The 57,671-nt window shown below is 55.4% G+C and carries 36 protein-coding genes and 18 pseudogenes (1 of these 54 running past the window's edge); 27 read left to right on the top strand and 27 right to left on the bottom strand.

Annotated features, from left to right (window positions below):
* Positions 1-395: 395 nt before the first annotated feature.
* Positions 396-533: pseudogene (locus ACESQ2_RS23880) on the top strand (IS110 family transposase); the annotation flags it as partial.
* 73 nt (positions 534-606) lie between these two features.
* On the opposite strand, the pseudogene ACESQ2_RS23885 reads toward ACESQ2_RS23880, so the two are convergent.
* Positions 607-744, bottom strand: a pseudogene (locus ACESQ2_RS23885) (IS3 family transposase); the annotation flags it as partial.
* A gap of 86 nt (positions 745-830) precedes the next feature.
* Here ACESQ2_RS23885 and ACESQ2_RS23890 point away from each other — a divergent pair.
* Positions 831-917 (top strand): annotated as a pseudogene (locus tag ACESQ2_RS23890) (IS5/IS1182 family transposase); the annotation flags it as partial.
* A gap of 38 nt (positions 918-955) precedes the next feature.
* On the opposite strand, the pseudogene ACESQ2_RS23895 reads toward ACESQ2_RS23890, so the two are convergent.
* A pseudogene (locus ACESQ2_RS23895) lies at positions 956-1,330 on the bottom strand (ATP-binding protein); the annotation flags it as partial.
* Here ACESQ2_RS23895 and ACESQ2_RS23900 point away from each other — a divergent pair.
* Both ACESQ2_RS23900 and ACESQ2_RS23905 read left to right on the top strand, forming a co-directional pair.
* Positions 1,320-1,943, top strand: a pseudogene (locus ACESQ2_RS23900) (IS3 family transposase); the annotation flags it as partial. The pseudogenes ACESQ2_RS23895 and ACESQ2_RS23900 sit on opposite strands and share 11 nt — an antisense overlap.
* 225 nt (positions 1,944-2,168) lie before the next feature.
* Positions 2,169-3,251, top strand: coding sequence for an IS110 family transposase (locus ACESQ2_RS23905; protein ID WP_020803817.1), 1,083 nt, complete (start codon positions 2,169-2,171; stop codon positions 3,249-3,251).
* A gap of 37 nt (positions 3,252-3,288) precedes the next feature.
* Here ACESQ2_RS23905 and ACESQ2_RS23910 read toward each other — a convergent pair.
* From ACESQ2_RS23910 to ACESQ2_RS23920, 3 pseudogenes are all read right to left on the bottom strand, one after another.
* Positions 3,289-4,017 (bottom strand): annotated as a pseudogene (locus ACESQ2_RS23910) (transposase); the annotation flags it as partial.
* 272 nt (positions 4,018-4,289) lie between these two features.
* Positions 4,290-5,158, bottom strand: a pseudogene (locus ACESQ2_RS23915) (IS3 family transposase); the annotation flags it as partial.
* A 72-nt stretch (positions 5,159-5,230) separates the two neighbouring features.
* Positions 5,231-5,305, bottom strand: a pseudogene (locus tag ACESQ2_RS23920) (transposase domain-containing protein); the annotation flags it as partial.
* Between the two features lie 234 nt (positions 5,306-5,539).
* On the opposite strand from ACESQ2_RS23920, the gene ACESQ2_RS23925 reads away from it, so the two are divergent.
* From ACESQ2_RS23925 to ACESQ2_RS24000, 16 genes and pseudogenes are all read left to right on the top strand, one after another.
* Positions 5,540-5,803, top strand: a complete 264-nt coding sequence (locus ACESQ2_RS23925) for a hypothetical protein (RefSeq protein ID WP_001295708.1) — start codon at positions 5,540-5,542, stop codon at positions 5,801-5,803.
* Positions 5,804-6,044: 241 nt separating this feature from the next.
* The gene (locus tag ACESQ2_RS23930) at positions 6,045-6,326 is read left to right on the top strand and encodes a helix-turn-helix domain-containing protein (protein WP_013307885.1); all 282 of its coding nucleotides are present in this window, start codon (positions 6,045-6,047) and stop codon (positions 6,324-6,326) included.
* Between the two features lie 34 nt (positions 6,327-6,360).
* Positions 6,361-6,930, top strand: coding sequence for a small heat shock protein sHSP20 (gene hsp20, locus ACESQ2_RS23935; RefSeq protein WP_004118809.1), 570 nt, complete (start codon positions 6,361-6,363; stop codon positions 6,928-6,930).
* A gap of 105 nt (positions 6,931-7,035) precedes the next feature.
* Complete coding sequence (clpK, locus tag ACESQ2_RS23940) at positions 7,036-9,885, top strand: heat shock survival AAA family ATPase ClpK (protein ID WP_023329025.1); 2,850 nt, start codon at positions 7,036-7,038, stop codon at positions 9,883-9,885.
* 4 nt (positions 9,886-9,889) lie between these two features.
* Positions 9,890-9,976, top strand: a pseudogene (locus ACESQ2_RS23945) (AAA family ATPase); the annotation flags it as partial.
* Positions 9,964-10,167, top strand: a pseudogene (locus ACESQ2_RS23950) (hypothetical protein); the annotation flags it as partial. The pseudogenes ACESQ2_RS23945 and ACESQ2_RS23950, both read left to right, overlap by 13 nt.
* An 87-nt stretch (positions 10,168-10,254) precedes the next feature.
* Positions 10,255-10,713 (top strand): small heat shock protein sHSP20-GI, encoded by a 459-nt coding sequence (gene hsp20-GI / locus ACESQ2_RS23955; RefSeq protein ID WP_001275372.1) that lies wholly within the window; start codon positions 10,255-10,257, stop codon positions 10,711-10,713.
* A gap of 22 nt (positions 10,714-10,735) precedes the next feature.
* Entirely contained in the window at positions 10,736-11,650 is a 915-nt protein-coding gene (gene yfdX1, locus ACESQ2_RS23960) for a heat resistance protein YfdX1 (protein ID WP_004118775.1), read from the top strand.
* A 102-nt stretch (positions 11,651-11,752) separates the two neighbouring features.
* Positions 11,753-12,640, top strand: a complete 888-nt coding sequence (gene yfdX2 / locus ACESQ2_RS23965; RefSeq protein ID WP_013307890.1) for a heat resistance protein YfdX2 — start codon at positions 11,753-11,755, stop codon at positions 12,638-12,640.
* An 89-nt stretch (positions 12,641-12,729) separates the two neighbouring features.
* Complete coding sequence (hdeD-GI, locus tag ACESQ2_RS23970) at positions 12,730-13,371, top strand: heat resistance membrane protein HdeD-GI (RefSeq protein WP_049078385.1); 642 nt, start codon at positions 12,730-12,732, stop codon at positions 13,369-13,371.
* 48 nt (positions 13,372-13,419) lie between these two features.
* Positions 13,420-14,565, top strand: coding sequence for a hypothetical protein (locus ACESQ2_RS23975; RefSeq protein WP_023329027.1), 1,146 nt, complete (start codon positions 13,420-13,422; stop codon positions 14,563-14,565).
* Positions 14,555-14,995 carry a heat resistance system thioredoxin Trx-GI gene (trx-GI, locus tag ACESQ2_RS23980; RefSeq protein ID WP_000786814.1) on the top strand — a complete coding sequence of 147 codons (441 nt, stop codon included), beginning with the start codon at positions 14,555-14,557 and terminating at the stop codon, positions 14,993-14,995. The genes ACESQ2_RS23975 and trx-GI overlap by 11 nt, the downstream gene beginning before the upstream one ends.
* A 3-nt stretch (positions 14,996-14,998) precedes the next feature.
* The gene (kefB-GI, locus tag ACESQ2_RS23985; protein ID WP_023326110.1) at positions 14,999-16,708 is read left to right on the top strand and encodes a heat resistance system K+/H+ antiporter KefB-GI; all 1,710 of its coding nucleotides are present in this window, start codon (positions 14,999-15,001) and stop codon (positions 16,706-16,708) included.
* Between the two features lie 2 nt (positions 16,709-16,710).
* Positions 16,711-17,208: a heat resistance protein PsiE-GI gene (psiE-GI, locus tag ACESQ2_RS23990; RefSeq protein WP_040220900.1), complete on the top strand. Its 498-nt coding sequence runs from the start codon at positions 16,711-16,713 to the stop codon at positions 17,206-17,208.
* Entirely contained in the window at positions 17,186-18,151 is a 966-nt protein-coding gene (locus ACESQ2_RS23995; protein WP_004118756.1) for a zinc metalloprotease HtpX, read from the top strand. Before psiE-GI ends, ACESQ2_RS23995 begins: the two co-directional genes overlap by 23 nt.
* Positions 18,152-18,175: 24 nt before the next feature.
* On the top strand, positions 18,176-19,327 hold the full coding sequence (locus ACESQ2_RS24000; RefSeq protein ID WP_000323730.1) for a S1C family serine protease: 1,152 nt from the start codon (positions 18,176-18,178) through the stop codon (positions 19,325-19,327).
* Positions 19,328-19,551: 224 nt separating this feature from the next.
* On the opposite strand, the pseudogene ACESQ2_RS24005 reads toward ACESQ2_RS24000, so the two are convergent.
* Positions 19,552-19,947: pseudogene (locus tag ACESQ2_RS24005) on the bottom strand (IS5/IS1182 family transposase); the annotation flags it as partial.
* 224 nt (positions 19,948-20,171) lie between these two features.
* Between ACESQ2_RS24005 and ACESQ2_RS24010 the strand changes: the two are divergent.
* The 5 genes and pseudogenes from ACESQ2_RS24010 to ACESQ2_RS24030 all read left to right on the top strand — a co-directional run.
* Positions 20,172-21,032: pseudogene (locus ACESQ2_RS24010) on the top strand (IS110 family transposase); the annotation flags it as partial.
* Between the two features lie 236 nt (positions 21,033-21,268).
* Entirely contained in the window at positions 21,269-22,351 is a 1,083-nt protein-coding gene (lacI, locus tag ACESQ2_RS24015) for a DNA-binding transcriptional repressor LacI (RefSeq protein ID WP_004152286.1), read from the top strand.
* 121 nt (positions 22,352-22,472) lie between these two features.
* Positions 22,473-25,547, top strand: a complete 3,075-nt coding sequence (gene lacZ / locus ACESQ2_RS24020; RefSeq protein WP_004118823.1) for a beta-galactosidase — start codon at positions 22,473-22,475, stop codon at positions 25,545-25,547.
* A gap of 51 nt (positions 25,548-25,598) precedes the next feature.
* A complete protein-coding gene (lacY, locus tag ACESQ2_RS24025; RefSeq protein WP_004118826.1) occupies positions 25,599-26,852 on the top strand; it encodes a lactose permease in 1,254 nt (417 codons plus the stop codon).
* A 65-nt stretch (positions 26,853-26,917) separates the two neighbouring features.
* Positions 26,918-27,058 (top strand): annotated as a pseudogene (locus tag ACESQ2_RS24030) (maltose acetyltransferase domain-containing protein); the annotation flags it as partial.
* Positions 27,059-27,072: 14 nt separating this feature from the next.
* On the opposite strand, the pseudogene ACESQ2_RS24035 reads toward ACESQ2_RS24030, so the two are convergent.
* The 10 genes and pseudogenes from ACESQ2_RS24035 to ACESQ2_RS24080 form a co-directional block, all read right to left on the bottom strand.
* Positions 27,073-27,767: pseudogene (locus tag ACESQ2_RS24035) on the bottom strand (IS1 family transposase).
* A 375-nt stretch (positions 27,768-28,142) separates the two neighbouring features.
* Positions 28,143-29,876 carry an ABC transporter ATP-binding protein gene (locus ACESQ2_RS24040; protein ID WP_004118832.1) on the bottom strand — a complete coding sequence of 578 codons (1,734 nt, stop codon included), beginning with the start codon at positions 29,874-29,876 and terminating at the stop codon, positions 28,143-28,145.
* Between the two features lie 7 nt (positions 29,877-29,883).
* Positions 29,884-30,831: an acetamidase/formamidase family protein gene (locus ACESQ2_RS24045; RefSeq protein WP_004118225.1), complete on the bottom strand. Its 948-nt coding sequence runs from the start codon at positions 30,829-30,831 to the stop codon at positions 29,884-29,886.
* Between the two features lie 44 nt (positions 30,832-30,875).
* The gene (locus ACESQ2_RS24050; protein ID WP_049078392.1) at positions 30,876-32,480 is read right to left on the bottom strand and encodes an ABC transporter substrate-binding protein; all 1,605 of its coding nucleotides are present in this window, start codon (positions 32,478-32,480) and stop codon (positions 30,876-30,878) included.
* Between the two features lie 12 nt (positions 32,481-32,492).
* Positions 32,493-33,413 (bottom strand): ABC transporter permease, encoded by a 921-nt coding sequence (locus ACESQ2_RS24055; RefSeq protein WP_004118837.1) that lies wholly within the window; start codon positions 33,411-33,413, stop codon positions 32,493-32,495.
* Complete coding sequence (locus tag ACESQ2_RS24060; RefSeq protein ID WP_004118228.1) at positions 33,413-34,261, bottom strand: ABC transporter permease; 849 nt, start codon at positions 34,259-34,261, stop codon at positions 33,413-33,415. The genes ACESQ2_RS24055 and ACESQ2_RS24060 overlap by 1 nt, the downstream gene beginning before the upstream one ends.
* The gene (locus tag ACESQ2_RS24065) at positions 34,258-34,851 is read right to left on the bottom strand and encodes an ANTAR domain-containing response regulator (RefSeq protein WP_004118229.1); all 594 of its coding nucleotides are present in this window, start codon (positions 34,849-34,851) and stop codon (positions 34,258-34,260) included. The genes ACESQ2_RS24060 and ACESQ2_RS24065 overlap by 4 nt, the downstream gene beginning before the upstream one ends.
* A complete protein-coding gene (locus ACESQ2_RS24070) occupies positions 34,848-35,975 on the bottom strand; it encodes a transporter substrate-binding protein (protein WP_004118840.1) in 1,128 nt (375 codons plus the stop codon). Before ACESQ2_RS24070 ends, ACESQ2_RS24065 begins: the two co-directional genes overlap by 4 nt.
* A gap of 284 nt (positions 35,976-36,259) precedes the next feature.
* Positions 36,260-36,361 (bottom strand): annotated as a pseudogene (locus ACESQ2_RS24075) (integrase); the annotation flags it as partial.
* Positions 36,362-36,773: 412 nt separating this feature from the next.
* Positions 36,774-36,962: pseudogene (locus tag ACESQ2_RS24080) on the bottom strand (DUF2913 family protein); the annotation flags it as partial.
* Between the two features lie 465 nt (positions 36,963-37,427).
* Between ACESQ2_RS24080 and ACESQ2_RS24085 the strand changes: the two are divergent.
* A pseudogene (locus ACESQ2_RS24085) lies at positions 37,428-38,423 on the top strand (IS110 family transposase).
* 607 nt (positions 38,424-39,030) lie between these two features.
* Complete coding sequence (locus ACESQ2_RS24090; RefSeq protein ID WP_004118855.1) at positions 39,031-44,922, top strand: DUF3320 domain-containing protein; 5,892 nt, start codon at positions 39,031-39,033, stop codon at positions 44,920-44,922.
* A 1,187-nt stretch (positions 44,923-46,109) separates the two neighbouring features.
* Here ACESQ2_RS24090 and ACESQ2_RS24095 read toward each other — a convergent pair.
* From ACESQ2_RS24095 to traD, 11 genes and pseudogenes are all read right to left on the bottom strand, one after another.
* Positions 46,110-47,375 carry a type II toxin-antitoxin system HipA family toxin gene (locus ACESQ2_RS24095; protein WP_049077831.1) on the bottom strand — a complete coding sequence of 422 codons (1,266 nt, stop codon included), beginning with the start codon at positions 47,373-47,375 and terminating at the stop codon, positions 46,110-46,112.
* Complete coding sequence (locus tag ACESQ2_RS24100; RefSeq protein WP_049077829.1) at positions 47,365-47,685, bottom strand: helix-turn-helix domain-containing protein; 321 nt, start codon at positions 47,683-47,685, stop codon at positions 47,365-47,367. The genes ACESQ2_RS24095 and ACESQ2_RS24100 overlap by 11 nt, the downstream gene beginning before the upstream one ends.
* A 161-nt stretch (positions 47,686-47,846) precedes the next feature.
* A complete protein-coding gene (gene repA / locus ACESQ2_RS24105) occupies positions 47,847-48,707 on the bottom strand; it encodes a plasmid replication initiator RepA (RefSeq protein WP_075209041.1) in 861 nt (286 codons plus the stop codon).
* A 199-nt stretch (positions 48,708-48,906) separates the two neighbouring features.
* A complete protein-coding gene (locus ACESQ2_RS24110) occupies positions 48,907-49,443 on the bottom strand; it encodes a phospholipase D family protein (protein ID WP_049077828.1) in 537 nt (178 codons plus the stop codon).
* 3 nt (positions 49,444-49,446) lie between these two features.
* The gene (locus ACESQ2_RS24115; RefSeq protein ID WP_224250949.1) at positions 49,447-49,686 is read right to left on the bottom strand and encodes a hypothetical protein; all 240 of its coding nucleotides are present in this window, start codon (positions 49,684-49,686) and stop codon (positions 49,447-49,449) included.
* Positions 49,628-49,852, bottom strand: coding sequence for a hypothetical protein (locus ACESQ2_RS24120; protein WP_224250948.1), 225 nt, complete (start codon positions 49,850-49,852; stop codon positions 49,628-49,630). Before ACESQ2_RS24120 ends, ACESQ2_RS24115 begins: the two co-directional genes overlap by 59 nt.
* Positions 49,853-49,910: 58 nt before the next feature.
* Positions 49,911-50,210 carry a hypothetical protein gene (locus tag ACESQ2_RS24125; RefSeq protein ID WP_224250947.1) on the bottom strand — a complete coding sequence of 100 codons (300 nt, stop codon included), beginning with the start codon at positions 50,208-50,210 and terminating at the stop codon, positions 49,911-49,913.
* Positions 50,211-50,328: 118 nt separating this feature from the next.
* Positions 50,329-50,913 (bottom strand): fertility inhibition protein FinO, encoded by a 585-nt coding sequence (locus ACESQ2_RS24130; protein WP_049077826.1) that lies wholly within the window; start codon positions 50,911-50,913, stop codon positions 50,329-50,331.
* A gap of 98 nt (positions 50,914-51,011) precedes the next feature.
* Positions 51,012-51,739 (bottom strand): annotated as a pseudogene (traX, locus tag ACESQ2_RS24135) (type-F conjugative transfer system pilin acetylase TraX).
* Positions 51,740-51,821: 82 nt separating this feature from the next.
* Positions 51,822-57,074 carry a conjugative transfer relaxase/helicase TraI gene (gene traI, locus ACESQ2_RS24140; protein ID WP_110522042.1) on the bottom strand — a complete coding sequence of 1,751 codons (5,253 nt, stop codon included), beginning with the start codon at positions 57,072-57,074 and terminating at the stop codon, positions 51,822-51,824.
* A protein-coding gene (traD, locus tag ACESQ2_RS24145; RefSeq protein ID WP_110522043.1) for a type IV conjugative transfer system coupling protein TraD crosses the window boundary here: on the bottom strand, positions 57,074-57,671 show its 3' end. 1,697 nt of this gene lie beyond the right edge of the window; the window shows 598 of its 2,295 coding nt (coding positions 1,698-2,295); the start codon falls outside the window, past its right edge; the stop codon is at positions 57,074-57,076. The genes traI and traD overlap by 1 nt, the downstream gene beginning before the upstream one ends.

A 57,671-nucleotide genomic window follows, 5' to 3' on the forward strand; every position in this document is an offset into this window, starting at 1 on the left:
TTGTCAGAGTGAATTAAGTATCAATGAGCAAACAGTTAATACGCACAAAAGTCAGAAGCGATTTGCGATGCTCACTTGTGCAACTGTTAATAGAAACTTCGACTGACCGGAGGCCGCAATATTTAAGGCGTCAGGAACGAATTCAATGAAATAATTCGTAGAGGCTGTCGGCGTCAAAGAATGCTATTTCGAAATTAAACATACATTCTTTTACAACTTGATTGAGACTGTTTTATGGATTAGAGCCTATTAATAAACAAAAAACAATCAGCAATTCCAATCAAAGACATGTTGACTTTTGTCAAACATAACATAAAGCAAAGTAACACATTGATTTTTAGAGGTTATAATTACAATGCGCCAATGGCTATAATTTTAATGATGTTTAAAATCACAATGGCATGGGTAAGTCAGTTTATTCAAAGCGTACTGGTCGAAAAGAATTACTCCAGGCGGTGGCGAAGATTCCGGTCTGCCTGATTAGTGTCGAAGCGAGCACTGGGGCATTTTACTGGCAGCATGAGTCTGAAAAATAGGGACATAAAGTAAAAGTTATCAATCCTCAGTATGTAAAACACGTTACCCGCCCTGAAATCCGGGCGCGCTGTAGGTGATATCAGTCACCCAGACCTGATTGGGCTTTACCACGGTAAATTCACGCTGCACACGATTAGGGGCAACGACCGAAGGTCTGCCAGCCATCCGGCATGAAGCTTTATAGCCACGCACCGCTTTGATCCGGTTCAACAACGGTAGCGGCATAGAAAGCCACAGGAAGTAGCTGAGGACTCGCTGAAGAAGGTAATAGCAGCTTTCCCTCGCGCCATTGCTGGCGCGATTTGCCTGAGCGATATGGCCCAAGGAAGACCTTTTATAACCGTTTTAACCGATGTGTCAACGCCAAGATTACTGACCGTTTTTCGCCATTTTCATTGCCCGCACTCCCTGTTGGTCATTAACGTTGTCCGCTTTCCACCATTTCATCATCACTGATTGGCGTTGCGCTTTTTGCCAGCACTCCGGCTTTGCGTTTCTCTTTCAACCGATAGCTTTCTCCTTTTATGTTCAGCGTCGTTGAGTGATGCAGAAGACGATCCAGGATCGCCGTCGCCAGCACGTTATCACCGAACATTTCACCCCAGTCGGCGAACCCTTTGTTTGACGTCAGGATGATGCTCGCTTTTTCATACCGGCGGTTCAGCAGCCGGAAGAACAGACTCGCCTCCTCACGGTTCATTGGCAGATAACCTATTTCATCCAGGATAAGCACCCGCGCATAACTCAGTTGCTGCAGCTGACGTTCAAGACGATTTTCCTGCTTCGCCTTTATCCGTGACAACGCCCGTTGCTGGCCTGTTCGCCTGCTCTGTCGGGTGCTGGATGTTCATCCCAGTGGCTTTTACGCCTGGCTTCAGCAGCCGCATTCACAACGCCATCAGGCAGACCTGAGACTGACAGGACAGATTAAACAGTTCTGGCTGGAATCGGGATGCGTCTATGGTTATCGCAAGATCCATCTGGATCTGCGGGACAGCGGGCAACAGTGCGGAGTGAACAGAGTCTGGCGACTGATGAAACGTGTCGGGATAAAGGCTCAGGTCGGATACCGGAGCCCGCGGGCACGTAAAGGCGAGGCCAGTATCGTGTCGCCCAACAGGCTCCAGCGACAGTTCAATCCGGATGCTCCGGATGAGCGTTGGGTAACCGACATAACCTATATCAGGACCCACGAAGGCTGGCTGTATCTTGCCGTGGTTGTTGATCTGTTCTCACGCAAAATTATCGGCTGGTCCATGCAATCCCGGATGACAAAGGACATTGTCCTGAACGCACTGCTGATGGCTGTATGGCGGCGTAATCCCCAAAAACAGGTGCTGGTTCATTCGGATAGTAAGAATGTCTGTGTCAGTTCTCATCATCATGCTTGCTGTTTTGTTCGCGCGGTGAGATCACTGATGCAGTGAAGACTTTCCGGCTACCTGACTCACACTCTGATCGACCAGAAATGTGTCTTTCCCTGGACCCGTCGGTTGACGGAAAGTACTTCATGCGAGGCTTCTCCTCACCGATGCGCGTGACTCAAGAAGGGCCTGACGTCTTGTCTCCTTACTGTCCTGTCCGGGTTATCGTCAGGAGAAATGACGATAAGTTCCAGAAAGGATTAGGCTATGGCGAAGACTAAATCAGTTCGCCCACCGTTTGTCGTGGGCGGCGTTGATACGCATAAGGACCTGCACGTTGCTGCAGTAGTTGATGAAAACAACCGCGTTTTAGGCAGTGATTTTTTCGCGACAACCCGGCAGGGATATCGGCAGATGCTGACATGGATGGCATCTTTTGGAACGGTTGCCCGCATCGGAGTTGAATGTACCGGTTCTTACGGCGCTGGCTTGCTACGCCACCTGCAAAATGCCGGCATCACCGTGCTGGAAGTGACTGCTCCGGATAAAATGGAACGCCGCAGGCGTGGAAAAAGTGACACAATTGATGCTGAAAGTGCCGCCCACGCAGCTTTCTCATTGATACGCACTGTCACACCTAAAACACGAAGCGGGATGATTGAAGCACTCCGCGTTCTGAAAGTCTGCCGAAAAACAGCCGTTGCAGCACGTCGTATTGCGCTGCAAATGATCCAGATGAATATCGTTTCATCTCCGGATGAACTACGTGATCAATTACGTAATCTGACCCGGATGCAGCTGATTCGAACCCTGGCCGCATGGCGGCCGGATGTGACGGCGTATCGTAATGTTCAGGATGCTTATCGTATTGCCCTGAAATCGCTGGCTCGACGATATCTTGAACTTCACGATGAAATAGCAGACCTGGATATCATGATCGCGTCAATCGTTGATGAGCTGGCACCTGAGCTGATCAAGCGTAACGCTATCGGCTATGAATCCGCTTCTCAGCTGCTCATCACTGCGGGTGATAACCCTCAACGGCTGCAGTCTGAGCCTGGCTTCGCGGCCTTATGCGGAGTCAGTCCCGTTCCCGTCTCATCAGGAAAAACAAATCGCCACAGACTGAACCGTGGTGGAGATCGCGCAGCAAATAGCGCCCTGCATATCATCGCTATAGGCCGGTTACGTACAGATACGAAAACGCAGGAGTATGTCGCGAAAAGAGTCGCGGAAGGGCACTCAAAAATGGAAGCGCTGCGCTGCCTGAAACGTTATATCGCACGCGAGGTCTTCACACTGCTTCGCAATCAAAATCGGCAGATTAACAGCACTCAAATAACGACTTGACACTTAGAAGGGCGTCAGTAAGTTGGCAGCATCACCCGCTTTCGTATCCGATAGCATTACGTTTAATCAGCTCAGGTGCCAACTCGTCGACAATTGCCGCAATCATGACATCCAGATCAGCGATTTCGTCATGTAACTCGAGATAGCGTCGGGCAAGGGACTTTAATGAAATGCGATAAACGTTGGTTACATTGCGGTATTCACTGGCATCAGGTCTCCAGGAACCCAGGGTCCTGATGAGCTGCATGCGCGTCATATTTCTGAGCTGTTCACGTAATTCATCCGGGGCAGAGATAATATTTGAATGGATAATCTGGAGAGCGACTCTGCGGGCTGATATTGCTGTTTTTCGGCAAGTTTTTAATACCCGCAGGGACTCAATCATGCCATCACGCGTTTTGGGAGTAACTGTCCTGATGCCTGAGAATGCTGCATGAGCGGCACATTCAGCATCAATTGTGTCACTTTTACCCCGTTTGCGTCGCTCCATCCGGTCTGGAGCAGTCACCTCAAGAACTTCTAACCCGGCGTTCTGAAAATAACGAAGCAAACCGGAACCATAGGTACCTGTGCACTCAACACCAATTCGCTTTAATGTCCCAAACGAGGTCATCCATGCCAGTATCTGCCGGTAACCTTGTCGTGTTGTGGAGAAATACTGAGTCCCAAGGACTTTATTGTTCTGATCTACGACAGCGGCAACGTGCAAATCTTTATGTGTATCCACGCCACCCACAACGGCAGCTTCGGTAACTTTATCAACCATGACAGAGCTCCTGTGAGGAAACAGAGTTGAATCTCCAGACAGATAACCCGGACAGGACAGTAACGAGACAAGCCGTCAGGCCCTTCTTGAGTCACGCGCATCGGTGAGGAGATGCCTCGCATGAAGGCGCTTCCGGCAACCGACGGGTCCAGGGCAGGACACAAAAGGTCGATCGCTGTGTGAGTCAGGATGCGGGAAGGTCTTCACTGCATCAGTAATCACACCAATCTGGTTAAACGGCAAACTAAGTGGTGGTAAAGACTGACATCGGCATTATTACTATCGCTGTGGAACATCACCCCGACTGGCTTACCACGGGTTTCCCATGCCATTTCCAGTGCTTTCATGGTGAGCCTGCTGTCCGGCGAGAACGACATGGCCCAGCCCACTGGTTTTCTTGCGAACAGGTCGAGAACAACGGCGAGGTACGCCCAGCGCTTACCCGTCCAGATATAGGTCACATCACCGCACCACACCTGATTTGGTTCCGTTACGGCGAACTGTCGCTCAAGATGATTCGGGATAGCAACGTGCTCATGACCGCCACGCTTATACCGGTGAGTCGGCTGCTGGCAACTGACCAGCCCCAGCTCTTTCATGAGTCTGCCAGCAAGCCAGCGCCCCATCTGGTAGCCTCTCTGGGTTGCCATTGTGGCGATGCTTCTTGCTCCGGCAGAGCCGTGGCTGATGCCATGCAGTTCAAGTACCTGACTGCGTAATACAGCCCGTCTGCCGTCTGGCTTTTCAGGACGGTTTTTCCAGTATTTGTAGCTGCTGCGATGAACCCCGAACACATGGCAGAGAGTGGCCACAGGATAACGCGCCCTGAGTTTCCCGATTATCGAGAACTGTTCAGGGAGTCTGACATCAAGAGCGCGGTAGCCTTTTTTAATATTTCATTTTCCATTTCAATACGTTGTAGCTTTTTCCTGAGCTCACGGATTTCAATTTGTTCCGGGGTAATGGGGGAGGCTTTTGGTGTTTTGCCCTGCCGTTCATCACGTAATTGTTTCACCCATCGCGTCATTGTGGAAAGGCCGACATCCATAGCGCTGGCTGCATCTGCCACGGTGTAGTTCTGGTCAACGACCAGTTGAGCGGATTCGCGTTTAAACTCTGCGCTGAAATTTCTTTTTTTCATTATGACACCTGTGTTGTTCTGAGGTGAGCATATCACCTCTGTTCAGGTGGCCAAATTCAGTAAACCACTTCACTTGAGATAGGCATACGGATCGTGCCCATTATTACGGGCCGACTGGATCAAACTCATGATCGCAGCAGCGCGCTTGAGTATGCGAACCCACGCCGAGCATTTGAGAAGGCAACGGGATGAACGCTGGCTGGATAGCCGTGGTTTTCTGGGTAGGCAGCCGAATCCATTTGTGGTCGAGGTTGGCATTGAGGCTGTAGCCCAAGGCGATGTTTGCGATGGAGGCACCGGGTTCAGAACACTCCTGAATGACCTGAGCCTTGAAAGATTTGCTGTAGGTACGGCGCTGAGGGCGCATGGAAAATCCGCTTGATGGGCCATGGCCTTCGGCGGCGGTGTCGGGAAGGTGTGCTGGCCGGACGGATACTGTTGAACTACGTTGTCTGGGGCAACGGAAGTGTTTCGGCCCGACTCTGGAACGCGATCCGCAGCGACGACTGGGCAATTCCGCACGTTGGCCTGAGCAGCCTCGGGGAAATCGTCGTCTGGGCGCGCCCAGACGAGTTTCCGCCAAGGAACATGCAGACGAGCAAGGGGCTGCGGGCACTCGGCTACAACGTGAGGATCGGTGTTTGATCGAGGCGCCTGTGGCACACGCAGGCTGAGGAGCCAGGCGCTGTCCATTGCCTGATCAGGCCGCCCCCCTGTGCCTTGCCTGAGCAGTTGACCTGCATCAATGGGGCGGGAGAACGCTGCACATTGACTCTTGAAGTTATTCATAGTAGGTCTAATATTACAAAGTATTGCAAGGATTTCCTTGGCCGGAACCGCAAAGCGACGCGATTGGAGAGGGTGAGATGAAAGCGCACCTACAGGGATGAAAGCGCACCTACAGGTGATTTTCACGCTCGATGAATTGGCTGCGTACTTGAAAGTCGGCAAGCGGACGCTTTATCGGCTCGCCGCGCACGGGGAAATTCCGGCTTTCAAGGTGGGCGGGACGTGGCGGTTTCCTCAAAGTGAAATCGATCAGTGGATCAATGATCAGACCCGAGCCGGAGCAAAGAAGGAGGTGATGCGCAAGCGTGAACAGCAGAAGTCATCCGAGCAGCCCGTGTCGCCTGGGCGCACTGCCCGTCACAGCAGGCAAAGGGCTTGAGTAACTCGTTTTCCAATTTTTCTGGAGGTATGACATGGACATCGATTTCAAGAAGTTGGCTCCCTGGAACTGGTTCAAGAACGAGCAGCAAGAGCAGCAGACCGTCTCTTCCCTGCCGGTGCAGCGCAATGACCTGCCAGCGGCGAGCGGGCCAGTCAGCCCGATCCTGCAACTGCATCGGGAAATCGACCGGCTGTTCGATGACGCATTCCGGGGCTTCGGTTTTCCGGCGTTGAACATGCCGCAGTGGCCATCCGATTGGTCGGGCATGCTGAAGCCGGCCCTGGACATCCAGGAAACCGACAAGCAGTACAAGATTACCCTGGAAGTGCCCGGTGTCGAGGAGAAGGACATCCAGATAACTCTCGACAACGACGTGCTGATGGTGCGTGGCGAGAAGCGCCAGGAACAGGAGAAGAAGGAAGGTGGCTTCCACCGTGTGGAGCGCTCCTACGGCAGCTTTCAGCGTGCCTTGAACCTGCCTGACGACGCCAACCAGGATTCGATCAAGGCATCGTTCAAGAACGGGGTGCTCACGGTCACGATCGACAAGCGCGAGGTCAGCGCGCCGAAGCAGGGACGCTCGATCCCGATCAACGGCTGACGTCGCCGGCTCGTTCGTCACAAGAAAAACCCGGCACGAGACGAGGAGTCGCGGCTCGCGATGCCTCGTCGCCTCAACCTTGTCAACCTTCTCAGGAGCATCAGCATGGCCAGAAAACAATGCCAGGTCTGCGGCCAACCCGCCACCGTGCGGGTGGAAGCCAATCTCAACGGTCGTAACAGCACCATGCTGTTGTGCGACGACCATTACCGGCAATTAGTGCGCCAGCAAAAGCGCACCGTTTCGCCGCTGGAAGCCTTGTTCGGCTCGCGCAGCGGCCTGTTCGAGGACTTCCTCGGCAGTGACTTCTTCCGCATCGGCGAAGACGCGACGCCAGTTGCCGCCGATACCGATGACGTGGTCGATGCCTCGTTTGGCGAGCCCGCCACCGCAGGTTCGGGTGCGCCGCGCCGTCGCGGCAGTGGGTTGGCCAGCCGCATCAGCGAACAGTCGGAAGCCTTGCTGCAGGAGGCCGCCAAACACGCTGCCGAATTTGGCCGCTCCGAGGTGGATACCGAACATCTGCTGCTGGCGCTGGCCGACAGCGACGTGGTCAAGACCATCCTGGGTCAGTTCAAGATCAAGGTCGATGACCTCAAGCGGCAGATCGAGTCTGAGGCCAAGCGCGGGGACAAGCCCTTCGAGGGCGAGATCGGCGTGTCGCCGCGCGTGAAGGATGCGCTCAGCCGCGCCTTCGTGGCCTCCAATGAACTCGGCCATTCTTATGTCGGTCCAGAGCATTTCCTGATCGGTCTGGCTGAGGAAGGCGAAGGGCTGGCCGCCAACCTGCTGCGCCGCTACGGCCTGACGCCGCAGGCGCTGCGCCAACAGGTCAGCAAGGTGGTCGGCAAGGGCGCCGAGGATGGCCGCGCTGAGACGCCGACCAACACGCCAGAACTCGACAAGTACTCGCGCGACCTGACCAAGATGGCGCGCGACGGCAAGCTCGACCCGGTGATCGGCCGCGCGCAGGAGATCGAAACCACCATCGAGGTGCTGGCCCGGCGCAAGAAGAACAACCCGGTGCTGATCGGCGAGCCGGGTGTGGGCAAGACCGCCATCGTCGAAGGGCTGGCGCAGCGCATGGTGGCGGGTGAAGTGCCCGAGACCTTGCGCGACAAGCGCCTGGTGGAACTCAACATCAACGCCATGGTGGCCGGCGCCAAATATCGCGGCGAGTTCGAGGAGCGCGTGCAGAAGGTGCTGAAGGAGGTGACCGAGCACCAGGGCGAGCTGATTTTGTTCATCGACGAGGTGCACACCATCGTCGGTGCCGGCCAGGGCGGTGGCGAAGGCGGGCTGGACGTGGCCAACGTGTTCAAACCGATGATGGCGCGCGGTGAACTCAACCTGATCGGCGCCACGACGCTGAACGAGTACCAGAAATACATCGAGAAGGATGCCGCACTGGAGCGGCGCTTCCAGCCGGTGACGGTGCCCGAGCCGACGGTGGCCCAGGCCATCATGATTCTGCGCGGCCTGCGCGACACCTTCGAGGCGCACCACAAGGTCAGCATCTCCGAGGACGCGATCATCGCGGCGGCCGAGTTGTCCGACCGCTACATCACGGCGCGCTTCCTGCCGGACAAGGCGATCGACCTGCTCGACCAGGCGGCCGCGCGCGTGAAGCTGTCGGCCACGGCCCGGCCGGTGGCCGTGCAGGAGCTGGAGTCCGAACTGCACCAGCTACGGCGTGAACAGGATTACGTGGCCGCGCGCAAGCAGTACGACCAGGCCGCCGAGCTCGGCAAGCGCATCGAAGCCAAGGAGGCCGAGCTCAAGAAGCTCGTCGAGGACTGGGAGCGGGAGCGGGCCTCCGGCAGTGCCGAGGTCAAGGCGGAACACGTGGCGCAGATCGTCTCGCGCCTGACCGGCATCCCGGTCAACGAGTTGACGGTGGAAGAGCGCGAAAAGCTGCTGCACTTGGAACAACGGCTGCACGAGCGCCTGGTGGGACAAGACGAGGCGGTCCGTGCCGTGGCCGATGCCGTGCGGCTATCCCGCGCCGGCCTGCGCGAAGGCGGTAAACCGGTGGCTACCTTCCTGTTTCTGGGCCCGACCGGGGTGGGCAAGACCGAGCTCGCCAAGGCATTGGCCGAATCGATCTACGGCGATGAGCACGCCCTGTTGCGCATCGACATGTCGGAATATGGCGAACGCCATACCGTGGCGCGGCTGGTGGGCGCGCCTCCGGGCTATGTCGGTTACGACGAAGGCGGTCAGCTCACCGAGAAGGTGCGGCGCAAGCCCTACAGCGTGCTGCTGCTCGACGAGATCGAGAAGGCACACCCTGACGTCTACAACATCCTGCTGCAAGTGTTCGACGACGGTCGCCTCACCGACGGCAAGGGCCGGGTGGTGGATTTCACCAACACCATCATCATCGCCACGTCCAACCTGGGTTCGGACATCATCCAGCGACGGCTGAAGGCGCGTGAGGCGGCCGGCGAGGAGTACGAAAAGACCAAGGCCGAGGTCATGGACGTGCTGCGCGGCCACTTCCGGCCCGAGTTCCTCAACCGCATCGACGAGATCATCGTCTTCCATGCGCTGGGCAAGGAGGAGATCCGCCACATCGTCGGCCTGCAGCTCGATCGCGTGGCGCGCAGCGCCGCCAGCCAGGGCGTGACGCTCACTTTCGATCAGACGCTGATCGACCATTTCGCGGAAGAAGGCTACAAGCCCGAGTTCGGTGCGCGTGAACTCAAGCGCCTGATCCGCAGCGAGCTGGAAACTGCGCTGGCGCGCGAGATGCTCGGTGGCGGCATCGGCAAGGGCGATCACGCCAGCGCACGCTGGGACGACAAGGCCGAACGCGTGGTGTTCGAACGCAAAGAGCCACCGCAGACCCCGGCCGAGCCGGAGCAGCCGGATGTCGCGAAGGCGACCGAGACGCCGCACGGCGACGCTGGCAAAGACTCGAGCAAGAAGAAGTCGGCGAGCGACGCATCTTGATGGCCGTCTCGGGGCGCGCATTCCCAAGGGCGTGTTGCTGGTCGGCCCACCGGGCACCGGCAAGACATTGCTGGCCAAGGCTGTTGCCGGGTGGCCGAATCGACCCAGGCGCGCATCGATCAGGCTATCCGCGACATCGTGATGGGCGTGTTCGAGCGCGCCTACCGGATTCTCGACATCAACCGCGCGGTGCTGGAGCGCTGTGCGCGCGAGCTGCTGGCGCGGGAAACGCTCGACGAAAGCGATATCCGTCAATTGACTCAAGGACTTGTTCGGAACTGAAAACAGTAGTAGGTGCCATTCAGAGTAAACCGACGGCTCTGTTCAGTGCGTCATCCAATTCGTCGGCATTGTTCAAGGAGAACCGATATGTCTGCATTGACTCCGTGGGACCCCTTCCGGGAACTGGATGAATTGCAAAACCGCCTGGCGACGATGTTCGGACGAATACCCCAGCGACAGGGCGCCCGTACCGGCAACGAAGCCATGACCACGGCGGACTGGGCTCCAATGGCGGACATCAGCGAGGATGAGAACGCATTCCTCCTCAAGCTGGATCTGCCGGAGGTCCCCAAGGATGCCGTGCGCGTCAGCGCGGAAAACGGTGTGCTCACCATCAGCGGCGAGCGCAAACTGGAAAAAGAGGAGCAGGGCAAGAAGTTCCACCGCATCGAACGTGCCTATGGCCGCTTTGTGCGCAGCTTTGTCTTGCCTGACAACGTTGATCCGACCAAGGTGACGGCTTCCATGAAAGACGGCGTGCTGGAAGTGCGGCTTGTCAAGGCCGAGCAAGCCAAACCGAAACAGATTGAAATCTCAGTCAACTAACTTCAATCAAGAGCCCAAGATCATGAATATCAAACAGCCACAATACACCTTCTCCGCACTTGCCCTGGCGGTCGTCGTCGGACTGAGCGGACCGGCTCTGGCCCAATCGGCGGCAGGTTCTAGCCCAGGTGCTGCAGCACCCTCTGCCGCATCCAAGGCGGCACAGCCACAGGTAGATGACAAGGCCGCCCAGGAAGCCGATAAAAAGCGTGCCGAGCTCACTCAAGACGCCATCACGGCGCTCACCAAGACCCAGGAGGCTTTGACCCTCCTTGATGCAAACAAGACCAAGGAGGCGCTTGCTGCGCTGGAACTGGCCAGCGGAAAGCTGGAACTGGTATTGGCACGCGACGCCAAACTTGCTTTGGCGCCGGTCGATGTACGCGTCATCACCCACGATATCCACGCCAACGTGGAATCGGTAAAGAAAGCGGTCAAGTTGTCTCGGGAGTTGTTGGGTGATGGCGAGGTGCAAAAGGCCCGGCCCATCGTTGCCAATCTGGCCAGCGAAATCGTAATCCAAACCGACAACCTTCCGATGGCAACGTACCCGGCAGCGATCAAGTCGGCCGCACGGCTCATCGACAGCGGCAAGATCGACAACGCCAAAGCGGAACTCGCCCGAGCACTGAACACGCTGGTGGTGACCTCGGTCGCCTTTCCTCTGCCCGTGCTACGGGCCGAAGCCGCGATGGCAAAAGCTGAAAAGCTGGCCGAGACCGACAGGCGCGATGCCAAGCAGAACGAGGAGCTCAGCACCTTGCTGTCGTCCGTGCGCACGGAGATCGAGATGGCGCAGATCCTGGGTTATGGCAAGAAGGCGGACTTCAAACCCATCTTCGATCAGGTGAAGTCCATTGAGCAAAAGTCGGCTGGTGGCAAAAGCGGCAAGGGATGGTTCGACGAGTTGAAGACGCGCATCCAAAAGCTGTTTTGAGGTGATGAAGGGGCTGACTGCTCTGTCGGTCAGTCTCGCGATGTTCGCATTCAGCCCCAATAGATTCGCCTATTTTCACTATCTCATACGAGGCATATCACCATGAATGAGCAAACACCGAATCCCAATGCGACGAACGAAGGAAAAAACGAACAGGCCGCGGTAAGCAGCCTTCCTGTCAGTCCAGAGTCCAAGCCTGAAGTCGTCACGGAGGTACAGCCTGAGGTTCAGAAAGAAACGGACTCGCAGGCGGCAGACAAACGTAAACAAGTCCTCGATGAGGCAGTCTCGGCCTTGTCGCTGACCAAATCAGCGCTGGCCGCACTTGACGGCAAGGACACTGCACGCGCATTGGCAACGCTGGCCGAAGTGACGGGAAAGCTGGAGCTGATCGTCGCGCGCGAACCCACGCTCGCCCTGGCCGGCGTTGATGTGCGCACCATCGTGCACGACTTGTTCGCCAACACGGAAACCATTGAGGCGATGACCGACGAGGCGCTGGATGCCCTCAAACATGGCGAGGTGCAACAGGCTCGCCACGTGCTGGCTTTGCTGGCCAGTGAAATCGTGATCACGGTCACCAGCATCCCTTTGGCGTCCTATCCCGCAGCCGTGAAGGCAGTCGTGCCGCTGATCGATCAGGGCAAGATCGAAGAAGCCAAAGCCGCGCTGCAGTCAGCGCTCAGCACGCTGGTCGAGGAGCGCAGCGTGCTTCCGCTGCCCGTCCTGCGTGCGAAGCTGCTCCTGAAGCGCGCCGAGCCCCTGGTAGAAGATGGTCAGCGCAGCGAAGCATCCAATGAGCGCCTGGAGACATTGTTGAACGAAGCCCGGCAGCAGTTGGAAATGGCAGAACTGCTGGGCTATGGAAAAAGGAAGGACTTTGAGCCCCTGTACGCTGAACTCAAGAAAATCAAGGAAAAGACGGGAGGGGGAGGCTGCGGAAAAGGCTGGCTCGATGAAGTCAAGGCAAAACTGTCCAGGTTGTTCTGAAACCGCTGGAGAGGGGGCGCATAGCGCCCCCTCTCTTGTCCCATGAGTGTTTGATTTTTTATTTTGTATAGATCTTTAGGAGATATTGCATGAAAACAGACACCATCGCCAATTCCAATGCGGATGACCCCACCAAAGCACTGTGTTCGCTGAGCCAAAATTGGTGGCTTTTTGTGCTGCGCGGTGTCTTGGCATTGATTTTTGCAGCCCTCGCGTTCTGGATGCCACAATCGGCTCTGTTGGCCATGACCATCATGTTCGGCGCATTTTCCTTGGTCAATGGCGCGTTCAACTTGTTTGCAGCGGTGCGCCATATCCAGAAAAAAGAGCGCTGGGGCTGGCTGCTGTTCAGCGGCATTGTCAGCATACTTACGGGCGTCGTCGTCCTGGTTGCTCCTTGGGTCGCCACGATAGTCTTGGCTTCTTTTTTATGGGCTAGCGTGGGCTTCTGGGCGATTTTCACCGGTGTGCTGGAGATATCCGCCGCCGTTCGGCTGCGTCGGGAAATCAAGGGTGAAATCTGGCTTGCCCTCAGTGGACTGCTCTCGATTATCCTTGGTGCTATCGTCTTGTGGATATTTTTTACCCGTCCGGTCGAGTCATTCGTGGCCGCAGGCTGGCTGTTGGGTTTCCATGCGGCAGTCTATGGCGTCACGCTTTTGTTCTTGAGTTGGAGTCTTCGCAAACGCGCCTGGGGTAAGAGCGTGCCAAACCAAAATCTATGGATATGAGCATCCTCGATTCATGCCTCCATAGAAATGACATCGAAGGAGTCATACATGCAGATACAATATAGCTATCGAGCTATCGACAAAGAGTTTCATGAACCTTGGCAGAGAGCTTTGGGAAATGTGATCGAGCACGCCCTCAAGCCATTGCTCGACAAACACACTAAAGATTCAGCGCGACTTCAAATCGTCCTTGATCGCGACAAGATCAAGCGGCAATTTCTGGCCAGTGGCTATATGCACCTGCCCGGCAAAAAGATTGTCAGCGTTACTGCATCACATGACGAGCTGACGCCCCTCGCGCAGATGCTCGCACAGTCGTTGTTCCGTCAGGCCAAGAAGCATTTTGACCGACTGCATGCTCAGGATCAAATCAAGCGCAAAGCACGACGCGAGCGCTTGCGCGAGCTCAAGGTGCGGATTGCCGCAAAACCCGCATCAGCCGCCCATGAGGCCGAGGTGACCCGAATGCCTCTACTGTCGAAACTTGAGGCTGTCGCAAGGCGTGAGCTGGCTTATCTGCGGGCCGTCGGCGATTTACCGCGCGATTATCCGACGCTGCGCGACGTGGTGGATGAAGCGATTGTCCGAGCTAAGGTGGAATGGCAATCCGTGCCGGGGGAAAAAGAGGCTTACACCGGTCTTTTGAAGCATCTGTTCGCCGTCCTGGATAACGAAGTGGCAAGCAGCCGGCAATTTGGCGAATTCGTTTCTCTGGACGCGCCGGTCGAACCGGATGCCCAAGACGTGGCCGAGGCCATGGTGGAAGAGGAAATCTTCGAATTTTATCAGCACGATGACACACTCAAGCTGGCCGATATTTTCGCTGGCAGTCAGCATCCCGATGTCGCAACGATCGCGGAACAGGAGGAGCTGATTGATCGGTCGAGCGAGTTCGCTTTTGCATTTGACCTGCTGAAGGACATGCCGCGTTTGTGGCGGCGCATTTTTCTGCTTATCCGTGTGGACGGGCTGAATGCCAGCAGCGTCTCTGAAATCCTGCTGATTCCTAGTAAGGAAGATGCTGTCCGAAGGTGGCTCATGCAGGCCGAAGCATTCATCGCTGCTCATCTGGAAGAGGCCGGAGTAAGCAAAAACGGGAACGATTGGATCCAAGGCGTTGATTGGTCGGCATTGTCTGTGACCCGAAGCGAGGCAGCCTCACTGTGGTCCAAGGAGGCGAACCATGAAGAATGATCTTCACCTCGTCTGCCCGCATTGCCAGTCCATCAACCGCGTACCGACTGCGAAGCTATCGGAACATCCCAACTGTGGCCGCTGCCAGCAGCCCTTGTTCACGGGCGAGCCCATCGAGTTGACTACGGCGACGTTCTCGCGCCACGTGGAGCGCAGCGATCTGCCGCTGCTGGTCGATTTCTGGGCGCCATGGTGCGGGCCGTGCAAGATGATGGCGCCACAGTTCCAGCAAGCGGCGCACCAGCTCGAACCGAGGATCCGGCTGGCGAAGGTGAATACCGAGGCTGAGCCCCACCTGGCCGCGCAGTTCGGTATCCGCAGCATCCCGACGCTCGCCCTGTTCCAGGGTGGGCGGGAGATCGCCCGTCAGGCCGGCGCGATGGGCGCGCAGGACATCGTGCGCTGGACGTCGACGCAAGTGGGGCGCTGACCGATGCAGGGCTTGCTCGGCACTACGCTAATCCTGCTGGCGGCTTGCAGCCTGGCGGCGATGGCCACGGCGGCGTTCAGAGTGCCCGCCTTGCTGGGGTATCTCTCTGTCGGCGTTGTACTGGGCCCCTCAGTCATCGGCGTGATCGCGCCGGGGGAGACGCTGAGCTTTCTGTCCGAGCTGGGCGTGGCGCTGCTGTTGTTCATGGTCGGACTGGAATTCTCCCTCGGAGACTTCTGGCTCGCCCGCAGGACGGTGCTGATGGCGGGCGCTCTGCAGATGATCGCCGTGGCCCCGCCGCTGATCCTGCTATTGATGTGGCTGGGGCAGCCCGGCCAGAGCGCCGCGCTGCTCGGCACTGCGGCGGCCATGTCGTCCACGGCGCTGGTCAGCCGACAACTGGCCGACCAAGGCGAGCTCACCACCCGCCACGGACGCAGTGCCATCGCCGTGCTGGTCTTTCAGGACCTGGCCAGCGTGCCCCTGCTGGCCTTGCTGGCGATCTGGGCGCGCGGCGAGTCGCCGAAGATCGAGCATGTGCTGCTTGAAGTATTCGGTGTGCTGCTGCTGTTCGCGGCAGCGGCCCTCGTCTCGCGCCGTCTGTTGCATGGCCTGCTGGGCTGGGTGGCGCGGCGGGGCCACGAGGAATCGTTCGTGCTCGTCTCCTTGTGCGTGGTGGTGGCTGCCGCCGCTGCTGCGCACGCGGTCGGCGTATCCGCCGCCCTGGGGGCCTTCCTCGCCGGGATGGTGCTGGGCGAGAGCGACTTCCGGCACCACATGGAAAGCCACCTCAGGCCGTTTCGCGATGTGTTGTCGGGCGTGTTCTTCGTGACCATCGGCCTGCAACTGGACGCAGCACAGATTCTTTCGGCACCGCTGGCGGTGCTGGCGTGGCTGGTGGTGCTGGTACCGGTCAAGATCCTGCTCAATACGCTGGCCTTGCGGGCGACGCGCCTGTCCGCCCTCGATGCCTGGCGCACGGGCATAGCGTTGGGGCACGGCGGCGAGTTCGCCCTGCTGTTGTTGGGCACGGTCTTGCAGCAGCATCTGATCCCCGCGACCGTCGTCCAACCCATGCTGGTCGCGCTGGTGCTCAGCATGGCCCTGGCACCGCTACTGATCCGCCATCACGATGTACTTGCCCGGTTCTTGAGCCGCACCGGCGGCGTCATTCAGCCACCCCAGGCTGAAGAAGTCGAGATCGCCGCGCAGACGACGCGATATCGAGACCATGTCATCGTTTGCGGCGCGGGCGAGCTTGGCCTGACAGTCAGCGAGATTCTTCGCCACGCCGGCGTGGCGCATCTGCTGCTGGAGGCGGACGCGCAGAAGGTAGAGGCCGCGCGTGCCGCCGGCGCGCCGGTGTTCCATGGCGATGCCAGTCGGCCCGATACCTTGCTGGCTGCCGGCTTGACGCATGCGCACTTGGTGGTGCTAACGTTCGCCCATGCCCAGCAAGCGTTGCGCATCGCCCAGGCGATTGCCGAGCGCCGTCCGGCGCTAACCTTGTGGGTGTCATGCAGAAGTACAACCGCGGCCGATGCATTTCGCGCCATGCCTAACGTGCGCGTGTATCAGCAATCCTTTGCCGCAGCTATTGGGCTGGCGGAACAGGTGATGTCGACGCTTGGCATGTCGACCGAGTTGATTGAAGGACACATCAGCGCAATGCGCCGCCGTCTCGACAGCAGCCGTTTTCCAGGGAGTTCATAGTCATGAAATCAAAACGCCTTAACCCATTTCAGGTCTTGCGTGACCAATTGGCCATCATGAGTTTTTACGAGCGCTTCGAGCAGGTCGTCGCGCTCGTGCTGTCGGCGGTGATCGCCGTCATCATCATGGTGTCGCTGTTCCAGCTCATCTCCATCGTCTTCACGCTGCTGGTTCTCGATGCCTTCAATCCCCTGGACCACAAGGTATTCCAGAGCGTGTTCGGCATGATCATGACGCTCTTGATCGCGATGGAGTTCAAGCATTCCATCGTGCGCGTGGCGCTGCGTCGGGACAGCATCATCCAGGTTAAGACGGTGGTCCTGATCGCGGTGATCGCACTCTCCCGCAAGTTCGTGATCCTCGACTCCGACGCGAGCCCCGCAAAGATATCCGCGCTGGCAGGCGCCACGCTGGCTCTGGGTGCGACCTACTGGCTGCTGCGCAAGCGCGGCGACCGCGCCGCCGAGACCTCTGAGCATGACCCGTCATCATCCGAGTGATCCGCGCACTGTGCTCTTGCAACACCGCTGGCTCAACCGCCTGCAGACCGGGCTGTTGGTCCTGACCCTGGTCGGGATCGCAGCCGCAGCAGGGAGACTGCCATTTGGGGAAGGCTGCCTGTGGCTCGCGCTGTTTGCCGTTGCAGGTGCGTTGCTGCTGGACCCGGTAGCCGCGTCGGCGCTGAGCTTGCGCCTGTACCGCGTACGGACCTTGCACCCGCAACAAGCCCACGAGATGTGGGCCCTGTTGCGCGAGCTGCCCGCCCGTGCCGGTTTGCCCGCCACGCCGGTGCCGCACTATGTGCCCAGTGCCGTCGTCAACGCCTTCGCCACCGGATCGAAGCAGGAGGCATCGATCGCCCTCACCGATGGCCTGCTGCGCAGCCTGAGCCCACGCGAGCTGGCGGGTGTGTTCGCGCACGAGGTCGCGCACATCGCTAATGAGGATCTGCGTGTCATGGGGCTGGCGGATTCCGTCAGTCGCCTCACGTGCCTACTGGCCCTTATGGGACAGATCGCGATCCTGCTCAGCCTGCCCGCGCTGCTGGTTGGCGCGGCGGAGGTCTATTGGCCTGGTCTATTGTTATTGGCCGCATCGCCCCAACTGGCCCTGCTCGCACAGCTCGGCTTGTCTCGCGTGCGTGAGTTCGACGCTGACCGCCTTGCGGCGGAACTGACTGGCGACCCGCAGGGGCTGGCGTCCGCGCTGGCGAAAATCGAGCGGGTCAGCCGCTCCTGGCGTGCCTGGCTATGGCCGGGATGGGGCAATCCCGAGCCCTCCTGCTTGCGCACGCGTCCGGCAACGCAAGAGCGCATCGCACGCCTGCTGACGTTGGCGCCTGGGCCAGCATCAGCGTTGCCACTCCGCGCGCCCCATTTTTTGCCGGAATCCGCTTTGGCGACGCGCCCACCGCGCTGGCGCCCGAGCGGGCTGTGGCGCTGATTGCCCATCAACAGGAGACGTCTCATGGCCTATCTCGACCCCTACCAACGCCCCGCGCCGGACCGCTTCGTCCGGCGCTGGCTCTTCATCACCGCCTGTATTGCCGCGCTCATGCTGCTGTGGCAGTTTCTGCCCGCCATCGAGGCCTGGTTCAGTCCGCGCGAGGCAGCAGAACGCACCGTGATGGCGCGTGGCGATCTGGCGGCGGACGAGAAAACCACCATCGAACTGTTCGAAAAATCACGCGCCTCGGTGGTCTACATCACCACCGCGCAATTAGTACGCGATGTCTGGACGCGCAACGTGTTCTCCGTGCCGCGCGGCACTGGCTCGGGCTTCATCTGGGACGACGCCGGCCACGTCGTCACCAACTTCCACGTCATCCAGGGCGCGTCCGAAGCCACCGTCAAACTGGCCGACGGCCGCGACTACCAGGCCGCGCTGGTGGGGACGAGCCCCGCGCACGACATCGCCGTGCTCAAGATCGGCGTCGGTTTCAAGCGCCCGCCGGCCGTGCCGGTCGGCACCAGTGCCGACCTCAAGGTGGGTCAGAAGGTGTTTGCTATCGGCAACCCCTTCGGCCTGGACTGGACGCTCACCACTGGTATCGTCTCCGCGCTCGACCGCTCGTTGCCGGGAGAAGCGGGCGGCCCGGCCATCGATCACCTGATCCAGACCGACGCCGCCATCAACCCCGGCAATTCCGGTGGCCCGCTGCTCGATTCGGCTGGGCGGCTGATCGGCATCAATACCGCCATCTACAGTCCGTCTGGCGCCTCGGCCGGCATAGGCTTTGCGGTGCCGGTCGATACCGTCATGCGCGTGGTGCCGCAACTCATAAAGACCGGCAAGTACATCCGTCCGGCGCTGGGCATCGAGGTGGATGAGCAGCTCAACACGCGTCTGCAGGCGCTGACCGGCAGTAAGGGCGTATTCGTATTGCGCGTGACGCCGGGCTCGGCGGCGCACAGGGCCGGGCTCGTCGGCGTCGAGGTCACCGCAGGCGGCATCGTGCCCGGCGATCGCGTTATCAGCATCGACGGTATCGCCGTTGACGACGTCACCACATTACAGGCCCGGCTAGACGACAAGAACGTTGGAGATGTTGTGGTCTTGTTAGTGGAGCGGGCCGGCAAGACTCGCGAGATGCTTGTGGAACTACAACCGGGAGTTTGATGGAAAGTGGGTCATGGATCTGCACAGCGAAGCAGCCAAGCGACTTCAGCCTTGCGCCGAACTACGAGCCCTAGCTAGGGATGGTCTGAAGTAGCCCTGTATTTCCGGCTGGCTTCAGCCACTGCTGATTTTGAAAGCGGTGAACTGATCAAAAACGATCGGATCACTCGCTCATTTCGGTGCTTTCAGCCGTCGCGAGCACCTTGCGACGGCCATTTTCCGCATTACAGGCGCACCTCTCCTGCGCTTGCCAGCAAATGTCGGCGGGCCATCCATAGGTTCGACAGGGCAAACAGCGTCACCAGTTGTGCAGTGTTCTTCACCAGCCCTCGGAAACGTACCTTGGTGTAGCCGAACTGCCGCTTGATCACGCGAAACGGGGGCTCTACCTTCGCTCGCACTTGCGCCTTGGCCTTCTCGATCTTGCGCTTGGCTTTGTACAGGGCGCTGCGTTTATCGAGCATCTTGTAGGTGCTGCGGCGTGCTGCGACCTGCCAGATCACTTCTCGGTCGGCATGCTCGGAGCGCTTTTCGACGCCTGTGTAGCCGTCATCGGCGCAGACGACGTTCTCGTCGCCGTGCAGCAGTTTGTCGACCTGGGTGACATCCGCCACGGTGGCTTGTATCTAACAGTTTGTGGTAATTAGCTACCACCACTGAAGCAGAGTGAGCCGCCCCCTTCCCTTAAGGTCAGAAAAGTCGGCACCGCTGAACCTTGATTTGCAGCACATGGCCCTCCGCTTCACCTTTCACGCCAGCACATCAGGTTGAACGGTTATCGGGAGCTCGACTCCGTATGTACAAGGCGAACAGGCGTGACGGTTTATGTGAGAGGAGTTTGACCATGTTTCCAGTCGGCATTGACGTAAGTAAAAACACCCTGGATCTTTGCATGCTTTATGACGGTATCAAAGGACGCATAAAAACCCGTAACATCCAGAATAACAGACATTCAGTTGAAAATATTCTTCGCTGGCTCAGGCTTCAACATTGCAGTCCGGAAGATGTTCATGTGGTAATGGAAGCTACCGGTGTTTATCACGAACGGCTGGCCACTGAATTACATGATGCCGGTTTCCGGGTTTCTCTGGCCAACCCTCACCGTAGTCGGGAGTTTGCGCGTGGCATGGGAATCATGACAAAAACGGATAAGGTGGATGCGTATATGCTGGCCTGTTACGCATTCCTTAAGAAGCCACACCGCTGGGAGCCGCCGGCACCCGAAATCAGATATCTCGGTGCACTCCTGCGACGGCGGGATGTTCTGCTGGGTGATGCCCTGCGTGAGGAGAACAGGCTGGAAAAATACCTGTCGACAGACACACCTGCAGATATTATCAGTTCCTGCAGGCGTATGGCGCAGCTTCTGCGCGAGGAGGTAAGTAATATCGAGCGGCAGATAAAAGCACATATCAAAGCCAGCCCTGCACTGAGGCGTGATTATACACTGCTGACCTCAATTAAATCGGTTGGTCCCCAGCTGGGGATGCATATGCTGGTCGTGCTTCGCAGCCATAACTTTGTATCGGCTGAGCAGGCTGCCGCCTTTCTGGGCGTGGTGCCGATCGAGAAACGCTCAGGCACATCGGTCCGGCGCCGGCCGCGGATGTCGAAAATCGGCCCCCCTCAGTTGAGAGCGAAGCTTTACATGTCCGCCCTGTGCGGAAAAATCTACAATAAGCGAATGCGTAATATTTACGATGAGGGTAATGCTGTCAACCTGTTGATGACTATTTTAATCTGTAGTCATTCAATCCTTGTAACATCAGGATGATCCTGGTGTCAGTGAAAATACGAAATCAACACGTTGGTATCATTACCCACCTGTGAACTGACGTCGGCATTTTGAATCTCACTTCGGCGTGCCCCCTCCGAATGGCGCAAAACATTTCGTGGTATGGCATGATAGCACCCGAAGAGAGTCAATTCAGGGTGGTAAATGTGAAACCAGTAACGCTATACGATGTCGCAGAGTATGCCGGTGTCTCTTATCAGACCGTTTCCCGCGTGGTGAACCAGGCCAGCCACGTCTCTGCGAAAACGCGGGAAAAGGTGGAAGCGGCGATGGCGCAGCTGAACTACATTCCCAACCGCGTGGCACAACAACTGGCGGGCAAACAGTCGTTGCTGATTGGCGTTGCTACCTCCAGTCTGGCCCTGCACGCGCCGTCGCAAATTGTCGCGGCGATTAAATCTCGCGCCGATCAACTGGGTGCCAGCGTGGTGGTGTCGATGGTAGAACGAAGCAGCGTCGAAGCCTGTAAAGCGGCGGTACATAACCTTCTCGCGCAACGCGTCAGTGGTCTGATCATTAACTATCCGCTGGATGACGAGGATGCCATTGCTGTGGAAGCTGCCTGCGCTAATGTTCCGGCCCTATTTCTTGATGTCTCTGACCAGACTCCCATCAACAGTATTATTTTTTCCCATGAAGACGGTACGCGACTGGGCGTGGAGCATCTGATCGCATTGGGTCACCAGCAAATCGCGTTGTTAGCCGGTCCATTAAGTTCTGTCTCGGCGCGTCTGCGTCTGGCGGACTGGCATAAATATCTCACACGCAATCAAATTCATCCGATAGCGGAACGGGAAGGCGACTGGAGTGCCATGTCCGGTTTTCAACAAACTATGCAAATGCTGAATGAGGGCATCGTTCCCACTGCGATGCTGGTTGCCAACGATCAGATGGCGCTGGGCGCAATGCGCGCTATTACCGAGTCCGGGCTGCGCGTTGGTGCGGATATCTCGGTAGTGGGATACGACGATACCGAAGACAGCTCGTGTTATATCCCGCCGTTAACCACCATCAAACAGGATTTTCGCCTGCTGGGGAAAACTAGCGTGGACCGCTTGCTGAAACTCTCTCAGGGCCAGGCGGTGAAGAGCAATCAGCTGTTGCCCGTCTCACTGGTGAAAAGAAAAACCACCCTACCGCCCAATACGCAAACCACCTCTCCCCGCACGTTGGCAGATTCCTTAATGCAGCTGGCACGACAAGTTTCCCGACTTGAAAGCGGGCAGTGAGCGCAACGCAATTAATGTGAGTCAGCTCACTCATTAGGCACCCCAGGCTTTACACTCTATGTGTCCGGCTCGTATGTTATGCGAAAATGTGAGCGGATAACAATTCACGCAGGATACAACTATGACAATGATTACGGATTCACTGGCCGTCGTATTACAACGTCGTGACTGGGAAAACCCTGGCGTTACCCAACTTAATCGCCTTGCGGCACATCCCCCTTTCGCCAGCTGGCGTAATAGCGAAGAGGCTCGCACCGATCGCCCTTCCCAAGAGTCGCGCAGCCTGAATGGTGAATGGCGCTTTGCCTGGTTTCCGGCACCAGAAGCGGTACCAGAAAGCTGGCTGGAGCGCGATCTTCCTGACGCCGATACTGTCATCGTCCCCTCAAACTGGCAGATGCACGGTTACGATGCGCCTATCTACACCAACGTGACCTATCCCATTGCGGTCAATCCGCCGTATGTTCCCACGGAGAATCCGACAGGTTGTTACTCGCTCACATTTAATATTGATGAAAGCTGGCTACAGGAAGGCCAGACGCGAATTATTTTTGATGGTGTTAACTCGGCGTTTCATTTGTGGTGCAACGGGCGCTGGGTCGGTTACGGACAGGACAGTCGTTTGCCGTCTGAATTTGACCTGAGCGCATTTTTACACGCCGGAGAAAACCGCCTCGCGGTGATGGTGCTGCGCTGGAGTGACGGCAGTTATCTGGAAGATCAGGATATGTGGCGGATGAGCGGCATTTTCCGTGACGTCTCGTTGCTGTATAAACCGAGCACGCAAATCAGCGATTTCCATGTAGCCACTCACTTTAATGATGATTTCAGCCGCGCTGTACTGGAGGCAGACGTTCAGATGTACGGCGAGCTGCGCGATGAGCTGCGGGTGACGGTTTCTTTGTGGCAGGGTGAAACGCAGGTCGCCAGCGGCACCGCGCCTTTCGGCGGTGAAATTATCGATGAGCGTGGTGGTTATGCCGATCACGTCACCCTACGTCTGAACGTCGAAAACCCGAAACTGTGGAGCGCCGAAATCCCGAATCTCTATCGTGCGGTGGTTGAACTGCACACCGCCGACGGCACGCTGATTGAAGCAGAAGCCTGCGATGTCGGTTTCCGCGAGGTGCGGATTGAAAATGGTCTGCTGCTGCTGAACGGCAAGCCGTTGCTGATTCGCGGCGTTAACCGTCACGAGCATCATCCTCTGCATGGTCAGGTCATGGATGAGCAGACGATGGTGCAGGATATCCTGCTGATGAAGCAGAACAACTTTAACGCCGTGCGCTGTTCGCATTATCCGAACCATCCGCTGTGGTACACGCTGTGCGACCACTACGGCCTGTATGTGGTGGATGAAGCCAACATTGAAACCCACGGCATGGTGCCAATGAATCGTCTGACCGATGATCCGCGCTGGCTACCCGCGATGAGCGAACGCGTAACGCGAATGGTGCAGCGCGATCGTAATCACCCGAGTGTGATCATCTGGTCGCTGGGGAATGAATCAGGCCACGGCGCTAATCACGACGCACTCTATCGCTGGATCAAATCTGTCGATCCTTCCCGCCCGGTACAGTATGAAGGCGGCGGAGCCGACACCTTCGCAACCGATATTATTTGCCCGATGTACGCGCGCGTGGATGAAGACCAGCCCTTCCCGGCTGTGCCGAAATGGTCCATCAAAAAATGGCTTTCGTTGCCTGGAGAGACGCGCCCGCTGATCCTTTGCGAATACGCCCACGCGATGGGTAACAGTCTTGGCGGCTTCGCTAAATACTGGCAGGCGTTTCGTCAGTACCCCCGTTTACAGGGCGGCTTCGTCTGGGACTGGGTGGATCAGTCGCTGATTAAATATGATGAAAATGGCAATCCGTGGTCGGCTTACGGCGGTGATTTTGGCGATACGCCGAATGATCGCCAGTTCTGCATGAACGGTCTGGTCTTTGCCGACCGCACGCCGCATCCGGCGCTGACGGAAGCAAAACACCAGCAGCAGTTTTTCCAGTTCAGTTTATCCGGGCGAACCATCGAAGTGACCAGCGAATACCTGTTCCGTCATAGCGATAACGAGCTCCTGCACTGGATGGTGGCGCTGGATGGCAAGCCGCTGGCAAGCGGTGAAGTGCCTCTGGATGTCGCTCCACAAGGTAAACAGTTGATTGAACTGCCTGGACTACCGCAGCCGAAGAGCGCCGGACAACTCTGGCTAACGGTTCACGTAGTGCAACCGAACGCGACCACATGGTCAGCAGCCGGACACATCAGCGCCTGGCAGCAGTGGCGTCTGGCGGAAAACCTCAGCGTGACACTCCCCTCCGCGCCCCACGCCATCCCGCAACTGACCACCAGCGAAACGGATTTTTGCATCGAGCTGGATAATAAGCGTTGGCAATTTAACCGCCAGTCAGGCTTTCTTTCACAGATGTGGATTGGCGATAAAAAACAACTGCTGACGCCGCTGCGCGATCAGTTCACCCGCGCACCGCTGGATAACGACATTGGCGTAAGTGAAGCGACCCGCATTGACCCTAACGCCTGGGTCGAACGCTGGAAGGCGGCGGGCCATTACCAGGCCGAAGCAGCGTTGTTGCAGTGCACGGCAGATACGCTTGCCGACGCGGTGCTGATTACCACGGTCCACGCGTGGCAGCATCAGGGGAAAACCTTATTTATCAGCCGGAAAACCTACCGGATTGATGGAAGTGGTCAAATGGCGATTACCGTTGATGTTGAAGTGGCGAGCAATACGCCACATCCGGCGCGGATTGGCCTGACCTGCCAGCTGGCGCAGGTAGCAGAGCGGGTAAACTGGCTCGGATTAGGGCCGCAAGAAAACTATCCCGACCGCCTTACTGCGGCCTGTTTTGACCGCTGGGATCTGCCATTGTCAGACATGTATACCCCGTACGTCTTCCCGAGCGAAAACGGTCTGCGCTGCGGGACGCGCGAATTGAATTATGGCCCACACCAGTGGCGCGGCGACTTCCAGTTCAACATCAGCCGCTACAGTCAACAGCAACTGATGGAAACCAGCCATCGCCATCTGCTGCACGCGGAAGAAGGCACATGGCTGAATATCGACGGTTTCCATATGGGGATTGGTGGCGACGACTCCTGGAGCCCGTCAGTGTCGGCGGAATTCCACCTTAGCGCCGGTAGCTACCATTACCAGTTGCTCTGGTGTCAAAAATAATAATAACCGGGCAGGCCATGTCTGCCCGTATTTCGCGTAAGGAAATCCATTATGTACTATTTAAAAAACACAAACTTTTGGATGTTCGGTTTATTCTTTTTCTTTTACTTTTTTATCATGGGAGCCTACTTCCCGTTTTTCCCGATTTGGCTACATGACATCAACCATATCAGCAAAAGTGATACGGGTATTATTTTTGCCGCTATTTCTCTGTTCTCGCTATTATTCCAACCGCTGTTTGGTCTGCTTTCTGACAAACTCGGGCTGCGCAAATACCTGCTGTGGATTATTACCGGCATGTTAGTGATGTTTGCGCCGTTCTTTATTTTTATCTTCGGGCCACTGTTACAATACAACATTTTAGTAGGATCGATTGTTGGTGGTATTTATCTAGGCTTTTGTTTTAACGCCGGTGCGCCAGCAGTAGAGGCATTTATCGAGAAAGTCAGCCGTCGCAGTAATTTCGAATATGGTCGCGCGCGGATGTTTGGCTGTGTTGGCTGGGCGCTGTGTGCCTCGATTGTCGGCATCATGTTCACCATCAATAATCAGTTTGTTTTCTGGCTGGGTTCTGGCTGTGCATTCATCCTCGCCGTTTTACTCTTTTTCGCCAAAACGGATGCGCCCTCTTCTGCCACGGTTGCCAATGCGGTAGGTGCCAACCATTCGGCATTTAGCCTTAAGCTGGCGCTGGAACTGTTCAGACAGCCAAAACTGTGGTTTTTGTCACTGTATGTTATTGGCGTTTCCTGCACCTACGATGTTTTTGACCAACAGTTTGCTAATTTCTTTACTTCGTTCTTTGCTACCGGTGAACAGGGTACGCGGGTATTTGGCTACGTAACGACAATGGGCGAATTACTTAACGCCTCGATTATGTTTTTTGCGCCACTGATCATTAATCGCATCGGTGGGAAAAACGCCCTGCTGCTGGCTGGCACTATTATGTCAGTACGTATTATTGGCTCATCGTTCGCTACCTCAGCACTGGAAGTGGTTATTCTGAAAACGCTGCATATGTTTGAAGTACCGTTCCTGCTGGTGGGCTGCTTTAAATATATTACCAGCCAGTTTGAAGTGCGTTTTTCAGCGACGATTTATCTGGTCTGTTTCTGCTTCTTTAAGCAACTGGCGATGATTTTTATGTCTATTCTGGCGGGCAATATGTATGAAAGCATCGGTTTCCAGGGCGCTTACCTGGTGCTGGGTCTGGTGGCGCTGGGCTTCACCTTAATTTCCGTGTTCACGCTTAGCGGCCCCGGCCCACTTTCTCTGCTGCGTCGCCAGGTGAATGAAGTCGATTAAGAAATTAATGTCGGATACGGCGCGAGCGCCTTATCCGACCAACTTATCAGGACGGAATGTTAAAAATGAACATGTCGATGACAGAAAAAATAAAAGCAGGCAAGCTATTTACCGATATGTGCGAAGGCTTACCTGAAAAAAGACTTCGTGGGAAAACATTAATGTATGAGTTCAATCACTCGCATCCATCAGAAGTTGAAAAAAGGGTAATGACTCCAACTTATTGATAGTGTTTTATGTTCAGATAATGCCCAATGATTTTGTCATGCAGCTCCACCGATTTTGAGAGCGACAGCGACATCCGTCCCAGCCGTGCCAGGTGCTGCCTCAGATTCAGGTTATGCCGCTCAATTCGCTGCGTATATCGCTTGCTGATTACGTGCAGCTTTCCCTTCAGGCGGGATTCATACAGCGGCCAGCCATCCGTCATCCATATCACCACGTCAAAGGGTGACAGCAGGCTCATAAGACGCCCCAGCGTCGCCATAGTGCGTTCACCGAATACGTGCGCAAACCGTCTTCCGGAGCCTGTCATACGCGTAAAACAGCCAGCGCTGGCGCGATTTAGCCCCGACATAGCCCCACTGTTCGTCCATTTCCGCGCAGACGATGACGTCACTGCCCGGCTGTATGCGCGAGGTTACCGACTGCGGCCTGAGTTTTTAAGTGACGTAAAATCGTGTTGAGGCCAACGCCCATAATGCGGGCGGTTGCCCGGCATCCAACACCATTCATGGCCATATCAATGATTTTCTGGTGCGTACCGGGTTGAGAAGCGGTGTAAGTGAACTGCAGTTGCCATGTTTTACGGCAGTGAGAGCAGAGATAGCGCTGATGTCCGGCAGTGCTTTTGCCGTTACGCACCACCCCGTCAGTAGCTGAACAGGAGGGACAGCTGATAGAAACAGAAGCCACTGGAGCACCTCAAAAACACCATCATACACTAAATCAGTAAACCACTTCACATTAATGGCAGCAAACACCCGAACCGGCAGATGAGCTCCGTGTTGTTCTACGGCGCAAATAGGTAGTACGGCGACGATATTCGCCATATCCAGTTTACTGAATTCCCGCGTGGTGAGATCACACCACTAGGGAGAAGACGGTTTAAGCATGTTTACCTCCGGTTTTGTCTAACAATAAAAGATACGGTACGTTGCATTTAGGGCATTTTAGACCGGCTCTATGTCCTGCTATGTGCTAACTTTTCCAGTTTAATGGCCTCTCGTCGAGTTGTGTGGCAACAGTGTTGCCACCGGCGGAAATCCGCCGGTTTGAATGCTTTTTTGTTCAGCAGGCGACGAGGTGCCCGTCGCCAAAATCGGTAAAGCGCTGCGGTACTCTCTGATAGCCGATGGGTTTGATCGGTTCTGGTCTTATCGGCATTGCGCTGGTGGCTCGGGGTTGCCGTCTTTGCTGAACGTCAGGTATAGGAACGGCGCTGAGCAAGTGCTGAGTATAAGGATGCTGCGGATGGTGCAACACTCGATCTCGTGGGCCGATCTCCACGAGCTGGCCGCCAAACATCACCGCTACCCGGTGGCAGATGCGCTCCACCACCGCCATATCATGGGAAATAAACAGATAGCTGAGCCGATAGCGCTGACGCAAATCTTCCAGCAGCGTCAGCACCTGCGCCTGTACTGAAACATCCAGCGCGGAAACCGATTCATCGGCGATGATCACTTTCGGGTTCAGCGCCAGCGCGCGGGCAATGCAAATGCGCTGGCGCTGGCCGCCGGAAAACTGGTGCGGATAACGCCGCATCGCTTCCGCTGGCAGGCCGACCTGCTGCAATAGCTGCGCCACCCGCTCCGTGCGCTGTACTGCGGGCATCTGCTCATGAATCAGCAGCGGCTCCCCAACCAGGTCGAAAATAGTTTTGCGCGGATTGAGCGCCGCCCAGGGATCCTGAAACACCATCTGCAAATCGCGGCGTACCGCTCTTAACGCCTCGTCCTTCAGGCCGTGCAGCTCCTGTCCGTTAAGCTGCGCGCTGCCGCTAAATGGCACCATATTCATCAGCGCTTTTGCCGTCGTCGATTTACCGCAGCCGCTTTCACCGACGATGCCCAACGTCTCGCCGGGGAAAAGATCGAAGCTGACGCCATCGACGGCATGGACTTCGCGACGCACGCGCAGGCCGTCGCCGCGCACCGGAAAGCGCACGCTGAGGTCGCGGACGCTGAGCAACGGTCGCGTCGCCTCGACCGGCGCCAGCGCGGGCGCCTGGCCCAGCACCGGTACCGCCTGCAACAGCTGGCGGGTATAAGCCGCCTGCGGCGAGGTAAACAGCGTTTTTGCCGGAGCCTGCTCCATGATTTTGCCGTGACTCATGACCAGCACATCATCGGCCATTTCTGCCACCACTCCCATATCGTGGGTGATCAACAGCAGGCTGGTGGAAAACGCCTGCTGCAGTTCGCGCATCAACTCGAGGATCTGCGCCTGAATAGTGACGTCGAGGGCCGTGGTCGGCTCATCGGCAATCAGCACCTGTGGCTGGCACAGCATTGCCATGGCGATCATCACCCGCTGGCGCATACCGCCGGAAAGCTCGTGCGGATACTGTTGCAGGCGCTTCTCCACATGACTGATTTTGACCGCGTCCAGCATCGTGCTGACCCGGCTGCGCCGTTCACGGCGGCCCAGCACTTCGTGGCGTTGCAGCGTCTCTTCCAGCTGCTGGCCCACCGTCATCAGCGGATTGAGCGAGGTCATCGGTTCCTGAAAAATCATGGCAACCGACTTGCCGCGCAGCAGCTGCATTTGCCGCTCCGGCAGGCTGAGCAAATCCTGGTTATCAAAAATAATCGCGCCGCCTGGAATCTGTGCCTCCTCCGGAAGCAAACCCATGATCGCCAGCGAAGTCAGCGATTTACCGCTGCCCGACTCGCCGGCAATGCACAGAGTTTTTCCCGGCCAGAGCGCAAAGCTGACGTCATCCACCACCCGCTGTGTACCAAACTGGATCGACAGGCGCTCGACCGAGAGCAGCGGCGCCGGAAATAGGACTGCTGACATAACGCTCCTAATTAAACACGCTGTTGGGAAAATAGAACGACACCACCCAGTTAGGCCGATCGACGATTTCGCTGATGCGCAGATCGCCGCACACGGAGCAGAGCATATAGGCCTCTTCCGCCGACATCCCTTGTTCGCGGCACAGCGCATCGATGGTATAGCTTACCGCGTCGCGGGCGGCGGTCATCAGGTCAGGGCCAATGCCGGTGAAGGCGCTGTAGCCGTGCCGATCCAGATGTTGGGTCACTGGGCCAGGGGTGGCGAAACGCGGCGTTTTCAGCGGCATATCTTTAACCACTTCCAGCTTCACCACCACGTCCATCGCGCTTTCAATCGCCGTGCCGCAGACTTCACCATCGCCCTGCGCGGCGTGGGTGTCACCAATAGAAAACAACGCGCCTTCTACTTCCACCGGTAGCCATAATGTGCAGCCAGCGGCCAGATCGCGAATATCCAGATTGCCGCCCACGCGGCGCGGCGGCACCACCGAATGATGGCCCGCGGCGGCGGGAGCGACGCCGAGGGTACCGGCGAAGGGTTTCAGCGGTACGCGGCCATATCGGCCAAAGGCGCAGGGGGTTAAGCCCTGGCGGTCATATTGCCACAGCGTCAGCGCCGGATCAGAAAACTGATCGGCCAGCAGGCCGAAGCCCGGGATATTCGCAGTCCAGCCAAAGCCGCTGGGACGAAAGGATTCCAGCGTCACCTTTAGCGCATCGCCCGGCTGAGCGCCTTCCACATAGACCGGGCCACTGACCGGGTTGAGCTTATCAAACGGCAGCGTTGGGATATCCGCTGCGGTAGAACCGGCGTTGAACCAGCCGTTAGCCGCATCCAGGCAGTGAAACTCCAGTTGGCTGCCGGAAGCTACGTGCAGGACCGGGCTCAGGCTGTTATCCCAGCCGAAATGATGTTGAGCATGATGAATGGTCTTCACCAGACAATTTTGGCACATCCTGACTCTCCTTTAAGCAGCGGCGCCGTCCCGGCGCCATCAAATTATTTCAGTCCGATATAGTCGTAGTTGACTGGTACATGCACTGGATCGACATACAGCGCGTCCTCGCCCCCCATGCGTGTGGAATGTACGGTGTAGCGCTTCTCGTTGAATACCGGCACCCAGGGCGCGTCATCCATTGCAGTGATGAAGATTTTGCGCCAGGCTTCAATGCGCGCGTCCTGCTGGTCGGGTTTCACCATGCTGTCCGCCGCGGCCGCCTGCGCGTCCAGCGCTTTGTTGCAGTAGCGCGCCCAGTTCCAGCCGCCCTCTACCGCCCCGGCGCAGCCGAGGATCGGGCCATAGAAGTTGGAGGGATCCGGGAAATCGGCGATCCACGCCATGCCGCCGGACCAGACCATCGGCGCTTGGCTGGCGGAGCCGCCCGCCGCAATCACATTCGCCTGCGCCAGGGATTTGATGCTGGCGTGGATGCCCACTTTGGCCAGATCCTGCTGGATAGACTGGGCGATACGCGGCTGCGGATCGGTATTCATCACGTACAGTTCGGTAGCAAAACCGTTGGGGAAACCCGCTTCGCTGAGCAGTTGCTTCGCTTTTGCCGGGTCGTAGCTGAAACCCTGATATGCCTTGTCATAACCGGGCATGGCGGGTGGCAGTGGCTGGTTGGCCGGCGCCGCGCGTCCATTAATGATGCGCATGATGCGATCTTTGTTGACCGCCATGTTCACCGCCTGGCGGACTTTGAGATTATCGAAAGGCGGCAGCGTGGTTTTCATCGTCACGTAGCCGGTCTGCAACTGGTCGCCGGTGACCATCAGGCCCTTATAGGCCGGGTTGTTTTTAAACGACAGAAACTGTGCGGGCGGTACGCCGTCGCCGGCAATATCCACTTCGCCTTTTTCCAGCCGCAGCAGAGCGACCGAGGGATCCTGTCCCATTTCGAACTTTATGTGATCCAGCCGCGGCACGCCGGCTTTAAAGTAGTTCGGGTTTTTGCGGAAGATCAGCTCCTGGCCCAGCTTCCACTCCTGGAGCTCAAACGCGCCGCTGCCGACCGGATGCTTGCCGAAGTCGGCGCCCCATTTCTCCACCTCCTCACGGGGAACCACCGAGGCAAAGTTCAGCGCCAGCACATGCAGGAAGGTGGCGTTGGGCTCTTTCAGAGTGATTTTTACCGTATGATCGTCGACGACCTCGATACCGCTCAGGGTCGTGCTTTTACCGCTGGCCTCCTCGTCATAGCCCGCGATGGGACTGAAGAACCCGGCGCCCGGACTTTGGGTTTTCGGGTTGACTGTGCGTTCCAGAGAATATTTCACGTCCGCCGCCGTGACCTCGCGGCCGTTGTGGAATTTCACCCCTTTGCGTAGCACAAAGGTGTAGACCTTGCCGTCCTCGGAAATGGCGTAGCTCTCCGCCAGGTCGTTCACCAACTCGGTGGTGCCGGGACGATAGTCCATCAGGCCGTCGAACAGGCTTTTGATCATCGACCAGTTTTGCCAGTCATAGCCAATGGCCGGATCGAGGGTCGCCACGTCGTTCTGGTAGGTCACCACGATATCGCCGCCGGTCTTCTCGTCAGCCTGCGCGCCATAAGAGAAACAGGCCGCGGCCACCGCCATTGTCAATAACGCATTTTTCATCATCTTCCCCTGCTACTTTTTGACATCAATGCGCGGATCGACCCACGGCAGCACCAGATCCGCAATAAGGTTGCCGCTAACAATGGCAACCGCTGACACGGTGGTTACCCCGACAATCACCGGGATATCCACCTGTTGAATCGCCTGCCAGGCCAGCTGACCGATACCCGGCCAGCCAAAGACCGATTCGACTACCACCAGTCCGCCCATAAAAATGCCGATATCAATGCCTATCATCGGAATTAGCGGCAGCACGGCATTCGGCAGCACGTGACGCAGCAGTACGCGGGTTCGGCCCAGCCCTTTGGCCCGCGCGGTACGGATAAAATCCTGATGCAGCACCTCAATCATCGACGAGCGCAACATGCGTGAATACCAGCCGCTGCCGAGCAGGCCGAGGGTTAGCGCCGGTAGCGCCAGATGGCTGAAGCCGCCATAGCCTCCCATCGGGAACCAGTTGAGTACCACGGCGAAAAGATAGAGAAAAAGCATCGCGGCGATGAACTGCGGCGCCGAAACACCGATAAAGGAGAGCGCCATCAGAAGCCGGTCCGCCAGCCCGCCGCGTTTTAACGCCGCCAGGGTGCCGAGGGCGATCCCCAGTACCAACTCGCAGAGAATACCCGCCGCCATCAGCTGCAGTGACGGCCCGATACGGGCGGAAACCAGTTCACTCACTTCGCTGCGCTGAATAAACGAGCGTCCCAGATCGCCGTGCAGCAGCCCCTGCAGATAACGCCAATATTGCTGATAAAACGGCAGATCCAACCCCAACTGATGGCGGATGTTTTCGACTACTTCCGGCGTGGCACTGCGCCCGGCGATTTGGCGCGCTGGATCGGCGGGCAACATAAACAGCAGCAAATAGCAGATCAACGTAACGCCAAGCAGGATCAGCCCGGCATGCAACAGACGTTTTCCCAGAAATAGCATTAGTTTCGTCCTTTTAAGCCGGGATCGAGGGCGTCGCGCAGGGCGTCACCAGCGATATTGAAAGAGAGCGACAGCAGCACAATCGCCGCGCCGGGAAAGAACACCAGCCAGGGAGCCGAAGTAAAATAGCTCTGGCTTTCAAAGATGATGTTGCCCCAACTCGGCGTTGGCGGCTGTACCCCCACCCCGAGGAACGATAGAGTAGCTTCCAGCAGGACTGTGGTGGAGATGCCTAGTGTGGCCCAGACCAGCACCGTTGGCGCCAGATGTGGAATTAAATGCACGCCGAGAATACGCAACGTTCCGGCCCCCAGGGTGCGTTCCACGGCGATAAAGTCGCGGGCGCTAAGCGCGCTAGTTTCGGCGTAGATAACCCTGGCGATCTGCACCCAGTTCACCATGGCGATCACCAGGGAGACGATCCAGACACTTGGCTGGAAAATCGCCGCCAGGGCAATCGCCAGCAGCAGTGCGGGAAACGCCATCATCAGATCGGTAAAGCGCATCAGCAGCCCTCCGATACGCCCCTGCAGATAACCTGCGCTAAGCCCTACCAGGACGCCGATCAGTACTGCAGTGCCGTTGGCGACAACACCGATGAGTAACGAAGTACGAGCTCCGTAAATTAAACGCGAGAAGAGATCGCGTCCCAGCAGATCGGTTCCCAGCCAGTAAGTGCTGTTGGGAGAAAGCGGTGCGCCTTCCAGGCTCAGTCCCTCGACAAACTGTTCATCGGGATCGAAGGGGGTGAGCCAGGGGGCAAACAGCGCGCTCATCACCACCAGGAGAATAAACAGCAGCGAGAGCAGCAGGGCTGGCCGGCGCAGAAAATATCCGACTCTATTCATTGTGCTCCCCGCTTGCCGGACGACATTCGTAGCAGCCACTTCTGCGCCACCTGTGCCACCGACTGGTTCGTACACATTGATTCCGAGCGCAGGCGAACCCATGCCTGTTGTTCATCAATACTTTCCGCTTGCATCTGGGCCGCCAGAGCTTGGGTAATCTGCGGCATTGCTGCCAGACGCTGGCGCAGTAGCATCTGTTGCTGTTGAATGTCATGCAACTGCTGACGCAGCCCCACTGCCATCATCAGGGTGGTATAGATGGCTCGCTGTGTAATAGGCTTGGTAAGGAGCGCTGTTGCCCCTAACTCCAGCGCGCGCTGTACCTGGTAAAGTCCCTCATGTGAGGTCAGCGCGATCACCGGTATTCCCGCCAGATTGATCTGGCTCAGGGTTAGCGGGCTGGCGAATGCCTCCAGTTCCACCAGTACTGCACAGGGGGTGAGAGGAGGTAAAGCCTCATCTCCGGTCAGGTGATGCCAGCGGATACCCATCCGCGTCAGGTTTTTTTCCAGCGCTTCGCGACTCCTTGCTTCACAGTCTACCAGCAGGAGCGGCTGAGCATCTAAATCCGGGGACAGCAGCGTTTTCATTTAACAATCCTCAGAGCAGGTCTGGCTGCAACCGTTCGGCTTTCACGTAGCTCGGTCGCGGAGAGATAGGGATCGGGCATAACCGGCAGCGGTTCGCGATGCAGTATCTGAAAGCAAGTTTGTTGCAACTCAGCGATGTAGCAGGGCAAACAGGCGTGGTTGTTTCGAGCCATTACTGAGCGAGCGCCCGGAGAATCAACGTCGTGCTGACGATGCAGTGCCGCCAGCACCGCACCCGGCTCGCTGTTTCCGGCCTCGCGCAGGCTATTGGCAAACAGCCTTACTGCCCGCCAGCCGCCGATATAGTAGTGGGAGATGCGCTGTGCGCCATGTTGCAGGTGCTGCCGCGCGCAAAAATCGAGATCGACGCTCTCAAAAAACGGTCCGCAGGAAAGCAAACGTACCGCCCTTAGTGGCGCGACTTCGGCGACTTCGGCTTCGGTAAAATTACAGCTGAGCACCGCTAACGTCCGCCGATCGCGAAGACAGGCCTCGTCCAGTGCGCGCAGAAACGCATAAGAGGTTTCGCCTACCAGGTTATTGAGCACAAAATCTACCTCTGTGCTGAGAATCGCCTCAATCAACTCGGTCACGTTGCTGTTTCTCAGGTGCAGATATTTTTCGCCCACCACCGTACCGCCGGAACCTTCCACTACCTCACGGGCGATACGATTGCTTTCCCAGCCCCAGACGTAGTTAGAGCCGATCAGCCAGGAGCGATTTCCGAACATATCCAGCGCCAGCCGCAGGAGTGGCAGCAGAGTCTGGTTCGGACAACCGCCCAGATATACGACCTGCTCGCAGCTCTCGAACCCCTCGTAAGGACAGCCATACCACAGCAGCAGGTTATGCTGCTCCAGGTCCGGGATAATCTCCTTCCGACTGGCAGAGGTAATGGTTCCGAAGATATGGCGGATGCCGTGAGCGATAAAGGTGCTCACCGCTTCACTGTAGGCTGCGAGTTCACCCGCAGGGTTGATATGTCGGGCCCGCAGCTGAAAAGGATAAGCAGGATCGGCATTGATTTCCTCTAAGGCATGGCGCGCACCAAGCAGTGTGCTGTTCGCCAGGTGGCTGTAGGTACCTTCTGTGGAAAGCAAAATTCCAATATCAATAGTTTGCACGTATGTTTGCTCTCTGCATTAATAAAAAAGCCTGATTGTCCTTATTAGGACAATCAGGCTTCATTACCTGTCGATATTTAATGGATTCAAGGCTTAAGGGTTGCCCCTGCTTGCATATACCCGACATGAAAAATTCATGCCATTTTTAAAGCACAGTTAAATCAATGGATTATTTATTTTTGGAGACACTTTTGCACCAATGGGATGCGGCTTGCTCAGTTATGGTGCAATTTTCTGATGCAGTCTGGTCTCTTCAACATGAGGTGGAGTAATGCACACCTGTTTTAGTTCCACGCACTTTTTGAGAGTTCCGGTTTTTCAGCCATCAGCAGGTGATCCTCCGGCGTCAGGTTATTCAGGGATTCATGGGGACGCTCTGGATGGAAGATCCTCGTGACGAAGCCGAATTTGCCCCCGGCCACGTGCTTTTTTTCGAGCGTAATGTTGTCCATGCATTACCAACCCTTCTTGAAGAACCCGTAATATTTCTGTCATTGGCCAGCCCTCGTCGTGATCCTGAAGATATTACCTTTGTTGACCCGAAAGATGGCACTGCCAGAACCTTTATGGCCAGAAATAATGAGTCAGCATAATTTATTTCCTAGTCCATTCATATGAAAACACTGGCGGAAGAGGGCTATGCACCGAGGTAAAGGGAGGCAATCCGTCGTCAGACGGTGTACTGTACACCGAAGAACAAAACCAGGCCCGTCAGCGCGAAGGGGCTGGTTTTGTTCAAGCGAGAATACCGCGCAATGTATTAATCAGTGCAGGCTCACGTTCAATGAGACACAGCAGTTTCAGAAGCCACTCGATGTCGGGGGTAATATCACACGAAAAGCGACGTTGCTTCAGCGCCGTCGCCAGCCACCTGGTGAGAAAGAGATTTTACTGTACTGGCGACACTATATCGCCGTTCTTCCTACCTAATGCCAGCGCAACCAGCTCGCACCACGCCAGATGGGCCGATTTTTCCTTCAGATTCACTACGAACGTTTTCCCTTATTTTTCGAGAACCTGAATGTATCTTAACCGGAAGCAGAAAGGATTCGGAACCGTTCACCCTGAATTGAATACACAGCCTGGACTGACGAGCAAGTTCTCTGAATGCCGCTTTGCGGCATGGAGGCGCCAGCAGCAGTTGAGTACAACTCTGATAGTGAGTGGCGCCGTTGCCCGGCGCAGCCGGCTACTGTGTTGACAGGTTCTGCCTCACCGACCCCCTCCCTTGTATCTAACAGTTTGTGGTGATTAGCTACCACCACTGAAGCAGAGTGAGCCGCCCCCTTCCCTTAAGGTCAGAAAAGTCGGCACCGCTGAACCTTGATTTGCAGCACATGGCCCTCCGCTTCACCTTTCACGCCAGCACATCAGGTTGAACGGTTACCGGGAGCTCGACTCCGTATGTACAAGGCGAACAGGCGTGACGGTTTATGTGAGAGGAGTTTGACCATGTTTCCAGTCGGCATTGACGTAAGTAAAAACCCCCTGGATCTTTGCATGCTTTATGACGGTATCAAAGGACGCATAAAAACCCGTAACATCCAGAATAACAGACATTCAGTTGAAAATATTCTTCGCTGGCTCAGGCTTCAACATTGCAGTCCGGAAGATGTTCATGTGGTAATGGAAGCTACCGGTGTTTATCACGAACGGCTGGCCACTGAATTACATGATGCCGGTTTCCGGGTTTCTCTGGCCAACCCTCACCGTAGTCGGGAGTTTGCGCGTGGCATGGGAATCATGACAAAAACGGATAAGGTGGATGCGTATATGCTGGCCTGTTACGCATTCCTTAAGAAGCCACACCGCTGGGAGCCGCCGGCACCCGAAATCAGATATCTCGGTGCACTCCTGCGACGGCGGGATGTTCTGCTGGGTGATGCCCTGCGTGAGGAGAACAGACTGGAAAAATACCTGTCGACAGACACACCTGCAGATATTATCAGTTCCTGCAGGCGTATGGCGCAGCTTCTGCGCGAGGAGATAAGTAATATCGAGCGGCAGATAAAAGCACATATCAAAGCCAGCCCTGCACTGAGGCGTGATTATACACTGCTGGCCTCAATTAAATCGGTTGGTCCCCAGCTGGGGATGCATATGCTGATCGTGCTTCGCAGCCATAACTTTGTATCGGCTGAGCAGGCTGCCGCCTTTCTGGGCGTGGTGCCGATCGAGAAACGCTCAGGCACATCGGTCCGGCGCCGGCCGCGGATGTCGAAAATCGGCCCCCCTCAGTTGAGAGCGAAGCTTTACATGTCCGCCCTGTGCGGAAAAATCTACAATAAGCGAATGCGTAATATTTACGATGAGATGTGCCTGCGGGGTAAACCTAAAATGGTGGCCATTGGCGCGCTGATGCGGAAACTGGTGCACTGATGTTATGGCGTCCTGAAGACCGGAACCGTTTTTAATGACGAAGACCTGAAACCGGTACTGTCAACCTGACTATACCAGGCTGGCATTAAACACAAGGTAACGCTCACTGCAATAAGTGAGCGCAGTCCGTTATGAGCGAATAGCGGAAGTTCACAGTTTGACAAAGGTATGATTAAAATAGTGCCTTGTTCAACAACAGGGAACAGGTCAAGAGATATATTCAATTGTTATCCAGGAATTTTTCAAAATATTATATCGAACATCATCTTTTCTTGTTTTTTTTGTTGTTCATCGTTACAAGTGAATCGAGGGATGAAAGAAAAAAATATATTTATCAAAAACATAAATCTTTCTGAAATTGCTATCCCACCTCAGATTACTGGGCTGACCTAATCTATAGATCAAGTTCGCGTTATACTTTAATGTTAGCAAAATACTAAGATGATTCTTAGGGACGACCTCTTGACGGTAGAGGAAGCGTGCATTGATTTTTACAATCACTACCTTTCGCCCCCAACCTAATCCGCGAATGATGCTTTCTGTACTTGCGCGCCTGTTCTGATACTCGCCGCCAGAGCAATCAAATTGCTGATGCTTTCTGCCTGTTCAATGCGTCTCCTGTCGTCAGCACTACTGTGCATATTTGAGTGATTTCCTCTTAAGGAGAACTAGTTTCATGGGTATAAAAGCGCAGGTGAGTATCGCGCACAAGCTGGGGTTCACATCACACCAGAATGCAGTTCCGCTGTTACGTGAGCTCATCTTGCATAATGAGTCCGAAGAGACATTTCAGGATCTGACGCTGCATCTGCGGACCGCGCCAGCCGTGCTCGAAGATAAAAAATGGAATATCGACCGCCTGCTTCCCGGTACTTCACTGGATATCAGGGATCGGGATGTCAAACTTAATGCCAAATGGCTCGCCGAACTGACCGAAAGCGTACTCTGCGAAGTCACCATAAGTTTGTGCCAGGGTGAGGAAGAAATCTTCATTACTCATTATTCGCTTGAGGCACTTGCGAAAAATGAATGGGGCGGCAGCGCAATGATTGAATTGCTCCCTTCATTTATCATTCCTAATGATCCGGCGGTAGATCGTGTACTCAAGGCAGCCTCTGATGTCCTTCGCCGTGCAGGCAAGAATGACGCTCTTGATGGTTATGAAAGCAAGTCGAGAACTCGTGTCTGGGAAATTACCTCAGCTCTCTGGACTGCTGTCTGCAACCTCAATATCAGTTATGCCCTTCCCCCAGCCAGCTTTGAACGGAATGGCCAGAAAATTCGCACACCAGGCATCATTCTGGAAGGAAAAGTCGCGACCTGTCTGGATACAACCTTATTATTTGCTTCAGCACTGGAACAGATTGGTTTGAATTCACTGCTAATGCTCAGTGAAGGTCATGCGTTTGCTGGCGTCTGGTTACAACCACAGGAATTTTCGCAGCTAGTGACAGAAGACGTCTCTGCGGTGCGCAAACGTGTCGACCTAAAAGAAATGGTCGTATTTGAGACAACTCTCGCGACCAGAGCCCACCCGCCTTCATTTACTCAGGCATCTGATGAAGCGTTAAAGTATCTTAACGAGGATGTTTTTCACGCAGCCATTGATTCGCGTCGCGCGCGGATGCAGAAAATTCGGCCACTGGCTCTGGGTGTCACTCGCCTTGAAGGACAGCCTGATGCTGAGGAGGTTATTTCTCATGGGTTTGAGGACGCTCCCTCTCTCCCTGATGTTGACATTGATATTGAAACAGCTGGCGAAAAAGAAGCTGGGGGCCGGCTTGTACAATGGCAACGAAAACTTCTGGACTTAACCACCCGTAACCGCCTGTTACACCTGCCTGAAAGCGCTAAAGGCATTCGTTTGATCTGTGCGAATCCTGGCCATCTTGAAGATAAGCTAGCTGAAGGCAAACGCATTCGCATTGTCCCGCTCCCTGATCTAGAGAGTGGAGGCCGCGATGCCGAACTTTATCAGCAGCTCACAAACGAGAACCTGCGGGAAGAATACGCCCAGATTGCGCTGGAACGCGGTGAAGTCGTCTCCGCAATGGAAAAATACCGCCTCGAGTCATCCCTAATCGACCTCTATCGAAAATCGAAAAGTGATTTGGAGGAAGGTGGTGCCAACACTCTTTTCCTCGCTGTGGGCTTCCTTAAATGGAAAAAATCCGCTGATGATCCCAAAAGTTACTCAGCTCCACTGATACTACTGCCGATTCAGCTTGACCGTAAAAGTGTACTTTCGGGCGTGTCCATGCGTTTGCTGGAAGAAGAGCCCCGCTTCAACCTTACTCTGCTTGAACTGCTACATAATGACTTTGCTCTGACAATTAACGGCCTCGATGGCGATCTGCCCACCGATGAAAGTGGTGTTGATGTGGATGGCATCTGGAATATGGTACGGCGTGCTGTGCGCGACATACCCGGTTTCGAAGTCACCCGTGATGTCGTGATTGGCACATTCTCTTTTGCCAAATATCTGATGTGGAAAGATCTAATCGATCGGGCACCTCAGTTGATGCAAAGTGCGCTGGTAAAGTATCTCATCGAACGCGGCCAGGACAATGCCGTTCTGGATAAGAGCGGAGAAGTCATCAACGTTGAGGAACTCGATGACAACGTCAATACGCAGGATCTTTTCCTACCGCTGCCTGCAGATTCCTCGCAAATCGCCGCCGTTGTAGCCTCTGCAAAAGGGAGGGATTTTGTTCTGGATGGCCCCCCCGGTACCGGTAAGTCGCAAACCATAGCCAATATGATCGCGCATAATCTTGCGCTGGGAAGGCGCGTACTTTTTGTTGCTGAGAAGAAAGCGGCACTGGATGTGGTCTATCGCAGGCTTGAGGCTCAGGGACTCGGTGAATTTTGTCTGGAACTGCACTCGAGCAAAACGTCCAAGATGGATTTTCTGAAACAGCTAGAGCGGGCATGGGATGCGCGTGATCTACTGACTACCTCGGAGTGGAAGGAAGAAGCGGCCAAGGTGCAGCACCTGCGAGACAAACTCAATGAGGTTGTCCGTTTGCTCCATCTGCGCTGGCCAAATGGCTTAACGCTCCATCAGGCAATGGGCACGGTTATCAGGGATGCAAGTAGCGCCACGCCGCACTTTAGCTGGCCTGCATCGACTTTGCATTCTTCTTCAGAGATGACTCAGTTCAGAGAGATAGTAAAACGTCTGGAGCTGAACCGTGATACCTGGAAACAGCACGGCGATCATTTTGACCTCATCACGCAGGCTGACTGGACCAATGGGTGGCAGTCTTCTCTCATTGCTGCAGCAAATTCATTGCCTGCAATCATCGATCACCTTGAAAACGCCACCGAGGAATTACTGAAGGCGACGGGAGTTACTCTGGACTCTACTGAGCCCGAGAGACTGTCGCAACTAACTTCATTCTGTGAATTATTGACGGAAGCTTACGGCATTGATCTGAATTTCATGTTCGCACCGGATGCCACAAGCCGTATAGAGTCAGCGAATAAAGCCGTTCACCTCCTGAAAGAGATTGAAGTGACAAAGGCTAATCTGTCAGTTACCTACCCTGGTAACAGCTGGCAGTACGTTAATGCTCCGCAGATCAGAAACGTACTTGACGTCGCTGACAAAAAATTCTGGTTCTTTGCGACCAGTGCCCGCAAGAAAGTCATTGGTGAAGTTATCCGACAATACTCGCTAACGTCAGCTCCCGACTTATCCGTTGATCTCCCCATTGCTGAAACTCTGCAGACATTGCTGCAACGTCTGACCGAGCTTAACTCTGTCACTTTATCCCTGCCGGGATGGGCTGGGCTGGATACCAACGTTGCACAGTTGCAGACCACCCTGGAACTTGCAGAATCTATCCGCAATTCGCTTGGTGGTTTTGCTTCTTCGCCACAGCAGTTGGTCGAGATCCGCACTGCTGTAAAAAATCTGATTATTGATGCCAATGACCTTCTCGGTTCGCAGGGTGTTATCTCCGCCCTGACTCGGAAACTGCGCACAGCAATCGCCAATTTCAATGATGCACAGGTTAGCTTCTGCAATCTGATAAAACCAGCTGAGGACAAACCATCGCTCCCGGCACTGCGTGACTGCGCACTCAATATCCTGCAACATCAGTCTGCTCTTAAAGCCTGGAGTGACTGGAGCCGTGTACGTGAGGAAGCGATTTCACATGGCCTGCAGCCAGTGATCAACGCGCTGATCCATCTTAACTCAGGAGAAATAAGCGCTGCAGAGATTTTTGAAACTGCCTATTGCCGCTGGTTTGCATCGTGGATGATCGATTCAGAGCCGCTGCTGCACAATTTTGTGCCGGCTGAGCACATGAGTGATATTGAGGCTTACCGTGCTCAAACCGATCGTCTGGCCAAACTGACAGTACGCTATATCCGTGCTCGTTTATGTGGCGTCATTCCTGCAAAAAATGAGGTCAGCAAGCAGAGTGGTTTTGCACTGCTTAAACATGAACTACAGAAATCCCGTCGTCATAAACCGGTACGCCAGATGGCAGCCGAAATGGGCGATGCCATGGCCAAACTTGCCCCCTGCATGCTGATGAGTCCGCTTTCAGTCGCCCAGTTCCTGCCCTCCGACCAAGCCTTGTTTGATCTGGTGATTTTCGATGAGGCATCACAGATTGCCCCGTGGGATGCTATCGGCACCATGGCGCGTGGCAAACAGGTGGTAATCGCCGGTGATCCCCGCCAGATGCCGCCAACCAGCTTCTTTAATCGTGCAGCTAATGACACGGACGATGATACTGAAGAAGATATGGAAAGCATTCTGGATGAGTGTCTTGCTGCCGGCCTGTATAACCACAGCCTGAGCTGGCATTACCGGAGCCGTCATGAAAGCCTGATTACCTTCTCCAACCATCGCTACTATGACAGCAACCTGATTACGTTCCCCGCTTCCGAAACAAAGCAAAGTGCTGTCCAGTGGTGCAAGGTTACAGGCGTCTACTCTAAAGGGAAAGGACGTCATAATCAGGTCGAGGCAGAAGCGATCGTCGCTGAAACGGTGAAGCGACTGACTGATAAAGAGTTCGTTGCATCAGGCAGATCGATAGGCATTATCACGCTGAATACTGAACAGCAAAAGCTAGTCAGCGATCTGCTGGACCGTGCCAGACAGCATCACCCTGAAATTGAACCCTTCTTCCAGTCTGAACTGGAAGAACCTGTTGTGGTTAAAAACCTCGAAACGGTTCAGGGGGATGAACGCGATTTGATCATAATTAGCATCGGGTACGGCCCGACTGAGCCGGGCGCAAATACAATGTCGATGAATTTTGGCCCGCTTAATCGCGAGGGAGGCTGGCGCCGGCTGAATGTTGCCGTCACACGTGCGCGACAGGAAATGATGGTCTTCAGCTCGTTCGATCCTTCCTTCATCGACCTTAATCGGACCAGCGCCCGCGCGGTTGCTGACCTCAAACACTTTATTGAGTTTGCCCAGCGCGGCCCTGAAGCTCTTTCTCAGGCAGTACGTGGGTCTGTAGGCGGTTATGACTCACCGTTTGAAGAGGCAGTAGCAAATGGTCTGAGGAGAAAAGGCTGGCATGTTGTCCCGCAAATTGGCGTATCCCGTTTCCGTATTGATTTGGGGATCGTTCATCCGGATAAGCCTGGCGACTATCTTGTCGGTGTTGAATGTGACGGTGCCACTTACCATAGCGCAGCAACAGCACGCGATCGCGATAAAGTCCGCAGCGCTATCCTACAGGGCCTGGGCTGGAAATTACTGCGCCTCTGGTCAACTGAATGGTGGATTGATAAAGAAGGTGCACTCGACAGGCTGGATACAGCAATAAATCGCCTGCTGGAGGAATCCAGAGCAGCGGAAGCCGCACTGATTGCTGAAGCAGAAAAACAAAAGCAGATTACGCCAGTCATCGGTCACGTAACCAATGATGCCAGTGAAGACATACTGGTATCTGAAATTACACCTGTCGCTAATGATGAAGAAATATCCACGTCAGTAAACCCTATCATCACGCCTCCCGCCGAAGTAAGCGAAGATGATGGTGGCACTGAGTTGAAGTATGCATCTACAGCTTCTCAGAATAACAACAAGCCAGCGCATGCCGGTAAGTATGTCGTTAACGATCTTCAGGAATGGCACGACAGGACAGATGCAGAACAATTCTATATCGCTGAATATGATGAGACACTTAAAACCCTCATTGAAGCGGTGGTAACAAGTGAATCACCCGTTCTGGATACAACGCTTGTGCAACGCATCGCACGTATACACGGCTTCACTCGCGCTGGCAGACTGATACGTGAACGCGTAATGGAAATTGTGGATCAACACTATCACCTTGCAGCCGATCACTCAGGTGAAAACTTCGTCTGGCTGTCCGCTGAGCAACGTGCTGACTGGAATGCGTTTCGTTTGCCTGCCACGGATAACGACATTCGCCAGGTTGACGCGATCCCTAGTGAGGAATTGCGCGCACTGGCGCTGAGTATTAAAGGTGACAATAAGATACAGGAAATGACCCGCTCGCTTGGAATTAAGCGCCTGACCAGTCAGGCAAAAAAAAGGATTGAATCAATACTTAATGTTGTTTGAAGGTCAACCGTGTGGAAAACCACTTTTAGAGACTAATAGTCTGAAATATAGAGTCTTAATCGACCATTTTGAGACCGGATGTATTAAAGTCGATTTCTGACACCTCTTATCGTGGTTTTCCACATCACCAACATCGACCAGTTGGGCGTAATTAAGGAGTACTAACCTGCTCCCCGTATTTTCACACAGACTGCTGTTAGTTACTTCCGCTTTTGGCACAAAGCAGACGTTAAGACTTACAGCATCGGGAAACTTCTGGATGCCGCGTCAGCGGCATGGAGGCGCCAGATGAGGTTACATGTGTCTGTGGAGTCAAATGGCGCCGAAAGCCCGGCGTAGCCGGTTACCTGGCTATAAACTCTGCCACCCTACCCCCTGCCCTGATTAGCCTTAACCCGCTTACAGCAATGAAGAAGTAAAAGTAATCCCTTTTAACCCCGGTGAGCGGGCTTTACGGCGTTTACGACGTAAAGGGCGTGATTTCCGGGGCCTTAGCGGCGGCAGCTTGCTGCTGACGCTTAGGGGGATGTTCTTCAGTTATTTCAGCGACACCAGGGAACTTAACACGGTAGCTGGCAAAGCCATACCCGCTTAAAACATCACAGAAGCCTCTGTACGCGGTCGGAGTGGACCCGACAAGGCGACAGCCGCAGTCGGGGCGTATCTCCGCGTTAGTGCCGTCAGGCGCTTACGAGCGTATACCCCGGGATTGCAGCAGCACGACTTACAGCGATGAAGAATAAATAGTTACAACACCCATCATTAAAAGCGATGTCTTTCCCCGGCCTTCGGCCGGGGGCGGCGGCGCTTTTCAGTGGTGGAAAGGGTTCTGTTGTTGCAGCTGTGCACGGTATTGGATTGTGGCCAGAGAGGGGCTCGGGGTTCAGAAAAGGCAGCGGGCTCTCAGGGTGAGGAAGGAAAACTCTTTATGAATGTTGTAACTAATAATTATCCTCATAACTGACCATGAACAGGTACTTAGTTTAAAAGAATGCAGTTAAAGGGTTTTTAAAAGAATACTTGCAGCCTGGATAGACGCCGGTTATCAGTTAACCAGCCTGGTCTCTTGCAGTTAATAGTGGATATGTCGTTCCGCAAAGAGAGAAGAGCCATCCATACTGTTTTGTTACTTGACTGAAGACGGCGGTGGCCTGAGATACTGGAAGCCCTCGCCGTTTAAGCGCGGTTCAGGATTTGATACCGCTAATATTCTCATCGATGCGAGTCTGGATATAACTAAGGGTATCCCTGGTAACCTTTCCTGGAAGGAGCTCATGACATTTCTTCGAAAATGTCGTAGCCACACTGGCTATCCGGTCGATAATCTCATTCACCCGGCTTTCCTCCAGTTCAGCTTCCCGTATCCCGAGATTCATCAGATGCTCACGCTCTATAGTAAGCGCTTCGCCCATGACATCCATCTGATGGTATCCGCCTGGACCGTCACAGAATGTAATGTCAAAGGCTGGCGCCAGCGACCAGTTCCCGTTTGCTGACATCAGATAGGCAAAGTTTTTTGGATGATCGTCTCTGTTATTAAAGATGACGTTAAATACCACTCGTTCGAATGCGCGTCCTTTTTCACGGACATCATTTGTACAGAGCTGTGTCGCCCGAAGAAAACTGGCATAGTCCATTGAACCCGGAACCTGATAGTTTGCACCAGTAAAAGCAGCAAGACTTTGCATAGGGACTTTCATTCCCCGCTCTCTGTCAAATCTTCTGGTTGCAAACGCAGCCTGCTCACCTGGTAACTCAAAATATTCCGTCTCAGGAGTATCAATCCCGCATTCTCTCAGACACTGGGCGTATATCATTTCTACGGCGCAAACTTCAGGATGTTCCTGCCTTGCCGGAAATTTTATTAGCCATGGTTCAAGTCCCAGAGCAGGTACCGTTGTAAACTCACCGGTCCCGGAGTCCCGGTAAAGAAGGGCTTTTGGCCTCGCTCCCTGTGGTGATCCCCCCATAAGCAGAAGTCGGTTGAGAAACTCCCCCCCTTCCCCCTTCAGAACTTCCTGGACCTCTGCTGCTAACTGACTAATCGGGATATAGTCCTGGACAGATAAGACGTCCGGTGATGCCGGCATATATGACATCGCGCCCATAGCATTACTGCCGATGTACGCGAGACGTTCAAGAGGACCAATTCTTGCGCTGCTGAGTCCGCGTTTACGGAACAGTCTGTCCATAAGTAACATTCCCCACCCGTCAGGTAGTGAATCATAGACAGGTCCAGGGAGCCCCAGTTGGTGCTGTGGAAAATCTCTCCGGAGACTAGGACCAGAAAGCGGCAGCGTATAACGTGCCAGTTCCAGTCCTTTCTCACGGGCGGCAGGACTATATTCAAAAACAATAACTGGTCGCCCCGTCAACACAGTCGTACTGACTAAGGTACCCCAGAGCCAGCGCTCTCCCCAGCCTTCGTAAAAAACCTCAATACTATTCATTATGGCCTCCCTTACTTCTGATACGTTTTCGGGTTAAGGTGGACTCATAACGGCGTAGATCTTCGAGGCTTTCAAGTCTGGGTTTGAATAGTCCTTGCAGTTCATCAGTCCGCCCCAGGACCATGGCTACACGGATAATATTCTCAAACCCAGTATTTTTCCCCGATTCCAGATTTGACAACGTATTCACCCCAATGCCAGCCCTTTTGGCCAGTTCTGACTGGGTCATCTGTTGATTGATTCGTTCTTTGCGCAGTCGATCGCACAAGAGAGAAACCATTTCGTCAGGCTTTCTAAACGATAAATCCAGCATAATGTGAACTATCTCTATAAAACGCGATTAACACACAATATTATGGAATTATACCATGGTGGGCGGTGAGCGCAAATCAGAGCGAGGTAATGACAAGGCAATATCAGTCGTTTGGTCATGGAGACCTTATTAACCGTGAGGTGTCGAAAAGCCAGTTGGTTCTATATCCGTGTACATAGACTGCGCGAAAGAATCATCCTCTCTTTTACTCTTCTCTTAATCTCATCGCGTATCCGGGATAAATCAGAGACAAACAGTCCTTTTGCAATCTCCAGCGTAAGCTCCTTCCTCACACGTTCGGATATCTCCCGGAAGGTCAGTTGAGCTTCTTTTCTGGCTCTGCATCGTTTCTCTCCATAAGCTTTACGCATCAGTCTGTACGCTTTGAAACGGGCGCGGAACACCCCCCAGGCCAAAGTAACTAACTCGTTAAGGCTTAGTCTGCTCCGACCTTCTGCAGATCTCTGCAAATTAAGATATTCAGCCCGACTTCTGCGGACGGAATCAATCGATTCAGGCGAAACATCAAGAACCTCAAATAAGCGTGGCAGGAAAGTAATATCCGTTGGCAGATAACAACCTGCATCTGGATCATACTCCGTACGATAAGTTATCAGCCCAAGCTCCTCTGCCAGGTAGCGTAAAGCACGTGTCGCCCGACAAATTGATAAATTTCCCTGTTCCGATTCAGTAGCAAGTCCACATTCAGAGGCCAGTGTCGTCATGGTGACATTTACCCGATTAGCAAGGGGATCATAATGGAAGCACAATCCCTGAAGTAGTGCGTTTATAGCGCGGCATCTGAGGGCTGGCGGCCGCCGTTTCCTGTAACCGTTAGCTCTTGTATCAGCCACGAGCACTGTGAAGATAAATGTATCCGTAAAACCCTCAACTTTGGACATCAGTTTCTTGTTAAATGGCAGTGTACGTTTAGGTGTTTGCGTTCCCTTCTTACAAGGTACGGTAAACACCGGATAAGGATTATGTACTTGCACATAGCTAGAGCAGGAAACCTTATCCATTGACTACATCTCCCTTGCCAGATAAATGATGCTCAAAAATCAACCGATATTCTTGTAATACCTTTTCCATGGGGGTAATCTCCATACGTTGTGTTCACAAGCAACAGCATCCAACCCCGCTTATTTTTCCTGGTAGAAAAGTGGTAAGCGGGGTTTTTATTTGTCTGCTCAATTAGTTGAAATCTACGGCAATGAAAAATCAGTATGCATGAACCCAGTTAGTCCCCGTCTCCCATCTGGACTGCCAGTGCTGCAGGTAGATCTCAGCCAGCACCGGGTAATCCCGGATAACCAGCGCGTTTTCTGAGTTACTGCGCGCCGCTGCACGGGTGTAGTTGAACGATCCTGTTTCCACATTCCTCTCGTCAGTGATAATCACCTTGTCATGCATGATCCTGAACTTACTGACCGTTCGCACAGGAATGCCGGCGTTGACCAGCAGATTCATCGCCGCTGCGCCGGCACTGCCTTTTTCGCTGTTCGCTTTCCAGTCGACAACCACTTTGACATCGACGCCCCGCTGCTTTGCCGTTATCAGTGCCCGGGTCACTTCCGGTGACGTAAAGCTGTAACCCATTAGACGGATGCTTTCTTTTGCGGTATCAATCGTGTTCAGAATCAGTTGCAGCGCTGAACCTTCAGGAGAAAAGCCGGCCTGCACGGTTGGCTGAGCTATCGATCCGCCAGAAAAAAATAAACAGACCACCAGAAGACCCGACAGTGTTATTCGTTTCATCTCTTATTTTCCCTGCGCCTTATTTATTGCTTGTTGAGTATTTTCTGCCTCAGTCATTCCGGCATATACCGTGGTATTATCCGCGGATGCTCCCTTAACGGGCATGATAATAACCCCCTGTGTACCGGTTAATCCCTTTGCAGTCGCAATATCATCGATATCTTTCAGAGTTGCATTAATTTCATTAATAGTATTTTCTTTGAATTGTATATTTACAGATTTTGATTCGATGACACCCTTCATTCATTCCTGTGCCATAAATGCCATTGTGATATTTGAGGTATACATCCTCCCCTTTTTCTTTCCAGACCTGCAGTCCGGTTTTTGCCGCCAGCAGAGATTCCGGACAGCGACTGCTGAACACCGGCCATTCCATAAAGTAGTAGCGTACGTTTTTGTTCGCTTTCATGACCTTTTCCAGCTCGGGCGCCAGCCGGCTGCACCAGATACACTGGTAATCAAAGAACTCAACCACCATGACAGCGCTGTCTGCAGCTAATACGTTTATCTGCCACTATCCGGGCCTGTTGTGCCAGTACGGCTGATTTTAATCCCCGGGTTTGTTTTTCCTGCTGCTCCTGCTGTAACGTCTCACTCATCGGGATAAGAATATCCGGATGTGCACGCATATAATCTGCGGCAATTTCGCCAATCCGGCTTTCCTGCTCAGGAGTAAATACAGGTGTTATTTCGTTAGCATATAACAGAGAGCTATGAATTAATATCACAGAAACACCCGAGGCTATTAAGGCAGCTTTAAGTTTCATAAATATCCTTTTAAATGACAATGTGTGACGGGCAGATATTATCACTCTGCCAGAGTATTCAATGACACTGGCAGAGTTAAAGAGGGAATACAGATTAAATAAACTGAATTAAAACAGATTAAATGATTTCATTCTGAAGTCTGGCCTGCTGCCGGTGCTGTTTTTCCATCCGCTGGAGCGCATACTGCTCTTCATCATCGGTCACCTGGCTCACCGGTTGCCCAGTTAAATCAACGCGCTCCGCACCCGCGGTCATCGATGAGAGATACATTTCAGAACGGGTAATTCGTTTCAGGCATTTAATCACCTGTTTATGGGACAACGGTATACCCCGAGCGATCATATCAGCAAAGATCGCTTCCCGGATCCCCGTAGCCAGAAGGCGCGGCGTGTTACCATCAAAGAGAGCAGGCCACCAGGTCTTCAGGGTGTCAACGGCCACCTGCAGCTCCGGCAGACGCAGGTAACGAATCGTCCGGGCGGGTTTCCCTGGGTTTTCAGGTTCTGTCGGAACTGATTTGACCGGTTTTCCCTGTTCCGCTTTTCTGGCCAGCTTCCCTTTCTTCACTTTCCATGCCGGCGGCGTGGTGACATTCACCACTTGCTTACGCCTGACGATGCGGGGCGTATCGGCAGCCTGGCCGGCCGTCTGTTCCGCCGGCTTTCGTTTCAGGCTGAGGGTTGGACGTTTATCTTCCGTCATAGGTTGAAGTAATCCTGCAGTTAACACTGAGTGAGTAAGATACGCCAGGTTGCCTGCCGGATCATCCTCCCGACTGACAGTCGGCTAATTTCTGCCCGTCACCCGGCGAGTATGCCGAGTAGCGCCAGGTGAACGGTGTAAAACAGGACAAAAAAATGCGTCGGCCAGAATCGTTTAACATGCTTCCCGGTATCCGAGCAGACACCCACGACCAGTATTGCAATTGCCAGTCCCGCCACGGACTGCCCGGCATCATGGAGGTTCATCAGCAGAACCATGACTGCCCAGAGTAAAGCATAGCCGGTTCTTTCCACGGGCTCTGTAGCACGACACAGCCGGTAGCTGTTGATCAGCATGAATACCCCGGCCAGACCGTAACTGTCTGTAGACAGTGGCAACCAGGCCACCACAATAGCGATCGCCAGCAGAATGTCGTTACGGGTACGCAGACTGAACCAACGCATCGCTTGTCCGGTAACGGCAAAAGTAAAGAGGATATTCCCCATATACCAGGGGTATCCCACCAGGATAAACGATCCCTGCGCTATCAGGGCCCAGCACCAGAGCTGGTTCAGCTGCGACTGGCGAATGTCGTGATACCTGGCCAGATTCATTCCCCAGACCAGACCAGACCAAACAGCGGAAAACAGCCTCTCCCCAGCAGACGCATCACCTCATTATTCCCGGCCAGCAGCAGGCCGGTGTGATCGATTACCATCAGAACAAGCGCGATGGTCTTGATGATATCCGTCTGTCCTGGCGTCCAGGTCAGCAGCCCCTGCAGCCAGCGGCCGATGGCGTTAAGACGCGTTTCATATGTTGTCATCTTCCTATCCTTTTATCAGCGCCCCGGCAGGGTGCCCGATTTTAATCGGGGAGGTTGCCGGAGCAGACAAGCCGTAGGCGCGTCAGTCGCCCCCGAGCGTTTTTTCACGACTGAGATCACGAACCATATCCCGTTCCATCTGCTGCAGACGTTCCCGCTGCAGGCTCTCTGAGACCACCTGCTGAACCGCCATTTCCTGCCTGTGGGTCTGCGGGTCATCCGGCAGTACCGTTTTTCCCCCTCCCGGTTTGTCACGCTCAAGCCCGCGAATAACGTCGCCGATAACCTCCTTAATCCGGTCGTCCGGCTCACCGTTTTTGCGCCCGTCTCCGGCCACCTCCCGGGCGGTCTGTTCCGCCTGTTTCTCCATTTGCTGGCGCTGTACCTCTTCTGCGGCCCTCTGCGCCAGTACCTCTGGCGGAAGCGGCACGTCAGCGCCGGTCTGTGGAAAAACCGGTACCGGATCTGCCCAGACGCGGCCGCCGGTGATGGCCCCCGGATTCCAGGGGCGGTCATCACCGGCCAGCCGGACGACCACCCCGCTGTCGGGATTGTCGCGGGCCATTCTGACGCCTTCGCTCATGTTACCGGCCAGCAGACTTTCACCATTGCGGCTGTTCTGCAGTCCCACGAACCGCGCTGCCTCGTTGCCCATCACGCGGCCTTCGCCACCGATGGCCTCCAGGCAGCCGTCCTTATCCGTCAGTGGACTGAGCCAGATACCGGCGTCTTTCCCGTTTTTATCGAACGCCGGCAACGCCACATGCGGCTTCGGGTATTTTTTCCCCGGAGAAATGAATTTACCCGGTGAACTCCCCCGGGCCAGACCGGACTGTTGCAGGGCTGCCCGGCCTGCGGCTGTTTCATCCAGTGGCTTTGCCCGTCCGAACAGAAGCTCTGCTGTTTTCACAGCCCGGTCGTTACGGGGTGCCAGAATATCGTGGGCCGTCGCTTTCTCAGGTGAATGATTAATGGCCTTTATCCAGCCCTCACGGCTGTCGGTATACACCTGAACATGCTGTTTCATACGCGATAACCCGACATAGGCGGATTCAAAGCTGGCCATCCGTTCCCGACCACCGGCCACACCTTCCAGCGCGATGGCATACGGTTCACTGGCCCCCTGAGCGCCGTGGGCAGTGATGGCATACGCGAGGTCGATGTGCCGCTGCGCCTCATCAGCCTTTGGGTTCATCGTTCGGGTGGTTTTGCCGTCCGACAGCGTGACACTGTCACCAGAAACAGATTTGACCTCCCACACACTGTTAGCCACATAGCCACGTTCCGTGTCACTCTTGCTGAAGCGCATTTTGTCCCCCTGAGACACAGTAATGGCTTCCTCTCGGTAGAGCGTGACACCTTCTGCGGACGCCTCCCGGGGTGAAATAAGACGCTCCTTTCCTTCACTGTCTGTCAGGGTGATAAGCTGGTTCTCCTTATCCACGCTCCCGATACGGTGGTAGACATTGTCGACCAGGGCCACTGCCCCCCTGTGAGCGGTCCAGGTCGACAGCCTGCGCAGCTCTCCGTCACGGATGTTGCTTGTGACCAGTACCGGCAGGGTGACTTCTTCCCTGCCGGTTTCGCCATTCTCCCGCCGTGCGTTATGAATCAGACTGTTCAGCGCCCGCCGGTCATCATTCAGATGGGTGATAATCAGCGTCTGCGACTGCGCTTCGGGGGTACGGCCGGTGTAGTCCTTCACCAGTGCCCCGTACAGCGTGTCGGGCTGACCTGCCGGCACGCTTTCTCCCTTATTCAGCGATTTCTGTATCGCCTCCTCCTGTGCGGGGGTGAATTCCACCACGGAATTTTCGGGTACCCAGGCCCCGTCTTTTCGCGGCACCTGCTCCGGGGTGACCTTTTCGATCGTGGCCAGCGCAGTGTTGATATCCCGGTCAATCAGGCTGTAGACCGCCGGTCGTAGTTCCGGTACCTGGCGCACGATTTCTTTCATAATGGCCACATCCGCGGCGCTGCGCTGTTGCATCAGCCGGAACGGCTGACCCGGCGCGATGGACTGCAGCTGGTCGGTATCACCGCTGAGCACAGCGCGCCCTCCCCCGGCCGCAATCAGGGAGAGCGCCTTCGCTGTGTCTGTCAGCCCCACCATTGAGCTCTCATCGAGCAGAAACAGCGTGTTGCTGAAATCCGGTGTCTGGCCATTACGCTGCAGGAGCTGCGTGTCATGCAGGAAGGAGGCGGTAGTCTGCGCATCCACGCCGGCACTCTGCATTTCCCCGACCGCACGGTGCGTCGGACCGAGTCCGATAACGCGCGGCCGTGTCTCTTCTGGCAGCAGGTTGATGGCTCCCGTCACGGCCCGAAACTGAGTAGTTTTCCCCACCCCGGCATAGCCCTGAACCACCGTGAACCGGTCAGTAGTCTCCAGTATCATCCGGGTGGAAGCTCGCTGCCCGGACGTCAGATCTGACAACAGGCTACCCGGCACGCTGTCCATCAGGGGAGCAACAGCCTCTTTTCCTTCCAGCACCCGGGTCAGGATGCTTTTCTCGGCATCCCAGGTCTGACGGGAAATCAGCAGGTCGTTTCCCTGACCGGGCGCCACCGGCACATTCAGCAAACTGCCCGCTTTAATCTGCGCCTGAATGGACCTGTCAATATCCGCCATCGGGACCTTGCCTCCCCCGGACTCCATCGCCGTGGCCAGCAACTGAGGACGTGTGAAGGTCAGGTTGTCGCTTTCCAGCAAGGGAATGGAAAGGTGAATGGCCTGCTCTGCGGGAGTGTGCAGCCTGGCTTTCTGTGATGCGATGGCCGCATCAAGTTCTGTCTCGCCGGCCCGGGCCTTCAGCTGTTCAGACACCACGCTGAAGGCGGTATGCCTGGCCAGCTTCTCTGTTGTGCGGGCCGCATCCTGTGCAGAGTACAGCCGGATATGGCTTCCGCTCTGCGCCAGCTGATTCAGCGTGGCATTATCCAGCTCGCGTTGCGTCAGGGAGGCAAAAACGGTCGCTGTTTCGCTGACCGAACGGCCGGGACTTTCCACCCATCCGTGCCCGACTTTGATACCGTCGAACGGCCCGGCGCCCACTGCCAGGATCTGGGTAGTTTTCTGCCCGGGACGCTGCACTGTCAGCTGTCCGGCCTCCGCTTTCAGCACTGTGACACTCTCGCCACCTTTCAGCCGTGTTTCGGGAATTTTCCCCAGCACCGACAGACGTTCACCGTCCGCCACCAGTAGTTTATCGGCCCGGAATAACGTCCACTGGCTGCCGACAGCCGAAACTTTCAGGTCCAGACGTTCCCCCTCTTTGTCCCTGAGGGTCAGCATATTGCTGCTCGCAGTCACCCGGTCTATCAAAAACCGGTCATGCTTCCGTGTCTCCGGGTCCCACCGCTCCATCACCATCCCTTCGCGGTAATAGTCGCGCACGCCCCGGCTTTTGCTGTCCAGCCACACCGGCGTCAGGGCGGTGACGGTTATCTCTTTCGCCCCCAGTACGCCCTCGTTTTTCAGGGTGTCGCGGATAACGTTGTTCAGGGCATTCTGCTCGCGCGTGCCACTGATTTGCGCCACGCTCTCCTGTCCCTCGCGTACGCTGACAGCAAATTCCTGTGCCAGCCGGCTGTAACGAACATTTTTGTCCGGCTCGCTGATGATATCTGCCGTCGTCTGATTTCCGCCCTGCCAGCGGTACGTGTTCACCCCGCTCTCTTTCAGCACGGTCACCGCGCTGCCGGTCCCGCTGCGTTTGCCGCTGTCGGACAGCAGAACCTGCACGTTATGGCGCATGGCGCCATCGAGCAGGGAAAGGGTCTCTTTCAGACTCAGCTTCTCTGCCTGATCCACAATGAGCGTCCCGCCAGGGATAAACGCGGTTCCGTCCTGCAGGGCAGACTTGCCGGTGACCGTCTCCCCCACCAGACGGGCATCCCCGGCGAGAAAATCACGAGACCGGTTATCTGCAGCAAGGATATGCACATCGCGCCCCTGCTCCCGGGCCATCAGCGTCAGCTCAGCCACCCGCTCCCGCTGCCCCGTGGCCCCTCCCTGTCCGTAAACAATCCCCATCGCCGGCCGGTCCTGCGCCAGCACGCTGACCGCATCGCTGAAAGGTGCATGACGCACAACAGAGGCATCAGGCGTGACGGAGACATGATTCTGGCGCTGAACCTCCTGGCTCAGCGCTTTAACGGACAATTCGTCAAGGACGTGGATGTTTGAGGTGAACAGACCTTTCTCGCGATCGAGCGGGATAAGCTGTTCGCGCTCAATAGCCGCATCAATGCCCGTTCTGGCCAGTTCAAATACCCCCGGCTTCGCCTCCAGCTGGCTGACCGTGCGGGCCAACATGTCGGCATAGGTAAACTGCACTTTGCGGTCGCTGAGACCGGCAATGGCTTTCGTGACCACGTCGCTGATATCCGGGCCGTCGGTTTTCGCCGGACTGACGGGCGCACGGTTGATTTCTGCAGCGCGCTTATCGGCATCCTCGCGATAGCTGTGAATATCGAAACCGCTCTCTTTGAGGGTGTTCACCCACTCCACCATTTTTTCTGCCGGATCGAGGGTTTCTTTCGATTTACGGGTATCCAGTGTGGCCACATCGCGGGACTTCAGGGAGGCATCAGGGCCTGCAGCCTCCCTGACCTCCTGACTGCGGGTGGAAAACGGCTCAACCGGCACATCTTTCATCTCCCACATGCCGTGTTTGCCTGTCACTTCCGTCTCATAGCCGAGTTTCTCAACGAGAGGTTTGAGCACCTCCCGGTAGAGTTTTCCGAAGGCTATCTGATTTGCGTACACATTCTCGATAAAGCCCGTTTTACCCACCGTATCGGTGCCAAGAGACTGCCACTTGCCGCCGTTCTGCGTCGCATTGATGACCACGGCATGGGTGTGCAACTGGGGCTCCTGATTGCGGTTTGTGTCGTGATTAAATTTCGCCACAATGAGATTGCCGGTCAGCACGGTTTTGCTTTTTCCGTCCGTCATGACCCGGGTCGCCGCCAGCGTTTCCACCTGTTTTACGGCTTCTGTGACGGCCTGATTATGGGCATCAATCAGCCGCTTATCCCCACCGATCATGGCCATGACAGACACGCTCTTAGGGGCGGAAAAGGTCAGGTCATAACCTGGCCGGTGTTTGTTCACGCCATCCTGCATCCGGGTCAGGTCACTGCCGTCCGGCAGCTTTCCTTTCAGCAGGTCAGTGAACACCTGCTTGTCCACCTTCCCGTCAAGGCCCAGCGCCTCCGCGCCCTTTCCCTGCCAGCGTTCATCCATAGATCCGATAACGTAATAGTTATCCTTGTCTGTATAGTAATTGCTGGCGCTCCCCGCCGACTTTACCGAACCAATCGACATCATCAGAAGTTTCCTCCGATTTCGATATCATCCTGCTCACTGCGGCTGTGGTTGATATTGACCTCTTCGCGTCGCTGCATATCCCGCTGTATCTGTTCACCTTCCAGCCAGGCGTCATAAGCCTGCATGTCTTCAATTACGCCATCCTCGTTCATTCCGGCCGGCAACATATCCTGGTCCGCCTCGACAGGCTGCTGCGCCAGTTCCTGCTCCGTCCCGCCCGCAGTCGCACTCACCGCGGCCGTGGATGCCGCTGCAGCAGTGCCGGTCACCGAAGCAGCAGGTTTAGGCCGGATTAATGGAACGGTTTTCACTCTCGTGACGGGAGCACCAGATAACGGGACGGCTGGCGTCTTACCGGCACCCTCTGCTGCCATCGACGAGGTTTTTACCGGCACAGGCAGTACGCTGTCTTTAGCAGGTTTAGTCTGCTCAGGCTGAACACCGGCTTTCTCTTCGGCTGGCTCAGACACAGGCTCATCCGGCGTGAACAATGCCCGAACCAGACTCCCCTCGGCTTCCCGGGCTTCCAGCTGAGCACTGAGTCTTTCATCGATGCGAGTATCGAGACGGCGCTGAATAAAGCCCTCGGCGATTTTC

Source organism: Klebsiella sp. Q11, from assembly GCF_964241505.1.
Lineage (GTDB): Bacteria > Pseudomonadota > Gammaproteobacteria > Enterobacterales > Enterobacteriaceae > Klebsiella > Klebsiella michiganensis.

Coding starts and splice junctions, on each gene's coding strand:
- ACESQ2_RS23905 (WP_020803817.1), top strand. CDS start 2,169: ATGGCGAAGACTAAATCAGTTCGCCCACCGTTTGTCGTGGGCGGCGTT.
- ACESQ2_RS23925 (WP_001295708.1), top strand. CDS start 5,540: ATGGGCCATGGCCTTCGGCGGCGGTGTCGGGAAGGTGTGCTGGCCGGA.
- ACESQ2_RS23930 (WP_013307885.1), top strand. CDS start 6,045: ATGAAAGCGCACCTACAGGTGATTTTCACGCTCGATGAATTGGCTGCG.
- hsp20 (WP_004118809.1), top strand. CDS start 6,361: ATGGACATCGATTTCAAGAAGTTGGCTCCCTGGAACTGGTTCAAGAAC.
- clpK (WP_023329025.1), top strand. CDS start 7,036: ATGGCCAGAAAACAATGCCAGGTCTGCGGCCAACCCGCCACCGTGCGG.
- hsp20-GI (WP_001275372.1), top strand. CDS start 10,255: ATGTCTGCATTGACTCCGTGGGACCCCTTCCGGGAACTGGATGAATTG.
- yfdX1 (WP_004118775.1), top strand. CDS start 10,736: ATGAATATCAAACAGCCACAATACACCTTCTCCGCACTTGCCCTGGCG.
- yfdX2 (WP_013307890.1), top strand. CDS start 11,753: ATGAATGAGCAAACACCGAATCCCAATGCGACGAACGAAGGAAAAAAC.
- hdeD-GI (WP_049078385.1), top strand. CDS start 12,730: ATGAAAACAGACACCATCGCCAATTCCAATGCGGATGACCCCACCAAA.
- ACESQ2_RS23975 (WP_023329027.1), top strand. CDS start 13,420: ATGCAGATACAATATAGCTATCGAGCTATCGACAAAGAGTTTCATGAA.
- trx-GI (WP_000786814.1), top strand. CDS start 14,555: ATGAAGAATGATCTTCACCTCGTCTGCCCGCATTGCCAGTCCATCAAC.
- kefB-GI (WP_023326110.1), top strand. CDS start 14,999: ATGCAGGGCTTGCTCGGCACTACGCTAATCCTGCTGGCGGCTTGCAGC.
- psiE-GI (WP_040220900.1), top strand. CDS start 16,711: ATGAAATCAAAACGCCTTAACCCATTTCAGGTCTTGCGTGACCAATTG.
- ACESQ2_RS23995 (WP_004118756.1), top strand. CDS start 17,186: ATGACCCGTCATCATCCGAGTGATCCGCGCACTGTGCTCTTGCAACAC.
- ACESQ2_RS24000 (WP_000323730.1), top strand. CDS start 18,176: ATGGCCTATCTCGACCCCTACCAACGCCCCGCGCCGGACCGCTTCGTC.
- lacZ (WP_004118823.1), top strand. CDS start 22,473: ATGACAATGATTACGGATTCACTGGCCGTCGTATTACAACGTCGTGAC.
- lacY (WP_004118826.1), top strand. CDS start 25,599: ATGTACTATTTAAAAAACACAAACTTTTGGATGTTCGGTTTATTCTTT.
- ACESQ2_RS24040 (WP_004118832.1), bottom strand. CDS start 29,876: ATGTCAGCAGTCCTATTTCCGGCGCCGCTGCTCTCGGTCGAGCGCCTG.
- ACESQ2_RS24045 (WP_004118225.1), bottom strand. CDS start 30,831: ATGTGCCAAAATTGTCTGGTGAAGACCATTCATCATGCTCAACATCAT.
- ACESQ2_RS24050 (WP_049078392.1), bottom strand. CDS start 32,480: ATGAAAAATGCGTTATTGACAATGGCGGTGGCCGCGGCCTGTTTCTCT.
- ACESQ2_RS24055 (WP_004118837.1), bottom strand. CDS start 33,413: ATGCTATTTCTGGGAAAACGTCTGTTGCATGCCGGGCTGATCCTGCTT.
- ACESQ2_RS24060 (WP_004118228.1), bottom strand. CDS start 34,261: ATGAATAGAGTCGGATATTTTCTGCGCCGGCCAGCCCTGCTGCTCTCG.
- ACESQ2_RS24065 (WP_004118229.1), bottom strand. CDS start 34,851: ATGAAAACGCTGCTGTCCCCGGATTTAGATGCTCAGCCGCTCCTGCTG.
- ACESQ2_RS24090 (WP_004118855.1), top strand. CDS start 39,031: ATGGGTATAAAAGCGCAGGTGAGTATCGCGCACAAGCTGGGGTTCACA.
- ACESQ2_RS24100 (WP_049077829.1), bottom strand. CDS start 47,685: ATGCTGGATTTATCGTTTAGAAAGCCTGACGAAATGGTTTCTCTCTTG.
- repA (WP_075209041.1), bottom strand. CDS start 48,707: ATGGATAAGGTTTCCTGCTCTAGCTATGTGCAAGTACATAATCCTTAT.
- ACESQ2_RS24110 (WP_049077828.1), bottom strand. CDS start 49,443: ATGAAACGAATAACACTGTCGGGTCTTCTGGTGGTCTGTTTATTTTTT.
- ACESQ2_RS24115 (WP_224250949.1), bottom strand. CDS start 49,686: ATGAAGGGTGTCATCGAATCAAAATCTGTAAATATACAATTCAAAGAA.
- ACESQ2_RS24120 (WP_224250948.1), bottom strand. CDS start 49,852: ATGAAAGCGAACAAAAACGTACGCTACTACTTTATGGAATGGCCGGTG.
- ACESQ2_RS24125 (WP_224250947.1), bottom strand. CDS start 50,210: ATGAAACTTAAAGCTGCCTTAATAGCCTCGGGTGTTTCTGTGATATTA.
- ACESQ2_RS24130 (WP_049077826.1), bottom strand. CDS start 50,913: ATGACGGAAGATAAACGTCCAACCCTCAGCCTGAAACGAAAGCCGGCG.
- traI (WP_110522042.1), bottom strand. CDS start 57,074: ATGATGTCGATTGGTTCGGTAAAGTCGGCGGGGAGCGCCAGCAATTAC.